The sequence below is a fragment of the Streptomyces sp. AC555_RSS877 genome, from assembly GCF_019049245.1.
Lineage (GTDB): Bacteria > Actinomycetota > Actinomycetes > Streptomycetales > Streptomycetaceae > Streptomyces.
In genome coordinates this window covers 229,961-287,631 of record NZ_JAGMUK010000054.1, presented here as the reverse complement: position 1 = coordinate 287,631, position 57,671 = coordinate 229,961, and the positions used below count along the sequence as shown (strand labels likewise).

The 57,671-nt window shown below is 71.2% G+C and carries 47 protein-coding genes (1 of these 47 cut by a window edge); 24 read left to right on the top strand and 23 right to left on the bottom strand.

Annotated elements, in window-relative coordinates; genetic code table 11:
• The first annotated feature begins 145 nt into the window (after window positions 1–145).
• From KUM49_RS24865 to fdhD, 5 genes are read left to right on the top strand one after another with little or no spacing between them, the layout of a single operon-like run.
• A complete protein-coding gene (locus KUM49_RS24865) occupies window positions 146–1,117 on the top strand; it encodes a 2-dehydropantoate 2-reductase (RefSeq protein ID WP_217239145.1) in 972 nt (323 codons plus the stop codon).
• Entirely contained in the window at window positions 1,114–3,039 is a 1,926-nt protein-coding gene (locus KUM49_RS24860; protein WP_217239144.1) for a molybdopterin oxidoreductase family protein, read from the top strand. The genes KUM49_RS24865 and KUM49_RS24860 overlap by 4 nt, the downstream gene beginning before the upstream one ends.
• Before the next feature lie 4 nt (window positions 3,040–3,043).
• A complete protein-coding gene (locus tag KUM49_RS24855; protein WP_217239143.1) occupies window positions 3,044–4,876 on the top strand; it encodes an NAD(P)H-dependent oxidoreductase subunit E in 1,833 nt (610 codons plus the stop codon).
• Window positions 4,873–5,733: a 2Fe-2S iron-sulfur cluster-binding protein gene (locus tag KUM49_RS24850; protein ID WP_217239142.1), complete on the top strand. Its 861-nt coding sequence runs from the start codon at window positions 4,873–4,875 to the stop codon at window positions 5,731–5,733. Before KUM49_RS24855 ends, KUM49_RS24850 begins: the two co-directional genes overlap by 4 nt.
• 7 nt (window positions 5,734–5,740) lie before the next feature.
• Window positions 5,741–6,589 carry a formate dehydrogenase accessory sulfurtransferase FdhD gene (fdhD, locus tag KUM49_RS24845; protein WP_217239141.1) on the top strand — a complete coding sequence of 283 codons (849 nt, stop codon included), beginning with the start codon at window positions 5,741–5,743 and terminating at the stop codon, window positions 6,587–6,589.
• A 71-nt stretch (window positions 6,590–6,660) separates the two neighbouring features.
• Here the strand turns inward: fdhD and KUM49_RS24840 are convergent, their stop codons facing one another.
• Window positions 6,661–7,206: an isochorismatase family protein gene (locus tag KUM49_RS24840; RefSeq protein ID WP_217239140.1), complete on the bottom strand. Its 546-nt coding sequence runs from the start codon at window positions 7,204–7,206 to the stop codon at window positions 6,661–6,663.
• Between the two features lie 101 nt (window positions 7,207–7,307).
• Between KUM49_RS24840 and KUM49_RS24835 the strand changes: the two genes are divergently transcribed.
• Together KUM49_RS24835 and KUM49_RS24830 are read left to right on the top strand one after the other, a co-directional pair.
• On the top strand, window positions 7,308–7,568 hold the full coding sequence (locus KUM49_RS24835; protein ID WP_374200196.1) for a LamG-like jellyroll fold domain-containing protein: 261 nt from the start codon (window positions 7,308–7,310) through the stop codon (window positions 7,566–7,568).
• A gap of 11 nt (window positions 7,569–7,579) precedes the next feature.
• Window positions 7,580–8,809 carry a DUF4185 domain-containing protein gene (locus KUM49_RS24830; RefSeq protein WP_217239139.1) on the top strand — a complete coding sequence of 410 codons (1,230 nt, stop codon included), beginning with the start codon at window positions 7,580–7,582 and terminating at the stop codon, window positions 8,807–8,809.
• On the opposite strand, the gene KUM49_RS24825 is transcribed toward KUM49_RS24830, so the two are convergent.
• On the bottom strand, window positions 8,745–9,785 hold the full coding sequence (locus KUM49_RS24825; RefSeq protein ID WP_217239239.1) for a bile acid:sodium symporter family protein: 1,041 nt from the start codon (window positions 9,783–9,785) through the stop codon (window positions 8,745–8,747). The genes KUM49_RS24830 and KUM49_RS24825 overlap by 65 nt on opposite strands.
• A gap of 160 nt (window positions 9,786–9,945) precedes the next feature.
• Here KUM49_RS24825 and KUM49_RS24820 point away from each other — a divergent pair, with 160 nt between their 5' ends.
• The gene (locus KUM49_RS24820; RefSeq protein ID WP_217239138.1) at window positions 9,946–10,809 is read left to right on the top strand and encodes a LysR substrate-binding domain-containing protein; all 864 of its coding nucleotides are present in this window, start codon (window positions 9,946–9,948) and stop codon (window positions 10,807–10,809) included.
• A 20-nt stretch (window positions 10,810–10,829) separates the two neighbouring features.
• Here KUM49_RS24820 and KUM49_RS24815 read toward each other — a convergent pair whose 3' ends face one another.
• Window positions 10,830–11,810 carry an Lrp/AsnC family transcriptional regulator gene (locus KUM49_RS24815; RefSeq protein ID WP_217239137.1) on the bottom strand — a complete coding sequence of 327 codons (981 nt, stop codon included), beginning with the start codon at window positions 11,808–11,810 and terminating at the stop codon, window positions 10,830–10,832.
• A 111-nt stretch (window positions 11,811–11,921) separates the two neighbouring features.
• Between KUM49_RS24815 and KUM49_RS24810 the strand changes: the two genes are divergently transcribed.
• From KUM49_RS24810 to KUM49_RS24795, 4 genes are all read left to right on the top strand, one after another.
• Window positions 11,922–13,421 (top strand): MFS transporter, encoded by a 1,500-nt coding sequence (locus KUM49_RS24810; protein ID WP_217239136.1) that lies wholly within the window; start codon window positions 11,922–11,924, stop codon window positions 13,419–13,421.
• Between the two features lie 262 nt (window positions 13,422–13,683).
• Window positions 13,684–15,510: a long-chain fatty acid--CoA ligase gene (locus tag KUM49_RS24805; protein ID WP_217239135.1), complete on the top strand. Its 1,827-nt coding sequence runs from the start codon at window positions 13,684–13,686 to the stop codon at window positions 15,508–15,510.
• A gap of 159 nt (window positions 15,511–15,669) precedes the next feature.
• Window positions 15,670–16,506, top strand: coding sequence for an aldo/keto reductase (locus tag KUM49_RS24800; protein WP_308406723.1), 837 nt, complete (start codon window positions 15,670–15,672; stop codon window positions 16,504–16,506).
• A gap of 187 nt (window positions 16,507–16,693) precedes the next feature.
• Window positions 16,694–17,395 carry a glycoside hydrolase family 75 protein gene (locus KUM49_RS24795; RefSeq protein WP_217239133.1) on the top strand — a complete coding sequence of 234 codons (702 nt, stop codon included), beginning with the start codon at window positions 16,694–16,696 and terminating at the stop codon, window positions 17,393–17,395.
• A 13-nt stretch (window positions 17,396–17,408) separates the two neighbouring features.
• Here the strand turns inward: KUM49_RS24795 and KUM49_RS24790 are convergent, their stop codons facing one another.
• Together KUM49_RS24790 and KUM49_RS24785 are read right to left on the bottom strand one after the other, a co-directional pair.
• Window positions 17,409–18,110: an SDR family oxidoreductase gene (locus tag KUM49_RS24790; RefSeq protein ID WP_217239132.1), complete on the bottom strand. Its 702-nt coding sequence runs from the start codon at window positions 18,108–18,110 to the stop codon at window positions 17,409–17,411.
• 130 nt (window positions 18,111–18,240) lie between these two features.
• A complete protein-coding gene (locus KUM49_RS24785; RefSeq protein ID WP_217239131.1) occupies window positions 18,241–21,636 on the bottom strand; it encodes a hypothetical protein in 3,396 nt (1,131 codons plus the stop codon).
• A 333-nt stretch (window positions 21,637–21,969) separates the two neighbouring features.
• On the opposite strand from KUM49_RS24785, the gene KUM49_RS24780 reads away from it, so the two are divergent.
• Window positions 21,970–23,295, top strand: coding sequence for a glycosyltransferase family 39 protein (locus KUM49_RS24780; RefSeq protein WP_217239130.1), 1,326 nt, complete (start codon window positions 21,970–21,972; stop codon window positions 23,293–23,295).
• A 118-nt stretch (window positions 23,296–23,413) separates the two neighbouring features.
• Here KUM49_RS24780 and KUM49_RS24775 read toward each other — a convergent pair whose 3' ends face one another.
• Window positions 23,414–24,343 (bottom strand): trans-aconitate 2-methyltransferase, encoded by a 930-nt coding sequence (locus tag KUM49_RS24775; RefSeq protein WP_217239129.1) that lies wholly within the window; start codon window positions 24,341–24,343, stop codon window positions 23,414–23,416.
• A 162-nt stretch (window positions 24,344–24,505) separates the two neighbouring features.
• Between KUM49_RS24775 and KUM49_RS24770 the strand changes: the two genes are divergently transcribed.
• On the top strand, window positions 24,506–25,276 hold the full coding sequence (locus KUM49_RS24770; protein ID WP_217239128.1) for a phytanoyl-CoA dioxygenase family protein: 771 nt from the start codon (window positions 24,506–24,508) through the stop codon (window positions 25,274–25,276).
• A 75-nt stretch (window positions 25,277–25,351) separates the two neighbouring features.
• Here KUM49_RS24770 and KUM49_RS24765 read toward each other — a convergent pair whose 3' ends face one another.
• Window positions 25,352–27,061 carry a glycoside hydrolase family 6 protein gene (locus tag KUM49_RS24765; protein WP_217239127.1) on the bottom strand — a complete coding sequence of 570 codons (1,710 nt, stop codon included), beginning with the start codon at window positions 27,059–27,061 and terminating at the stop codon, window positions 25,352–25,354.
• A 62-nt stretch (window positions 27,062–27,123) separates the two neighbouring features.
• Window positions 27,124–28,605 carry a cellulase family glycosylhydrolase gene (locus KUM49_RS24760; RefSeq protein ID WP_217239126.1) on the bottom strand — a complete coding sequence of 494 codons (1,482 nt, stop codon included), beginning with the start codon at window positions 28,603–28,605 and terminating at the stop codon, window positions 27,124–27,126.
• A gap of 251 nt (window positions 28,606–28,856) precedes the next feature.
• On the opposite strand from KUM49_RS24760, the gene KUM49_RS24755 reads away from it, so the two are divergent.
• Complete coding sequence (locus KUM49_RS24755) at window positions 28,857–31,775, top strand: glycoside hydrolase family 48 protein (protein ID WP_217239125.1); 2,919 nt, start codon at window positions 28,857–28,859, stop codon at window positions 31,773–31,775.
• Window positions 31,776–32,051: 276 nt separating this feature from the next.
• Complete coding sequence (locus KUM49_RS24750) at window positions 32,052–34,712, top strand: cellulose binding domain-containing protein (protein WP_217239124.1); 2,661 nt, start codon at window positions 32,052–32,054, stop codon at window positions 34,710–34,712.
• A 174-nt stretch (window positions 34,713–34,886) separates the two neighbouring features.
• Here the strand turns inward: KUM49_RS24750 and KUM49_RS24745 are convergent, their stop codons facing one another.
• Together KUM49_RS24745 and KUM49_RS24740 are read right to left on the bottom strand one after the other, a co-directional pair.
• On the bottom strand, window positions 34,887–36,728 hold the full coding sequence (locus tag KUM49_RS24745) for a rhamnogalacturonan lyase (RefSeq protein WP_217239123.1): 1,842 nt from the start codon (window positions 36,726–36,728) through the stop codon (window positions 34,887–34,889).
• A gap of 128 nt (window positions 36,729–36,856) precedes the next feature.
• Window positions 36,857–37,813: a YafY family protein gene (locus tag KUM49_RS24740; protein ID WP_217239122.1), complete on the bottom strand. Its 957-nt coding sequence runs from the start codon at window positions 37,811–37,813 to the stop codon at window positions 36,857–36,859.
• A gap of 39 nt (window positions 37,814–37,852) precedes the next feature.
• Here KUM49_RS24740 and KUM49_RS24735 point away from each other — a divergent pair, with 39 nt between their 5' ends.
• Together KUM49_RS24735 and KUM49_RS24730 are read left to right on the top strand one after the other, a co-directional pair.
• Complete coding sequence (locus tag KUM49_RS24735) at window positions 37,853–38,329, top strand: hypothetical protein (RefSeq protein ID WP_217239121.1); 477 nt, start codon at window positions 37,853–37,855, stop codon at window positions 38,327–38,329.
• Complete coding sequence (locus KUM49_RS24730) at window positions 38,329–38,805, top strand: hypothetical protein (RefSeq protein WP_217239120.1); 477 nt, start codon at window positions 38,329–38,331, stop codon at window positions 38,803–38,805. Before KUM49_RS24735 ends, KUM49_RS24730 begins: the two co-directional genes overlap by 1 nt.
• Here KUM49_RS24730 and KUM49_RS24725 read toward each other — a convergent pair.
• The 3 genes from KUM49_RS24725 to KUM49_RS24715 form a co-directional block, all read right to left on the bottom strand.
• Window positions 38,774–39,517, bottom strand: coding sequence for a class I SAM-dependent methyltransferase (locus KUM49_RS24725; protein ID WP_217239119.1), 744 nt, complete (start codon window positions 39,515–39,517; stop codon window positions 38,774–38,776). The genes KUM49_RS24730 and KUM49_RS24725 overlap by 32 nt on opposite strands.
• A gap of 5 nt (window positions 39,518–39,522) precedes the next feature.
• Window positions 39,523–39,828 carry a 4a-hydroxytetrahydrobiopterin dehydratase gene (locus tag KUM49_RS24720; RefSeq protein ID WP_217239118.1) on the bottom strand — a complete coding sequence of 102 codons (306 nt, stop codon included), beginning with the start codon at window positions 39,826–39,828 and terminating at the stop codon, window positions 39,523–39,525.
• Window positions 39,829–39,916: 88 nt separating this feature from the next.
• Entirely contained in the window at window positions 39,917–41,005 is a 1,089-nt protein-coding gene (locus tag KUM49_RS24715) for an ADP-ribosylglycohydrolase family protein (protein ID WP_217239117.1), read from the bottom strand.
• Between the two features lie 144 nt (window positions 41,006–41,149).
• On the opposite strand from KUM49_RS24715, the gene KUM49_RS24710 reads away from it, so the two are divergent.
• Window positions 41,150–41,983 (top strand): helix-turn-helix domain-containing protein, encoded by an 834-nt coding sequence (locus KUM49_RS24710; RefSeq protein ID WP_217239116.1) that lies wholly within the window; start codon window positions 41,150–41,152, stop codon window positions 41,981–41,983.
• Here the strand turns inward: KUM49_RS24710 and KUM49_RS24705 are convergent.
• Window positions 41,965–42,390, bottom strand: coding sequence for a hypothetical protein (locus KUM49_RS24705; RefSeq protein WP_217239115.1), 426 nt, complete (start codon window positions 42,388–42,390; stop codon window positions 41,965–41,967). The two genes, KUM49_RS24710 and KUM49_RS24705, sit on opposite strands and share 19 nt — an antisense overlap.
• Before the next feature lie 374 nt (window positions 42,391–42,764).
• Here KUM49_RS24705 and KUM49_RS24700 point away from each other — a divergent pair, with 374 nt between their 5' ends.
• Together KUM49_RS24700 and KUM49_RS24695 are read left to right on the top strand one after the other, a co-directional pair.
• Entirely contained in the window at window positions 42,765–43,628 is an 864-nt protein-coding gene (locus tag KUM49_RS24700; protein WP_217239114.1) for a helix-turn-helix transcriptional regulator, read from the top strand.
• Window positions 43,629–43,715: 87 nt separating this feature from the next.
• Window positions 43,716–44,531 carry an SAM-dependent methyltransferase gene (locus tag KUM49_RS24695; RefSeq protein ID WP_217239113.1) on the top strand — a complete coding sequence of 272 codons (816 nt, stop codon included), beginning with the start codon at window positions 43,716–43,718 and terminating at the stop codon, window positions 44,529–44,531.
• 26 nt (window positions 44,532–44,557) lie between these two features.
• On the opposite strand, the gene dnaK is transcribed toward KUM49_RS24695, so the two are convergent.
• The 8 genes from dnaK to KUM49_RS24655 form a co-directional block, all read right to left on the bottom strand.
• Window positions 44,558–46,438 carry a molecular chaperone DnaK gene (dnaK, locus tag KUM49_RS24690; RefSeq protein ID WP_217239112.1) on the bottom strand — a complete coding sequence of 627 codons (1,881 nt, stop codon included), beginning with the start codon at window positions 46,436–46,438 and terminating at the stop codon, window positions 44,558–44,560.
• Between the two features lie 92 nt (window positions 46,439–46,530).
• Complete coding sequence (locus KUM49_RS24685) at window positions 46,531–47,289, bottom strand: glycerophosphodiester phosphodiesterase family protein (protein WP_217239111.1); 759 nt, start codon at window positions 47,287–47,289, stop codon at window positions 46,531–46,533.
• Between the two features lie 33 nt (window positions 47,290–47,322).
• Entirely contained in the window at window positions 47,323–48,735 is a 1,413-nt protein-coding gene (locus KUM49_RS24680; RefSeq protein WP_217239110.1) for a hypothetical protein, read from the bottom strand.
• A gap of 115 nt (window positions 48,736–48,850) precedes the next feature.
• The gene (locus KUM49_RS24675) at window positions 48,851–49,279 is read right to left on the bottom strand and encodes an OsmC family protein (RefSeq protein ID WP_217239109.1); all 429 of its coding nucleotides are present in this window, start codon (window positions 49,277–49,279) and stop codon (window positions 48,851–48,853) included.
• 61 nt (window positions 49,280–49,340) lie between these two features.
• Window positions 49,341–51,140 carry a hypothetical protein gene (locus KUM49_RS24670; protein ID WP_217239108.1) on the bottom strand — a complete coding sequence of 600 codons (1,800 nt, stop codon included), beginning with the start codon at window positions 51,138–51,140 and terminating at the stop codon, window positions 49,341–49,343.
• Complete coding sequence (locus KUM49_RS24665; RefSeq protein WP_217239107.1) at window positions 51,137–52,198, bottom strand: ATP-binding protein; 1,062 nt, start codon at window positions 52,196–52,198, stop codon at window positions 51,137–51,139. Before KUM49_RS24665 ends, KUM49_RS24670 begins: the two co-directional genes overlap by 4 nt.
• 134 nt (window positions 52,199–52,332) lie before the next feature.
• Entirely contained in the window at window positions 52,333–54,435 is a 2,103-nt protein-coding gene (locus KUM49_RS24660) for a phage holin family protein (protein ID WP_308406719.1), read from the bottom strand.
• 97 nt (window positions 54,436–54,532) lie between these two features.
• Window positions 54,533–54,964 (bottom strand): hypothetical protein, encoded by a 432-nt coding sequence (locus KUM49_RS24655; protein WP_217239106.1) that lies wholly within the window; start codon window positions 54,962–54,964, stop codon window positions 54,533–54,535.
• An 83-nt stretch (window positions 54,965–55,047) separates the two neighbouring features.
• Here KUM49_RS24655 and KUM49_RS24650 point away from each other — a divergent pair, with 83 nt between their 5' ends.
• Complete coding sequence (locus KUM49_RS24650; protein ID WP_217239105.1) at window positions 55,048–55,821, top strand: MBL fold metallo-hydrolase; 774 nt, start codon at window positions 55,048–55,050, stop codon at window positions 55,819–55,821.
• Window positions 55,818–56,447 (top strand): DedA family protein, encoded by a 630-nt coding sequence (locus KUM49_RS24645; protein ID WP_217239104.1) that lies wholly within the window; start codon window positions 55,818–55,820, stop codon window positions 56,445–56,447. Before KUM49_RS24650 ends, KUM49_RS24645 begins: the two co-directional genes overlap by 4 nt.
• A 41-nt stretch (window positions 56,448–56,488) precedes the next feature.
• Here KUM49_RS24645 and KUM49_RS24640 read toward each other — a convergent pair whose 3' ends face one another.
• Window positions 56,489–57,322 carry a GNAT family N-acetyltransferase gene (locus KUM49_RS24640; RefSeq protein ID WP_217239103.1) on the bottom strand — a complete coding sequence of 278 codons (834 nt, stop codon included), beginning with the start codon at window positions 57,320–57,322 and terminating at the stop codon, window positions 56,489–56,491.
• Window positions 57,323–57,599: 277 nt separating this feature from the next.
• Between KUM49_RS24640 and KUM49_RS24635 the strand changes: the two genes are divergently transcribed.
• A protein-coding gene (locus tag KUM49_RS24635) for a DedA family protein (RefSeq protein WP_217239102.1) crosses the window boundary here: on the top strand, window positions 57,600–57,671 show its beginning. Its footprint extends 561 nt past the window's final position; 72 of the gene's 633 nt are visible here — the first part of the coding sequence; the start codon lies at window positions 57,600–57,602; the stop codon falls past the right edge of the window.

The following is a 57,671-nucleotide window of genomic DNA, read 5'->3' as shown; positions in this document are numbered from 1 at the left end:
GTCCCGCCGACCGGGTTGAGGAGCGGGTCCCCATCGCCCCATCCTGCCCGAACCCTTGCTGGCACAACCTCCATACTGTAGACAATATTCCGTCGACAGAGTTCGGCAGTTCCTCGGTACCCTCGACCGAACGGAGCTCCCTGGCATGAAAGTCGCAGTACTCGGCGCCGGAGCGATCGGCGCCTACGTCGGCGCCGCGCTCCACCGTGCGGGCGCCGACGTGCACCTCGTCGCCCGTGGACCGCATCTGGCGGCCATGAGGCAGCACGGCGTGCACGTCCTCAGCCCGCGCGGCGACTTCACCGCGCACGCACACGCCACCGACGACCCGGCCGAGGTCGGCCCGGTCGACTTCGTCTTCCTGGGCCTGAAGGCCCACTCGTACGCGGCGTGCGGGCCGCTGATCGAGCCTCTTCTGCACGACTCCACGGCGGTGGTGGCCGCCCAGAACGGCATCCCCTGGTGGTACTTCCACCGGCACGGCGGCCCCTACGACGGCCATCGCGTCGAGAGCGTGGACCCGCACGGCACGGTCAGTGCGGTACTCGCCCCCGAACGTGCCATCGGCTGCGTGGTCTACGCGGCCACCGAGCTCGAAGGGCCGGGCGTCGTACGGCACCTGGAAGGAACCCGGTTCTCCGTCGGCGAGCCCGACCGCAGTCTCTCGCCCCGCTGCAGGGCGTTCAGCGAGGCGATGCAGGCCGGCGGGCTGAAGTGCCCGGTCGAGCCCGACCTGCGCAACGACATCTGGCTCAAGCTGCTCGGCAACATCTCCTTCAACCCGATCAGCGCGCTGGCCCGCGCCACCATGCGGCAGATGTGCCGGCACGGCGGCACCCGCAGGGTCATCGAGATCATGATGACCGAGACCCTGGCCGTCGCCGAGGCCCTCGGCTGCGAGGTCGGCGTCTCCATCGAGCGCCGGCTAGCGGGCGCCGAACGGGTCGGCGACCACCGCACCTCCACGCTCCAGGACCTGGAGCGCGGCAAGCCGCTCGAACTCGACGTGCTGCTCGCGGCCGTCGTCGAGCTGGCGCAGATCACCGGCGTCGAGGTGCCCACCCTGCGCACCGTGCACGCCATCTCGGACCTGCTCGCGTCGAGGAGCGCCGCATGAGGAAACGCGATCGAACCCCGAAGACCTACACCCGGCTCACCCATCCACTGATCCGGGACTCCCGCGACGAACCGTTCCGCCAGGCCACCTGGGAGGAGGCACTGGACCGGGCCGCCCGGGGCCTCGCGGCGGCGCGCGGCGCGTTCGGCATGTTCTCCTGCGCGCGTGCCACGAACGAGATGAACTACGTCGCGCAGAAGTTCGCCCGGGTCGTCATGGGCACCAACAACGTCGACTCCTGCAACCGCACGTGTCACGCCCCGAGCGTCGCCGGTCTGTCGGCGGCGTTCGGCTCGGGCGGCGGGACGTCGTCGTACGAGGAGATCGAGCACTCCGACGTCATCGTGATGTGGGGCTCCAACGCCCGTTTCGCGCATCCGATCTTCTTCCAGCACGTGCTGAAGGGGATACACAACGGCGGTCGACTGTATGCGGTCGACCCTCGACGGACGTCGACCGCCGAGTGGGCGGAGAGCTGGCTCGGTCTCAACGTCGGCACGGACATCCCGATGGCGCACGCGATCGGCCGCGAGATCATCCACGCCGGCCTCGCCAACCATGCCTTCATCGAGCGGGCGACCAGCGGCTACGAGGAGTACCGGCAGCTCGTCGAACCGTGGACGCTGTCGCTCGCCCAGAAGGTGACGGGCGTACCGGCCTGCGCCATCAGGGAGTTGGCGCACGCCTACGCCCGCGCCGAACGCGCCCAGCTGTGCTGGACCCTCGGCATCACCGAGCACCACAACGGCACCGACAACGTGCGCGCGTTGATCAACCTGTCGCTGCTCACCGGCCACGTGGGCCGCTACGGCTCCGGCCTGCAGCCCCTGCGCGGCCAGAACAACGTGCAGGGCGGCGGTGACATGGGTGCCATCCCCAACCGGCTGCCCGGCTTCCAGGACATCCTCGACCCCGTGGCGCGGCTGAAGTTCGAGTCGGCCTGGGACATCGTCATCCAGCCGCACTACGGGATGAACCTGACGGAGATGTTCGAGGCGATGGAGGAGGGCACCCTCAAGGCGGTCTACTGCATCGGCGAGAACCCGGCGCAGTCGGAGGCGGACAGCGAGCAGGCCGTACGGCGCATGCGGCAGCTGGACTTCCTCGTGGTCCAGGACATCTTCCTCACGAAGACGGCCGAGCTCGCGGACGTGGTGCTGCCCGCGACGGCCGGCTGGGCGGAGACCGACGGCACGACCACCAACAGCGAGCGGCGGGTGCAGCGGGTGCGCCGGGCGGTGACCCCGCCCGGTGAGGCCCGCGAGGACATCGACATCATCTGTGAGCTGGCGGCCCGGCTCGGCCACGACTGGAAGTACGCCGACTCCGAGTCCGTCTGGAACGAGCTCAGGTCGGTCTCGCCGGACCATTACGGGATGACGTACGACCGCCTGGAGGAACAGCAGGGCATCCAGTGGCCCTGCCCCGACCCCGACCGGCTCGAACCGACGTACCTGCACGGCCGGTTGTGGGAGAAGGACCCCGCGAGGCGGGGGCTGCCCGCTCCCTTCGGGCTGGTCCAGCACGACCCGCCGGTCGATCTCACCGACGAGGCGTACCCGATCCGGCTGACGACCGGCCGACGGCTCGACTCGTACAACACCGGGGTGCAGAGCGGGAGTTTCGCGTCCCCGCTGCGGCGCGGCGAGTTCGTCGAGCTGTGCCCGGAGGACGCCGAACGGTACGGGGTCGTGGTCGGCGAGGAGGTGCGGGTCTCCTCGCGGCGCGGGTCGGTCGTCGCGCCCGTGTGGATCGACACCGCCCTGCGGCCCGGGCTGGCCTTCATGACCATGCACTTTCCCGACGAGGTGGACACCAACCAGCTGACGATCGAGGCGAACTGCCCGATCGCGGGGACGGCGGAGTTCAAGGCGTCGGCGATCCGCATCGAGAAGCAACCGGTCGTGACCTACGTGAGGTGATGCAGTGGACCTGCACTTCGGTGACAGCAAACCGACGGACGAGGAGCGGGCGGCGGTCGACGCGCTGCTAGGTCCCCCTCAGTCCTCGTGGGAGGGAGCGGACCGCGACGAGATGAGGGCCGCGGACCTGAGGTGGGCCCGTGGCGGGCGCGCGGCCCGGGAGCGCCGGGACCTGCTGTTGCCGGGGCTGCACGCGATCAACGACCGGGTCGGCTGGATCAGCGAGGGCGCCCTCGACTACCTGTGCCGGCGGCTGACGGTGCCCCCGGCCGAGGCGTACGGGGTCGCCACCTTCTACGCCATGTTCTCGGTCAAGCCGCGCCCGGCGACCGTGCTGCACGTGTGCACGGACCTGGCGTGCGCGGCCGCCGGGGCGTCCGAGCTGTGCGCCGGCATCGAGTCCCGGCTGGGCCTCGGCAGCGGTGTGTCGGTCGAGCGCAGCCCGTGCCTCGGCCTGTGCGAGCGGGCTCCGGCCGCGCTCGCGGTCAGGGCCGGGGATCCGGTGCGTACGGCGGTGGCGGCGCCGGCGACCGTGCAGGGCGCCGTCCTCGCCGCGAGCGCACCCGACGCGGCGCCGGAGGAGCCGTCGGCGGCGATGGCGGTGCCCCAGGCGGGGGACCCGTCGTTGACGTTGCTCCGTCGCGTCGGCGTGGTGGACCCCGCGAGCCTGGACGACTACCGCGCCCACGGCGGATACGCCGCCCTGCGCCGGGCCTTCGACCTCGGTCCCGCCGGAGTCATCCGCGAGGTCACCGACTCCGGCCTGGTCGGGCGTGGCGGGGCCGCCTTCCCGACCGGCCGCAAGTGGCAGGCCACGGCGTCGCAGCCCGACCACCCGCACTACCTGGTGTGCAACGCGGACGAGTCCGAGCCGGGCACCTTCAAGGACCGCGTGATCATGGAGGGCGACCCGTACGCGCTGGTGGAGGCGATGACGATCGCGGCGTACGCGACCGGCGCGCACCGCGGACACCTGTATCTGCGCGGCGAGTATCCGCGGGCGATACACCGTATGCAATCTGCCGTCGACCAGGCGCGGGCCCGTGGGCTGCTCGGCGACGACGTCCTCGGCCAGGGCTACGCCTTCGACATCGAGATCCGGCGGGGCGCGGGGGCCTACATCTGTGGGGAGGAGACGGCCCTGTTCAACTCCATCGAGGGGTACCGGGGTGAGCCGCGCTCGAAGCCCCCCTTCCCCGTGGAGAAGGGCCTGTTCGGCAAGCCCACGGTCGAGAACAACGTGGAGACGCTGGTCAACGTGCTGCCGGTCCTGACCATGGGCGCCCCGGCATACGCGGCGATCGGCACGGAACGTTCCACGGGGCCCAAGCTGTTCTGCGTGTCGGGAAGCGTGACCCGGCCCGGCATCTACGAGCTGCCGTTCGGCGCGACCCTGGGCGAGCTGCTGGAGCTGGCGGGCGTACGCGAGGGACTCCGAGCGGTCCTGCTCGGCGGGGCGGCCGGCGGCTTCGTACGGCCGGACGAACGGGACATCCCGCTCACCTTCGAGGGCACCCGCCAGGCGGGCACCACCCTCGGCTCGGGGGTCGTGATGGCCTTCGACGACACGGTCCCGCTGCCCCGGCTCCTGCTGAGGATCGCCGAGTTCTTCCGTGACGAGTCGTGTGGTCAGTGCGTGCCGTGCCGGGTCGGGACCGTACGGCAGGAGGAGGCGCTGCACCGGATCGCGGAGCGCACCGGCGCGGCGGCGGCCGACGACATCGCCCTGCTCAGGGAGGTCGGCCGCGCCATGCGGGACGCCTCCATCTGCGGTCTGGGGCAGACCGCGTGGAACGCCGTGGAATCCGCCATCGACCGCCTGGGGGCGTACGAATGACCGTGACACCGCTGGGGATCCCCCGCCGCCTGCTGGAGTTCACCGTCGACGGGGTGGAGGCCAGGGTCCCCGAGGGCTCGACCATCCTCGACGCCTGCCGGGCGGCCGGGAAGGATATCCCGACCCTCTGCGAGGGCGACACCCTCACCCCCAAGAACGCCTGCCGCCTCTGCGTCGTCGAGGTCGAGGGCGCGCGCACCCTGGTCCCCGCCTGCTCCCGCAAGGCCGAGCCCGGCATGGAGGTGAGGACCGGCACCGAACGGGCCCGGCACAGCCGCAAGATCGTCCTCGAACTGCTCGCCTCCTCGGTCGACATGTCGACGACGCCGAGGTTCGCGGAGTGGATCAAGGAGTACGAGGCGAAGCCGGACCGTTTCGGCCCGAAAGCGGCCCGCCTCGACGAGCAACCCCGGGTCGACAACGACCTGTACGTGCGCGACTACGACAAGTGCATCCTCTGCTACAAGTGCGTGGACGCCTGCGGCGACCAGTGGCAGAACACGTTCGCCATCTCCGTCACCGGCCGCGGCTTCGACTCCCGGATCGCCGTCGAGCACGACGCGCCGCTGACCGACTCCGCGTGTGTGTACTGCGGCAACTGCATCGAGGTGTGCCCCACGGGAGCGCTGTCCTTCAAGTCGGAGTTCGACATGCGGGCGGCGGGTACGTGGGACGAGTCGGCGCAGACCGAGACGACCACGGTGTGCGCCTACTGCGGAGTGGGCTGCAACCTCACGCTCCACGTGCAGGACAATGAGATCGTGAAGGTCACCTCACCGCACGACAACCCGGTGACCCACGGCAATCTCTGCATCAAGGGCCGTTTCGGCTACCAGCACGTACAGAACCGGGGCTGATCAGGACATGGGACGAGTCACGGAACGACGCAAGGTGATGCGGATCCGGGACGGGGTGGTCTCCAGCCGCCCGGACACGCTCGTCGCCGAGGAACCGCTGGAGATCCGGCTGAACGGCAAGTCACTCGCGATCACCATGCGCACACCGGGTGACGACTTCGCGCTCGCCGCCGGTTTCCTGGTGAGCGAGGGCGTTCTGGCCGCCGCATCCGACCTGCTGAACATTGTCTACTGTGCGGGGGCGACCGTAGACGGCTCGAACACGTACAACGTGGTGGACGTGAAGACCGCCCCGGACGTGACGATGCCCGACATCACGCTCGAACGGAACGTGTACACCACCTCGTCCTGCGGCCTGTGCGGGAAGGCGAGCCTCGACGCCGTCCGTACGACCGCCCGCTGGCCCATCGCCGACACTCCCCCGGTCCGCGTCGGGCCCGAGCTGCTCGCGAGCCTCCCCGACCGGCTCCGTGCGGCCCAGCGGGTCTTCGACCGGACCGGAGGCCTGCACGCGGCGGCCCTGTTCACCGAGGACGGCGAGCTGCTCGACATACGCGAGGACGTGGGCCGGCACAACGCGGTCGACAAACTGGTCGGCCGTGCCCTGCAGAACGGGGACCTGCCGCTGTCCCGCGCCATCCTGCTGGTGTCGGGCCGGGCCTCCTTCGAGCTCGCGCAGAAGGCCGTGATGGCGGGCATCCCGGTGCTCGCCGCGGTATCGGCCCCCTCGTCGCTGGCCGTGGACCTGGCGGCGGAGGCGGGGCTGACCTTGGTGGGCTTCCTGCGGGGCAGTTCCATGAACGTGTACGCGGGCGAGGGCCGAATCGCTCTGCAGGCTGCGGCCGCCCAGGGCTGACCGGCTCCCCGCGACACGGCGGCGGGGCCCCGACCGGCGGGGAGCGCCCCCTGCGCCGCAGGGGCCCCGCCTCAACCCGTGCTGAAGCGCACCTCCGCGGCGGTCACGACCGTCCCCAGCCGCGGGAAGTCGAGGCGCACCGACGCCTCGTGCTCGGCGGCGGTGAACGCGGCCATGGCGTCCTCGACGAAGACCAGGTCGTAGCCGAGGTCGCCGGCGGCGCGGGCGGTGGACTCGACGCCGAGGTTGGTGGCGATGCCCCCGAGCACCAGTGTGCTGACGCCATGGTCCCGCAGGCGCTCGTCCAGGCCGGTGCCCTGGAAGCCGCCGATCGTCCGCTTCACGATCTCGACGTCGCCGTCCCGGAGCAGGCCCGGCACCAGCCCACTGCCGGCCGGCTGCTCGGCGACACCGGGACGCTCGACCCGGACCAGGACGACGAGCGCGCCCGCCGAACGGAAGCCGGCCGCCAACTCCTCGGAGGCCGCGAGGAGTTCGGTGCCCTTTCGGGGCTCCAGGGGCAGCGCGACGATGCGGTCCATCAGGTCGACGAGCACGAGGGCGGTGCGCGCGGGGTCGAGCGCGAGCCGGGAACCGACGGTGTGAGGTGCGTTCATGACGGAACGTTATCCGCCGTCAGCCGTACGTTGCGGAAATCCGGATCGACGGGCCGATGAACCGGCCGCGTGCGGCAGCCCTTGACGGTCAGCGGCCAGCGGTGCGAGGTGTCCGTCATCCCCTGTTCGTCGACGGTACGGCGATCGGCGCCGCGGATGTGCCGGGTTCGGTCAGCCGCAACGCGCCGTTCGGCGTGCACGTCGGGCAACGCATGGACGGCCGGGCCTTCTTCACCGGCGCGATCGACGACGTGCGCGTGTGGGACCGGGCGCTCACCGACGAGGAGATCAAGGCCGGGAGCGCACTTGCGGGGAACGCCGTCGTGTGGCTGCCCATGGACCACGTGGGCAACAGCCGCTAACGTCCGGGAGCGTGCCCGAGGACGTACGAGCACGACAACGGACGGGAACCGTGGTCGGCCTGCTGCTGACCCTGGTTCTCGCGGCGGTGCTGCTCAGCGCGCTGCCGGAAGACTACGATCGACAGAATCCGGGAGACTGTATACCGCATACCGTCGGCTCGTGGGCGGCAGAAGACCGTCTGAACACCGAGTTCGCCCGCTACGGCGACGACGCGAACCGTACCGACGACTGGACCGGCGGCGACGGCACGCACTCGGTGCGGCTGCCGGACGGACGGCTGCTGTGGCTGTTCTCGGACACCTACCTCGGCCAGGTGCACCGGCCGCCCAACCCGGTCGGCGAGTCGTACGCGTGGCGGGACGGGACGGCTCCCCTGGTGCGCAACTCGGCCGTGCTGATGGACGACGGGCGCCTCGCGGGCACGCTGCCCGCGCCGCTCTTCCCCGACCCGGGCCCGAACCAGTGGCGCTGGCCGGTCGCGGCCCGCGTCGAGCCCCGCTCCCCCGGCTCCGACGAACAGGTGCTGCGGGTGCTGCTGTGGGTGCGGACGGCGGGACCGGCGCCCTGGATCTACGGGATGCCCACCGCCACCGAGGTCGCCACGCTGTCCCTGCCCGACCTGCGGGTCGAGTCGGTGGTCGAAGTGCTCGACCAGCGGCCCGTGCGGGATCCGTCCCGGCGGGTGCTGTTCGGTACGACGCTGGTCGACGAGGGCGGCTGGACGTATGTGTTCGGCGGCGACGACGGGCAGGCCGCGTCCCGGCCCGCCTCGCACGCGTACGTGGCGCGGGTGCCCGAGGGCGGGCTCGGGGACCCTGCCGCCTGGGAGTACTGGGACGGCTCCGCCTGGGCGGCGCGGGCCCGGCCGGGGGCGGTGCTGGGGGACGGGCGGCGCACCGGGGTGGGCAGTGCGTTCTCGGTGGTGCGGCAGGGCGGGACGTACGTGCTGTTCACGATGGCGGCGGGGACGCGGGGGCTGACCACCGTGACCTCGTACTGGGCCTGTTCGCCCACCGGGCCCTGGCACGGCCCGGCGAAGGACTTCACCCCGTCGTTGCCGCCGGGGCAGGTCGCCGCCTACAACCCGCAGGTGCATCCGGAACTCGGCGGTGAGGGACGGCTGGTGCTGAGCTACGACGTCAACTGGCTGGAGCCGACGGGGGCGGCGGCCCAGCTCAATCGGAACGTTTCCCTGTACCGACCGCGGTTCGTGACCCTGCGGCTGAAGCCGGCGGGGTGACCTCGGCGGCAGTGGTGTCGGCCTCGTGACTGTCGTAGGGGTCGTGCGAGCGGCGCTTGGCGATCACCGCGCACACCATCAGCTGCATCTGGTGGAAGAGCATCAACGGCAGCACGGCCAGCGCGGCGTGCGCGCCGAACAGGACGCTCGCCATGGGCAGCCCGGAGGCCAGGGACTTCTTCGAGCCGGCGAACTGGATCGCGATCCGGTCCTCGCGGCCGAAGCGGAGCGCCTTGCTGCCGTACCAGGTCAGCGCCAGCATCACGGCGAGGAGCACGACCTCCACGCCCAGCAGGCCGGCCAGCCTGAGGGGGCTGACCTGGTGCCAGACGCCCTGGACCATGCCCTCGCTGAACGCCGTGTACACGACGAGGAGGATCGAGCCGCGGTCGACCAGCCCGAGGACCTTCTTGTGCCGGGTGACGAAGCCGCCGATCCAGCGGCGCAGCAGCTGCCCGGCGAGGAACGGCACCAGCAGCTGGAGCACGATCTCCAGCAGGGAGTCGGCGGAGAACCCGCCGGCGCTGCTGCCGAGCAGGGCGGCCGCCAGCAGCGGGGTGACGACGATCCCCACCAGGGAGGAGAAGGAGCCGGCGCAGATCGCGGCGGGAACGTTTCCGCGGGCCATGGAGGTGAAGGCGATCGACGACTGGATCGTCGAGGGGACGAGCGTGAGGAAGAGCAGGCCCTGGTAGAGCGGGTGGGTCAGGAAGACGGGCACGAGTCCGCGGGCGGCCAGGCCCAGCAGCGGGAACAGGACGAACGTGCAGGCCAGGACGGTGATGTGGAGCCGCCAGTGCTTGAGCCCGTCCAGCGACTCACGGGTGGACAGCCGGGCGCCGTAGAGGAAGAAGAGGAAGGCGATCGCGCCCGTGGAGGCGCCGGAGGCCACGTCGGCCGCCGTCCCGCGGGCGGGGAGGAGAGCGGCGAGGCCCACCGTCCCGATCAGCAGCAGGATGTACGGGTCGATCGGCATCCAGCTCGGCCATCGCAGGCGTTTCACGGTGCTCCACTTACTCGGTGCTGTCGGCGGTGCGGGGGTCACGGGTCCCCGCTCCATCCTGCTCTCGAACCCGGCGATCGGGAATCCCGTATACCGCACTCACTGTCATCATGTTCCGCGATAGCCTGGTCTCGTGTACGACCCCTCCCAGCTGCGCACGTTCCTCGCGGTGGCCCAGACGCTCAGCTTCACGCAGGCCGCCCGGCGGCTGGGGCTGCGCCAGTCGACCGTCAGCCAGCATGTGCGGCGGCTGGAGGACGCCGCCGGGCGGCAGCTGTTCACCCGGGACACCCACTCCGTGGAACTGACGGAGGACGGCGAGGCGATGCTCGGCTTCGCGCGCCGGATCCTGGAGGTGCACGAGCAGGCGACGGCGTTCTTCACGGGGACGCGGGTACGCGGCCGGCTGCGGTTCGGGGCGTCGGAGGACTTCGTACTGACCCGGCTGCCGGAGATCCTGGAAGGCTTCCGGCACGACCATCCCGAGGTCGACCTGGAGCTGACGGTCGAGCTGTCGGGCACGCTGCACGAGCAGTTGGCGGCCGGGAAGCTGGACCTGGTGCTGGCGAAGCGGCGTCCCGAGGATCCGCGCGGACAACTGGTCTGGCACGACGAGCTGGTGTGGATCGGCGCGGAGCGGCTGCGCCTGGACGCGGACCGGCCGGTGCCGTTGATCGTGTACCCGCCGCCGGGCATCACCCGGGCGCTCGCCCTGGAGGCGCTGGAGCGGCAGGGGCGGGCGTGGCGCGTCGCGTGCACCAGCGCCAGCCTGAGCGGGCTGGTCGCGGCGGCCCGCGCGGGCCTCGGCGTGATGGCCCACTCCCGGGGGCTGATCCCGCCGGGCCTGGTGCGCGTGCCCGACCGGTCGGGGCTGCCGGAACTCGGCCGGGTCGACTTCGTCCTGGTCCACGGCCGCCGCCGTACGGCCGCCCAGGGCGCCGCCGACGCACTGGCGACGGCGGTCCTGGCGGGCGGGGACCGGCTGCACCGGCGCTGACGCGGCGCGGCGGCCGGGCGTCAGCGCACCGGATGCTGATAGGTGAGCTGCTTCACGCGCCGCATGAACGGCGAGGCCTCCACGTGCTGGACCCCGTCCAGGTGGCCGAGCGGGCCGCTGAGGTAGGCGTACAGGTGCGCCGTACTCCTGACCACGACGGTGGCCATGATGTTGGAGGGGCCGGCGGTGGCGGCGGCGTGGGCGATCTCGTCGTGGGTGGCGAGGGCCTCACCGACGGAGTGCAGGGCGGCCGGAGTGGTGGTGATCCACAGGACGGCGGCGACCGGATGGCCGATCGCCTCGGTGTGGTACTCCACGTCGATGTAGACCGCGCCGGAGGCGAGCAGCGCGGCGAGGCGGCGTTTGACGGCGGACTCCGAACGGCCGGTGGCGCGCTGGAGTTCGGGGTAGCCGGCGCGGCCGTCCTGTTCCAGCGCGACGACCAGGGCCTCGTCCTGCGGGTCGATGCGTGCCGGGCCCTCGGCGCGGACCGGTCCGGGACCGAGAGCGGCGAGCTGGTCCGCGGTGAGCGCGGCGAACTTGCGCAGCCAGCCGCTCGGCCCGCCGTAGAAGCGGTGCAGCATCTGGTGGGCGCGGACCTCCATGACGCGCGGGGTGCGCGGGAGTTTGCCCAGCAGCAGGTCGTCACGGTCTCCGACGCTGCGCGGCCGGGTCCCGAAGATCACCTCGGTGCCGCCCGCGGCGATGCCGATCCAGCTCGTGTCGGGCCGCTTGGCGAGCGCGTCCGCGATGGCCAGGGCGCTGTCGGGCACGCAGCGCAGCCGCAGGGTCCACTGGTCCTGCCCGAGGCGTTCGGCGTCCCGGACGGCGACGACTCTCAGGCCGCCCTGCGCCCACAGCCTGCGGTAGCGGCGCGCGACGGTCTGGTCGGAGACGCCGAGGACCGCCCCGATCCGGCTGAACGAGGCACGGCCGTTGACCTCCAGCGCGTCCAGCAGCTGCAGATCGAGCCGGTCGAAGGTGTCGGATTCCCTCTCCATACGGCTCACCCCTGTCGGGTTTCGGCGTCAGGCGGACCGCTACCGCTGCGATCGGCCGTGTGCGCCCCATCGTACGGAGGCAGCGCACACACCACAGAGGGAGTAGGGGACATGCGTACATGGGGGCCGCTGACGGCGGTCTGTCTGGGCACGTTCATGTTGTTGCTGGACGTGACGATCGCGATCGTGGCACTGCCGGACATGGCTCGGGCGCTGGACGCGTCGCTGAGCGATCTGCAGTGGGTGATGGACGGGTACGCGCTGGCGCTGGCGGCGCTGCTGCTCGGGATGGGGGCCGCCGCTGACGTGCTCGGGCGGCGGCGGGTGCACGTCGTGGGCGTGGTGCTGTTCGCGGGCGCGTCACTGTGGTGCGGCCTGGCGACCGGGCCCGGCATGCTGGTAGCCGCGCGCGGGCTGCAGGGGGTGGGCGCGGCGGCGATGTTCGCCACGACACTGCCGCTGCTGGGCTCCGTCTACCAGGCACGGCAGCGCTCGACGGCGCTCGGGGTGTGGGGCGCGGTCAGCGGGGCGGCCGCCGCGGTCGGACCGCTGGCCGGCGGACTGCTCACCGACGGGCCGGGCTGGCGGTGGATCTTCTTCGTGAACCTGCCGGTCAGTGTGGCGGCGGTCTGGCTGACGCTGCGGGTCGTACCCGAGTCGCGGGGCCGGCGGGGCCGGCGTGTCGACTGGGCGGGCACGGTGACCTTCGCGGCCTTCGCCGGGGCGGTGACGTACGGGGCGGTGCGGGCCGGGTCGCACGGCTGGACCGCGAGCGGCACGCTCGTCTGGTTCGCGACGGCGGTCGTGGCGCTGGCGGCCTTCCTCGCCGTGGAACGGCGCAGCGCCGATCCGCTGCTCGATCTGCGGCTCTTCACGAAGCCCGCGTTCTCCGGGGTGATGGCGGGCGCGCTCGCCTTCAACGGGGCGGCGTTCGGCGTGCTGGCGTACACCTCGATCTGGCTGCAGTCGATGCTCGGCATGAGCGCGGTGCGCGGTGGCGTGCAGTTGCTGTGGATGTCCCTCGCCTCGTTCGCGGTGGCGGCGGCCGGGGGGCGGCTGCTGCACGGGGCGCCGGCCCGGTTCACCATCGGGGGCGGGCTGCTGCTGGTCGGCGTCGGCCAGTTCTGCATGGCCGGCCTGGACGCGGACTCCGGCGCGAACGCGCTGATTCCGGGGCTGGTGCTGGTGGGTGCCGGTACGGGGCTGGTGTCGCCCGGCATGGCGGGCGCGGCGCTGGCCGCCGTGCCGGCGGAGCGGGCGGGCATGGCGGGCGGCGCGGTCAACACGTTCCGGCAGCTCGGCTACGCGATCGGCATCGCCTTCATCGGCACCGTCCTCACCTCCCGGATGCAGGACACGCTGCCGCACGACGCGGCCCACGCCCTCGCGGGCGGCGGCGCCGAGGCGCTCGGGGGCACGTTCTCCGAGCACACCCTGCGGGCGGCCTTCGCCGCGGGGCTCGACCGGGCGGCACTGGTCGCCGGTCTGGTGGCCGTGGTCGCCGGAGTGCTGGTGCTCGCGCTGGTGCGTGGTCCGCGGACGGCGCGGGGGAAGGTGACGGTTTCGGCGGCCCCGGCGCCGACACAGGAGGGGACCGTACAGCGCGGATGAGGCCGCCCGCCGGGCTCGACGGTCGCATTCCGGCCACCGCCGTGGCCGCAATCAGGTCGTACAGATTCGGTGGAGATTACGGCACCGAAACTTACTCAACCGTCAGTTTTCTGTCCGACCCTTCCCTATGTGAGCGCATTTTCCGCCACTGACCAGGGCATACATGAGCACTGCTCGGTTTTCGTCCCCCTCCCGCCCGTCCCCGGCGTGGGGTAGCTTTCACGGCGCTGTGCGGAGCGTCACAAGAGGCGGGGAGCGGGGATTGCGCGAGTTCACCAACCCTCCGTTGGCGTTGGCACCGCCGGTGGGCGGACTGGCCGACGTCGTCTTCCAGCATGCCCAGGAGGACCCGCTGCACATCGCGCTCGGCCGCAAGGACGAGATGGGGCAGTGGCGGGACGTGACCGCCGCCGAGTTCCGCGACGAGGTCCTCGCCCTCGCCAAGGGCCTGCTCGCCCAGGGCATCCGCTTCGGCGACCGGGTCGCGATCATGTCCCCCACCCGCTACGAGTGGACCCTGTTCGACTTCGCCCTGTGGACGATCGGCGCCCAGGTGGTGCCCGTCTACCCCACGTCGTCGGCCGAGCAGTGCTTCTGGATGCTGTACGACTCCGAGTGCACGGCGGCCGTCGTGGAGCACGAGGACCACGCGATGACGATCGCCACCGTCATCGACCGGCTGCCGCAACTGCGCCAGCTGTGGCAGCTCGACGCGGGCGCCCTGCAGGAGTTGTACGAGGCCGGCGCCCACCTCGACGACGAGGTGGTGCACCGGCACCGGCAGGCGGTCACCCCCGACTCGGTCGCCACGATCATCTACACCTCGGGCACCACCGGCCGCCCCAAGGGCTGCGTCATCTCGCACGGCAACTTCATGTACGAGGCGGACACGGTCATCGAGCGCTGGGAGCCGGTCTTCCACTCGAAGAAGGGCGACGAGGCGGCGACCCTGCTGTTCCTGCCGCTCGCGCACGTCTTCGGGCGGATGGTCCAGATCGCCGGGATCCGCGGCAAGGTCAAGTTCGGCCACCAGCCGCAGCTGAACGCGGCCGCCCTGCTGCCCGACCTGGCCGCCTTCAAGCCGACCTTCTTCCTCGCCGTGCCGTACATCTTCGAGAAGGTGTTCAACGCCGCCCGCCGCAAAGCCGAGAGGGAGGGCAGGTCCGGTGCCTTCGAGAAGGCCGTCGAGGTCGCCGTGAAGTACGCGGACGCTATGGAGGCGAAGGCCTGGGGCGTGGGGCCCGGCCCCTCGGCGGGGCTGCGCATGCAGCACCAGCTCTTCGACAAGCTCGTCTACTCCAAGGTGCGGGCCGCGATGGGCGGCCGCATCCGGCAGGCGATGTCGGGCGGTTCGGCGATGGACCGCAGGCTCGGGCTGTTCTGGGCGGGTGCGGGCGTGCACATCTACGAGGGCTACGGCCTGACCGAAACCACCGCCGCCGCGACCGCCAACCCCCCCGAGCGCACCCGCTACGGCACCGTCGGCCAGGCCATCCCCGGCATGACCGTGCACATCGCGGACGACGCCGAGATCTGGCTGCGCGGCGAGAACGTCTTCCAGGGCTACCTCAACAACCCCAAGGCCACCGACGAAGCCCTGCACGACGGCTGGCTCGCCACCGGCGACCTCGGCTCCCTCGACGAGGACGGCTACCTCACCATCACCGGCCGCAAGAAGGAGATCCTGGTCACCTCCGGCGGCAAAAGCGTCTCCCCCGGCGTGCTGGAGGAGCGGGTGCGCGACCATCCACTGGTCGCCCAGTGCATCGTCGTGGGCAACGACCGCCCGTACATCGCCGCCCTCGTCACCCTCGACCAGGAGGCCGTGGAGCACTGGCTGGCGATGCGCGCAAAACCGCGGATGACCCCCGCCGAACTGGTGCGCGACACGGACCTGGAGACGGAGGTCAGGCGGGCCGTGGTCGCCGCCAACACGCTGGTCTCCCAGGCCGAGTCGATCCGCACCTTCCGCATCCTCGCCCAGCCCTTCACCGAGGAACACGGCCTGCTCACCCCGTCGTTGAAGCTGAAGCGCAAGGCGATCGAGAACGCCTACGCGGGCGAGGTCGAGGCGCTGTACCGGGCATGATGCCTGAAACCAGCACATTCCGACCGACCTTGCCCAATTAGCGCCTATTACCGGTGATCTCGCCGATTCTCGCCGATTCCCCGGTCAGGAATGCATCACGGCTCGTGATCGTTGACGATGGGAGTACCACCTGACGACAACCGTAAGGATCAAGAGCTCGTGAGCAGCAAGGTCCCCCAGATCATCCTCAACAACGGCGTCGAGATGCCCCAGCTGGGCTTCGGAGTCTGGCAGGTGCCGGACTCCGAGGCGCAGCAGGCGGTCACCACCGCGCTGGAGGCCGGGTACCGCAGCATCGACACAGCGGCGATCTACGGCAACGAAGAGGGCACCGGCAAGGCCATCGCGGCCTCCGGGCTGCCCCGTGAGGACGTCTTCGTCACCACCAAGCTCTGGAACAGCGACCAGGGATACGACTCCGCCCTGCGCGGCTTCGACACGTCGCTGGCCAAGCTCGGCCTGGAGTACGTCGACCTGTACCTGATCCACTGGCCGCTTCCGTCCGCGGACAAGTACGTCGACACCTACCGGGCGTTCGAGAAGCTCCTCGCCGACGGCCGCGTGCGCGCCATCGGTGTGTCCAACTTCCTTACCGAGCACCTCGAGCGACTGGTCGCCGAGACGTCCGTCATCCCGGCGGTCAACCAGATCGAGCTGCACCCGCACCTGCAGCAGCACGCCTCCCGCGAGTACCACGCGCGGCAGGGCATCGCCACCGAGGCCTGGTCGCCGCTCGGACAGGGCAAGGGCCTCCTGGAGGTTCCGGCGATCGTCGCCATCGCCCAGAAGCACGGCCGCACCCCGGCCCAGGTCGTGCTGCGCTGGCACCTCCAGCTCGGCAACGTCGTGATCCCGAAGTCCGTGACCCCGTCCCGGATCAAGGAGAACATCGAGGTCTTCGACTTCAGCCTGGACGCCGAGGACCTGGCGGCGATCAGCGCGCTGAACGAGGACCGTCGCCTGGGCCCGGACCCGGCGACACTCGACGCCGCCTGACCCTTCCCGGCCTCGCGCCCCGGGACCGATACCACTTCGGTGGTGCCGGCCCCGGGGCGCTGCCATGTCCGCCACCCACGCGGGGGACGGACGCGGCCATGTCGGCGGGCCGCCCCGGATCCACATGGTAGGGACTCGTTATTAACCGATTTCCCTCACACGTTTCCCTCCGGAAGGGCCCCTCGCCGTGCACCTGCGCACCCTGACCCTCGCCGCGCTCCCCGCCGCCGCCCTGCTCGCCGCCGGGCAACTGCCGCCCTCCGCGAGCGCCCACGCCGCCCCGCGCCCGACGCAGGCGCGGGGAGGCTCGGTCAGCGCGGCCGACCTGCTCGCGAAGGTGACGTCCTGCAAGCAGATCTCCCGCGGCAGGTACCGCACCGACGCGAACACCCGGGCCACCGTCCCGGTGTGCGGCAAGAAGGGCGCGGTGTTCTGGAAGGCCGACATGGACATCGACTGCGACGGCCGCCGCACCGCGAAGTGCAACGAGCGGACCGACCCCTGGTTCCACGCCGACACCGCCTTCCACCAGTCCGACGGCAGGCCCCTGCGCTCCGACACCCTGCCGTACGTCGTCGTGCCCGCGGCGAGCGGCGTCTGGAACCCCGCCCGCGCAGGCATCAGGGGCGGCTGCGTGGTCGCGGTGATCCACGACGGGAAAGTCCAGTACGCCGTCGTCGGCGACACCGGCCCCACGAGGATCATCGGCGAGGCCTCCTACGCCACCGCACGGGCCCTCGGCATCGACCCGGACCCCGCGACGGGCGGCACGGGCTCAGGAGTGACGTACCTCCTGTTCAAGAACTCCCGGGTGTCCCCCATCGAGAGCCGCACGGCGGCGGTACCCCTGGGCGAGCGGCTGGCGAAGCGGTTCCTCCGCGACAACTGACCGCTATATCACGTCAGTTGGGCTGCCCGATCGGACGTACGACGACGGTGTTGACGTCGACACCGACGGGCTGCCCCATGGCCCACACGATGGAGTCGGCGATCTGGTCGGCGGTGAGCAGATGCCCGGGCGGCAGGCTGCCGTAACTGTCCCAGAACGGGGTCTCCACCCGGCCGGGCGCGATCAGGGTCACGCCCACGCCGAACTCCGTCACCTGCCGGCGGGTGTTCTCGGCCAGACCGGTCACCGCCCACTTCGTCGCTCCGTAGATGTTGCCCGGGGTCGGCACGAACCCGGCGACACTGCCGACGAGCACGATCCGCCCCCGGGTCTCCTTCAGGGCGTCGATCGATGCGCGGATGAGCAGCGCGGGACCGAGGACGTTGGTCAGCACCATCTCGGTCCATCCGGCGGGGTCGCCGTCCGCGACGGAGTCATGGGTGGCGAAGCCGGCGTTGGCGACGACTGTATCCAGTCGACCGTATTCCTTGAGTGTACGGTCGACAGCCGACTGGATACTGTCGTACTCGGCCGCGTTGCCGACGAGCGTCAACAGACCGTCGGGACAGCCGAGTTCCTCGGCGAAGCCGCGCAGTCGTGCCTCGCCGCGGCCGGTGACGGCCACGCGCCCGCCGGTGTCGAGCAGCCGCCGGGCGACCGCGGCGCCGATGCCGCTGCCGCCGCCGGTGATGAGCGCGACCGGAGAGTCGGTCATGGTTCCCCCTGGAGCTTCGGTGGAGCTTGCGTTCGGGTTGATGACGGGGAGTCCATCAGTTGAAGCGCTCTCGAAGTCAAGGGGCAGGCGGCGGAGTTCCGTTCGGGGAGGGGCAGTGGGCAGGGGCGGTTCACGAGCCGCAGGTGCCGCGGTACTCGGCCGAGGGGAAGTAGCGGCGCCACTCGGCCTCGGTCAGTCCGCGTCGCGCTCGTGCGCACACCTCGTCCGCCGCCCGTTTCGCCGCCGACGGGCGGCTGCGCTCGGCGAGATGGGGCGTGGCGATGCGCAACCGGCCGCCGTCCGCCGTGAACCGGAGCGTTCGGACCGGCCCGTCCCCGGCCGGCAGCGCGGCCGGCGACAGGGCGGGCGAGCCCGTCTCCCACACCTGCACGGATCCGTCGGGCGCGCTGGCCGCCAGGAGCGAACCGTCGGCGGAGAACGCCAACGCCACCCCCTGCACGGTGGACCCGACGGCCCGCAGGACGGCGATCCTGCGCCAGGCGTGCGCGTCCCACAGGGTGAGGCGGCCCTGGTAGTCGGCTGCGGCGAGGTACGTGCCGTCCCGGCTGAAGACGGCGGCGGTGAGGTAGTCCTCGCCGTCGACTCCCTTGGCCTCCTCGCGGCGCCTGCCCGTCGACGCGTCGACGAGCGTTCCCTCCGGCGTCAGTGCGGTGCGGCCGGTGGTGTCGACCGCCACGATCTGCGCCCCGGCGACGGTGACGGGCGGCGTCGCCTCGGACGCCGGCTCGTCCCGCCAGTCCCTGTCCATCAGCCCGTGCAGCGAGAGGGTGTTCACGATGTTGGTCCGTCCACCTTCCCGGTAGCGCAGCACACCCTTGTCGGGATCCAGCCGGAGGTCACCGACCCCGGAGCCGGACACGGGATACGTGAGCAGCGGCTCGCGTGGGCTGTCGTCCGCCGGGTCCGGGAGGTCCGTACGCCACAGGGTGAAGGCTCCCTTGCCCCAGGCCAGGGCGTAGGCGCCGGCGAACTCCACGACGTGCGCGCCGCCCGCCATCGGCAGCCGGGGACGTTCCCGGCCGGTACGGAAATCCCACGTCACGATCCCCTCGGAGGTGCCGGAGGCCAGCGCCCGCTGGTCGGAGGTGAAGGTGAGGTCCCCCTGGCACAGCGCCCGCTCGGTCGCCCGGGGCACCGGCGTGGCGACGAGGCGCCCTTCGGCGACGTCGAGGACCTTCAACTGGTCGCCGTCCTGCGCACACCAGGCGATATGACGGTCGTCGCGGCTCAGCACGGGCAGCGCGCCGTCGTCGCTGCCCCGCTCGTACCGGAACAGCAGCCGCTGCCGCCGTATGTCCCACAGGTCGAGGGTCGCCCGGCCGCTGTCCGAGCCGCGGACGGGACGCCGTACCAGGAACGTGCGCCCACTCTCCCCGAAGGCAGCATCGGTGTCTCCCCGCGAGCCGATCGGCAGATGACGTGTGCTGCCGTCCGCCAGCCCGGCGATCACCATGCCGCCGCCGTCGGCGCTGCGGTACGCGACCGACCGGCCGTCCCCACTGGCCCCGACCACCCGCTCCGACAGGCCCTTGCGCTCCACGGAACGGATACGCCGGTGCTCCGCCACGTCCCACTGCACGGCCTGGTCATGGACGACGGTCGTCAGGATCCTGCCGTCCCGGCTGAGCCAGGCGGGCGCGTTGAGCGCGCGTGAGCCCACCTCGGGCTGGACGAACACGTCCTGTTCGCTCTGCGCCGCCGCCGTCCGCAGGGACTCCCGCGTCTCGGGCAGGTCGGCGGTGCGCCACGCGGCGAGCGCCAGGCGCATCGCGGTGCGCGGCTCGGTGGATCGCAGCGTGTCGACCAGCGCGGCGGCGCTGCGGGCCTCGGCCTCGTCGCGCTGCCGTGCGCTGACCTCGTTCTGCCGCCAGGCCACCAGGCCCGCGACCACGGCCAGACACAGCAACACGGCCAGCGCACCGGACAGCGCACGCAGCCGGCGCGCGGCGCGTGTCGCGACCCGCCGACCGTGCTCGTACGCCGTGACACTCGCGGCCAGGAATTCACGCTCGAGCCGGTTCAACTCCGCGTGCGGCAGGCCCTCTTCGCCCCCGTCACCGAAGGTCTCGCGTGCCTCGGTCAGCCGTGTGCCCCGGTAGAGTGCGCCCGCGTCGCGGTCCAACTCGGCCCAGCCCTGGGCCGCTTCGGTGAGCCGGCGGTGCAGACGCAGCCGTTCGCGGTCCGCGTCCAGCCAGCCGCGCAGGCGTGGCCAGGCACCGAGCAGTGCCTCATGCGCAAGGTCCACCGTGTCACCGTCGACGGTCAACAGCCGGCTTGCGACGAGGCGTTCCAGGACGCGGGCGGTCGTCTCGTCGGCGTCGAATTCCTTGCGGCCGGCGGGGCGGCGGGTGTCCTCGGTGCCGTCGCCGGGGTTCACCAGGCGCAGCAACAGTGCGCGCAGGGCGGCGGCTTCGGCGGGTGTGCACCGGGCGTGGACGGCCTCCGCGGTGTGCGCGACGGCTCCCTGGACGCCGCCGACGGCCTCGTAGGCGGCCAGGGTCAGCGTCTTGCCGACGCGACGGCGCCAGACCTCGCGCAGCGCGTGGGCCATCAGCGGCAGACCGCCCGGTTCTCCGGCCACGTCCGCCACGATCCGGGCGGTCAGGGCGCGTTCGACCACGAGTCGACGCGCGACGGCCGGCCGCACCACCGCCTCTCGCAACGCCCGCGGCGACATCGGCCCGACGAGCAGTGCGGAGTCCCGCAGCGCCTCGGCGAGCGGCCCGTGTTCCGCGCAACGGCCGTAGAAGTCGGCACGTACGGCGATCACGACGCGCAGCCCGGAGGCCGGGTCCGTCGCCGCGAGCAGCCGGGAGAGGAAGAGGGCGCGTTCGGCGGTGTCGGCGCAGAGCGTGAAGACTTCCTCGAACTGGTCGACGACCAGGAGCGTGTCGCCCGGTGTGTCGTGCGGGGTGAACAGGGCTTCGTGGGTGCGGGCGGGGTGCGGGCCCGGGGTGAACAGGCGAATGACGGCGATGTGCGGTGTGGGGTCGGCTGTATGCGGTCGACTGGCTTCTGTCAGCCGTAACGCCGGCACCAGTCCCGCCCGCAGCAGCGACGACTTACCGCTCCCGGACGCGCCGACGATCGCCGCGAACCGCGTGCGAGAGGTGAGCCGGACCAGTTCGGTGATCAGATCGTCCCGGCCGTGGAAGTGCTCCCCGTCGCCGGTCTCGAAGCGGGCGAGTCCCGGATAGGGGCTGTCGTCGCCGTCGGTGCCGTCGGACGCGCGGGCGTCGGCCGAGTCGGCGACGGTCTCCCGCCAGCGGCCCTCCCAGTCAGCGGGGTCGCCCCCACACGCGGTGACGTATGCCAGGAGGACCGGCAGGGTCGGCAGCCGTTCGCCGGACGCGGCGGCGGAGAGCGTGGGCGCGGAGTAGCCGGCGCGGTCTGCCATCGCACGGTAGGTCGGGGTGCCCGCCTCGTCGCGCAGCTTGCGCAGTTCGTAGGCGAAGCGCTGTACCGCTCCCGCCCCAGGATCCAGCGGTTTCTCCCGGCGCCCCATGCGTGTCTCCCCCTCGTTCCCGGCCGTCCCACACGCTAACAACCAGCCTGAGCGGATTGATTGGTGCTCCGAACCGGGGCTGCCCAACAATCCGCCGTCGCCTGGACTCGTCGGTGCACGCCGTCGCCCGGCCCGCACCCAGGGCCTCGCGCCTCCCGCCTCGCACCGGAGTCAGCCATCGCCACCACACACACTCCAGGACTTCTTCTCGGCCCCGACCGGTTGCCGCCCGAGCCTGCGGTCGTCCCTCGTCCATGGGCCCCGTGGCACACGCTCGTTCCGGTCGCGCTCTCCCTGGCTCTCGGTCTGTGGGGCCTCCGGCGGGAGGCGAGCATGTGGCGGGACGAGGTGGTGACGTACGACATGGCACGGCGTTCGCTGCCCGACCTGTGGGCGACGCTGGCCGAGGTCGACGCCGTGCACGGGCTGTACTACCTGCTCCAGCACGGTCTGTTCCGGCTGTTCGACGGGGCGGATCCGCTGCTGGTGCTGCGTCTGCCGTCGGTGCTGGCGACCGCCGCGGCGACGGGGACGCTGGTGCTGCTGGGGCGGGGTCTCGCGGGACCCCGTACGGGGCTCGTCGCCGGGCTCGTCTTCGCGCTGCTGCCGCCGGTCCAGCGGTATGCACAAGAGGGTCGATCGTATGCACTCGTCTGTGCCCTGGTCGTCTGGGCGTCGTACCTGCTGGTGCGAGCCGCTCGGCGGCGCACGGGCGGAGCCTGGGCCGCCTACGGCGTGGTCGTGCTGGCCGCGTGCCTGCTGCACGAGTTCGCGGTGCTGGTTTTGGCCGCGCACCTGGTGGCGCTGCCCCGCACGGCCCGCCGCACGGGGCTCCTGGTGGCGCTCGCGGTCTGTACGGGCCTCGCTCCACTGGTCGCGCTGAGCATGCGCCAGTCGGACCAGGTGGCGTGGATCGGTGGCGTCGGGGCCGGCGCCCTCATCGGTTTCGCCGGGGTGACCGTGCTCGGAGTGGCCTGTGCGGCACTGCTCCGGGGCGGCGGCAGAAGCCGGGAGAACGTGGGGCTCACCGCACTGGCGCTGCCACTGCTCGCCTTGCCCCCGCTTCTGCTCCTGCTGGTCTCATTGGTCAAGCCGCTGTACGTCGACCGCTACGTCCTCTACGGCCATGCGGGCACCGCCCTGCTGGTCGGGGCCGCACTCGACCGGCTCGTCCGCGCGGTCGGCCGGATCCGGACCCTCGCCGTACTCGCCGCCGGGGCAGCCGTACTGGCGCTGCTGCCGACCACCCTTCAACTGCGCGCACCACAGAGCCGTACCGACGACGTCACCGCCATAGCCGCGGCCGTCCGCTCGGTGGGCGGGGACGCCGACGGGGTCGTCTTCCTGCCTTCCCGGCGCCGCGTGTGGACGCTTCCCGACCCGCGGTCCGTTCGCGGCCTGCGCGATCTCGCCCTGGACCGTGGTCCGGTCGCCTCGCACACTCTGTACGGCACGGAGGTGCCGGCCGCCGTCATTCGCGCCCGGATGCTCGCGGCGGCGCGGATCCTCGCGGTGGGCGACCCCGCCGGGCAGCCGGTGGATCACGTGCCGCAGGAGGCGGTCAAGCGGCGGGTGCTCGCCACGTACTTCGTCGCATGTCGTACTCTGCATGCCCTGGGGGCCCGGATCACGGTGTACGCCCGGCCGGGCCGCTGCTGACCGACCGCCCGCGGTCGACCGCATCCCGTATACACGACGGCGCATACGGGATGCGGCGCGCACGCGGGCGACGGCAGACGGGCGACCGGCGACCGGCGACTGAACCCGGTATACCTATTCAGCCAGGACGCACAGCCGTGTACACCGTATGCGCGGCCAGCAAGAAGACGTCCGGCCGCAGGTGCACGCTCGCCCGGTCCTCAGGATCCAGGAGCCGGTCGAGGGTGGCACGGTCGGTGGCGTCGAGGCGGTCGCCGAAGCCGTCGCGAAGGCGATGGAGTGAGGCGGCGACGTAAGCGCGGGCCCGGTCCGTGGTCGGGGCGGGCAGGTCGAGCAGGAAGCTGCGGGTGCCGGTCGGCCGGAGGCCGGCCGCGGTCATCAGCACCGGCCAGTCCTCGGTCTCGGCGACAGTGCCGGGCAGGTCCGCGCGCATCCTCGCGAACCACTCCTCCTCGAGCGCGTCGAGGCGTGCCTGCAGTCCGGGCCGTCCGATGCCGATGTCGCGGGGCAGGAACCGGGCGGGCAGGCCGCCCTCCAGAAGGGCGAGCGTGCCGCCGGGTGCGAGCCGGGCCGCGAAGGCGGTGAGGGCGGCACGCTGGTCGCCGAGGTGGTGCAGACTGCGGCTGGCCCAGAGCAGGTCGGCGGGATACTCCACGTCGTCGAGAACACCGGGGAGTTCACCGGCGAGGGTGTCGAAACGGTCGGCGACGCCGAGGCGTCCGGCGCGAGCGCGGGCCCGTTCCAGCAGCGGTTCGGTGCCGTCGACGGCGACGACCCGGGCGCCGGGGAAGGCGTCGGCGAGCAGGCAGGAGACGACGCCGGGTCCGCTGCCGGCGTCGACGATCAGTCCGGGCTCGGTCTGCTTGTGACCGAGCCACGCCAGGGCCCGCTCGTACAGGGGAGTGAACAGCTCCGCCTGGCTCTCCAGCCGCGGGGCCATCTCGTTCCAGTCGATGTCCGTGTCGCCGTGACCATGACGGTGGTCATGACTGACGTCGTGCTTGTGCTCGTGGCCGTCGTCGGCATCGTGCTCGTGGTGGTGCGCCATGGGAGTCAGCCTCTCGTCCGGATGCGGCCAGAGTGCGCCGACGCACCGCCGGGAGGCCACCGCTGTTGCCGCGACGGCAAAAGGAGGGCGTCCCGTGGGCCGACGCCGGGCGGCGGCGAAAATGGGGTGCGCCGTGGGAGACCGGGCGCCCAGGATGATCGTATGGACGACGAGCTGGTGGAGCGTTTCCTCGCGGACGGCTTGGTGAAAATCGAGAGCGCCTTCCCGCCGCGGGTCGCCGAGGACTGCGTCCGGCTGCTGTGGCAGGAGACGGGGTACGACGCCGAGGACCCGGCGACCTGGAAGGCCCCGGTGCACTGGGTGGCCGGCCTGACGCAGGGGCCGTTCGCGGCGGCTGCCAACTCCCCTGCCCTGCATGAGGCGTTCGACCTGCTGGTCGGTGAGGGGCGCTGGGAGCCGCGTTATTCGCTGGGCAGCTTTCCGCTCCGTTTCCCGCACGAGGAGGAGCCCAACGACGCGGGCTGGCACATCGAGGGCAGCTATCTCCCCGAGGGCGCCGCGGCGTATCACACGAACCTGCGCTCGCGGGATCGCGCTCTGCTGATGCTGTTCCTGTTCACCGAGGTCACCGAGGCGGACGCGCCGACCCGTGTCCGGGTGGGCTCGCACCTCGACGTTCCGAGGGTGCTGGAGCCTTACGGCGATCAGGGCGCCTCGTTCATGGAGCTCGGCCCGAAGGTGGCGGCGGCCTCCGCGCATCGGCCGGTCGCGTATGCCACCGGCCGCCCCGGCGACGTGTACGTCTGTCATCCGTTCCTGGTGCATGCCGCGCAGCCGCATCACGGCACGCGGCCCCGTTTCATGGCGCAGCCGCCGCTGTATCCCGCCGTGCCCTACGAGTTGGAGCGTGAGGACGGCGACTACTCGGCGGTGGAGTTCGCGATCCGCCGGGGTCTGGCCCGGGAGGGCTGACCCCGGCGGATCACGTCAGAGAACCTTCAGTGAACTGCCCGGTGTTTCACGGGGCTTGAGGCATCCTTCGGTGGGTCAGAGCGCCGGGTAGGCGTTCTTCATGAGCTCCTGGAACTGTGCCGAGAACCAGTGCCCCGACAGCGGGGAGTTCGGCAGAGCACCGGACAGGTTGTTGCCGTTGCGCGGGTTGCCCTTGTAGGCCGGGTCGCACATCTGGTCGAAGCCCTTGCCCTCGTCGTTCTCGATGAACTGGCTCGAACCGTCGGACTCGCCCGGAGGCTTCATCCACACGTACGCGTCGATCCCGGCGGCCGGGCTGGCCTGCGGGCGCTCACCGAGGCCGGCTCCGGCCTGGTTGCACCAGTTGCCGATGTGGATACGGCGGTCGTAGCGGCCGCCGTCGACGTAGGTGTCCACGGTGGTCGTGGCGCCCGGTGCGGCGGGCCGTGCGGTGCCGCCCCAGCCGTTGCGGGAGGTGTCGATCAGCATGCCGATGCCGGAGTTGAAGCCGGTGGTGACGAGCTGGTTGCGGAACGCCTGGGCGAAGGACAGTTCGTCGACGTACCGGTTCCAGTCGACCCACTTCGACTCGCGGACCGACTTGCCGGCCACGTTGTCGTTGATGGTGAAGTTGTTCTCCTTCAGGGCGCTGTAGTTGGCCGTGTTGGTGATGAAGCCGTGGACGTCGTTGACGGTGGCGCCCTCCGTGGTCGCCGCCTCCTTGAACAGGGCGGCGCTGGGGGCGAAGTTGTCGTCCCAGCCGATCCAGCCGTGGTGGCCGGCGTCGATGTAGTTGTAGACGTTGGGTGCGTCACCGAGCTTGTTCAGGGCGTAGCCGACGCCCTTCTGGTAGTTGCCGTTGGCCTTCATCACGTCGCACTGCGGCGTGGCCGTGGGGCGGCTGCCGGTGTTGGTGACGAGGTTGGGCAGGGAGTCGATCTCGATGGTGTTGACGATCCGCAGCGCGGCGTACTTGGGGTCGGCGAGGATCGCGGCGATCGGGTCGATGTACTGCGTCTTGTACTTGTCGATCTCCGTCGGGCCGAGTTCGCCGTTGGAGGCGAGGGCGGCGCAGTCGCGGCCGGGCAGGTTGTAGATGACGAGCTGGACGACGAGTTCGCCGGTGCCCTTCTGCGTCAGCGCCGTGTCGAGGTGGTCGCGCAGACCCATGCCGCCGTTGACGCCGTTGATCGCGGCGATGCGGTCCAGCCAGACGCCGGTGGGCTGGTTGGAGATGCGGCTGCCGCCCGGCTCGGCGGCGGCCTTCGCGGACCACTCCGGGTTCACGTAGACCTTGGCGCCGGAGTACGGGTTGTCGACCTTGGGGCCGGTGGGGTCCGGCGGATCGGTGGGCCCGCCGCCGCCGTTGTCGACGTTGCAGGTCACGCCGTCGAGGGTGAAGGTGGCGGGGAGGGCGTTGGTGCCGCTGTAGGTGCCCTGGAAGCCGAAGCTGGCCGAACCGCCGGTGGCGAGCGTGCCGTTGTAGGACTCGTTGGCGGCGGTGACGGCGGTGCCGCTCTGGCTGATCTTGGCATTCCAGCCGCTGGTGACCTTCTGGTTTCCGGCGTACGACCACTTCACCGCCCAACTGGACTTGGCGGCCCCGTTGTTGGTGACGGTGACGGCGGCGGTGAAGCCGGTGTCCCACTGGTTCTGCACCTTGTAGTCGACGGTGCAGGGGATGGCGGCGGCGCCGACGTCCCCGGGAACGACGGCGAAGGCCGTCCCGGAGGCCCCGGCGACCAGCGCCAGGGCAGCGAGCATCGCGGTTCTGGTACGACTCATGAGTGCGGGTTCCTTCTCGGTTGCGGGTGACTCGGTTGCGGGTGACTCGGTTGCGGGAGTTGTCAGCCGTTCAGGGCGCGCAGATGGTCGCGCAGCCCGATTCCGAACGCCGTGGGTGTGCCGTCGTAACTGGAGATCAGGGCGGGACCGGTGTTGCAGTTCCAGGTGTTCCAGGTCCAGCCCAGGTACGACAGGCCGCGGTCGTCGAACCACTTCATGACCTGGTCGATGAAGCCGTGCGAGCAGGTGTTCTCGCCGATCTCCCCGGCCACGAGCGGCACTTGGGCTGCGACCGGGGCGAGCGTGGAGTTCCAGCAGCTCTCGTTGGAGCAGGTGTTGAAGTTGTACACGTGCCAGGCGGCGGCGAGATTGCCGGCCGGGTCGGTGGGCTTGTACGTGAGCCATTGGCTCAGGTCGTTCGAGTACGCGAGCCCGCCGGCCAGGATCAGGTTCTTGGCGCCGGTCTCGCGGATGCTGTCCACGAGATCCTGCATACCGGCGACCTCGTATCCGATGCCGGGGCAGGTGCCGCCGTCCCGCCAGCACTGCCACGCCTGGGTGGTCGTGGAGGTGGCGCGGTCCGGGTAGGGCTCGTTGAACAGGTCGAAGACGACGGTCGGGTCGTCCTTGAAGGTGTTCGCCACCGAGGACCAGAAGTCCGGTGTGTACTGCATGCCGGGCATCGGCTTCTGGCAGCTGGCGTGCACGTCCGCGCAGCCTGCGGAGTTGCCGGTGTACTGGCCGTGGGTCCAGTGCAGTTCGAGCATCGGCGTCATGCCGTGCGCCCTCACCTTCGCCACCAGGTCCTTGACGGCGTTGATGTAGTGGACGCCGGCGTACTCGGGTCGGATGTTTGAAAGGCCCAGCCAGCACTCCTCGTTGAGGGGGATGCGGACGGTGTTGGCGTTCCAGTCGGCGATCGCCTTGACGGAGGCGTCGTCGACCGGGCCGTCGAAGATGCCGCGGCCCTGGACGCACATGAACTCGCCACCGGACCGGTTGACGCCGAGCATGCGGCGGGTGTCGCCCTCGGCGTCCACGAGCTTGTTTCCGAGAACGCGCAGTACGGGTGCCGTGCCGTCACCGGGATCCGGGGGGTTTGTCGGATCCGGCGTGGGCGACGGTTCGGTGTCGACGTTGCAGGTGGTGCCGTTCAGCTGGAACGACGTCGGTACGGCGTTGCTCCCCGACGAGGAGGCGAGGAACCCGGCGCTGATGCTGGCGCCGGTGCCGAGCGAGCCGTTGTAGCTCTCGTTGGCGGCGGTGACGGTCGTACCGGACTGGGACCACTTGGCGTTCCAGCCCTGGTTGACCTTCTGGCCGCTGGTGAGGTCGAACGTCAGCTTCCAACTGCTCACGGATGCTGCGTTGTTGGTGATCTTGACGGCGCCCTGGAAGCCGGAGTCCCACCGGCTGGTGACGGAGTACTCCACCGTGCAGGCGGGTGCGGCGCCGGTCGCCGTGACCGCCGTGACAGTCATGGACCCGACAAGTGCGATCGCTCCGGCGATGGCTAAAACTACTGAACGCGGGGGGTGCCGCATGAGCGACTCCTTGCAGTTCGGGCGCGTCGTGACAGACGCGTCGACTGATGGAACCGCTCCCACTGGTGTCAACGAAGCTAGCGCCAAGTGACGGCAAAGAACAGAGGAGTAACTGACTTTCCCTCAACGTCTCTTGTCGAATCTTTTCGACTCTTCAAGCACCTTGACCCCTCCCACCCCCGTCCCCACTATGGGAGCGCTCCCACTGGTTCAAGCCTTGACAGTTCCGACCCGCGAGGAGGAACCAGCACATGGCCCCCAGAACAGGACGCCGGACCGCCCGGCGTCTGTGGACCGCCGTCGTGGCGGCCTTGGCACTTCCGTTCACCATGCTGAGTACGGGTTCAACACCCGCGCAGGCGGCGCCACTTCAGTGCAGCGTCGACTACAAGACGAACGACTGGGGTTCCGGTTTCACCGCGGACCTTACGATCACCAACCGCGGCACGGACCCCATCGCCGGCTGGACCCTGACCTACAGCTACGCGGGCAACCAGAAGCTCAGCGGCACCGGCTGGAACGGCTCCTGGTCCCAGTCGGGCCAGGCGATCACGGTGAAGAACGCGTCGTACAACGGCACGATCGCCGTGGGCGCCGCCGTCTCCACCGGAGCGCAGTTCACCTACAGCGGCACGAACGCGAATCCGGCCGACTTCGCGGTGAACGGCACGAGTTGTACGGGTGCACACCAGCCGCCGATCACCGTGCTGACCAGCCCGGCAGCGGGTGCGGTCTACACGCGGGGGGACGCGGTCCCGCTCGCCGCGACCGCAGCGGCCGCGGACGGCGCGACGATCAGCAAGGTGGAGTTCTACGACGACACCACGCTGCTGGGCACGGACACGACGGCGCCGTACTCGCTCTCGGTCTCAAGTTTGACCGTGGGCAGTCATTCGCTCCTCGCGAAGGGGTACGACAGTCTGGGCGCGTCCGCGGAGTCCACGCCGGTCGGCATCACCGTCGCGTCGGGTCCCGCGGTGGTGGCCTCGACCAACCAGCTGGCCGTCCAGCAGGGCAAGACGGGCACGTTCGACGTGAAGCTGTCGACCCAGCCGTCCGCCAACGTGACGGTCACGACCGCCCGCACCGGCGGCAACACGGGTCTGTCGGTGACCGGCGGGGCGTCGCTCGCCTTCACCCCGTCGAACTGGAACACCGCGCAGAAGGTGACCATCACGGCCGACGCCTCCGGCACCGGTGCGGCGACCTTCGAGTCGACCGCCGCCGGACACGGGAAGTCCACGGTGACGGTCACGCAGATCGCGGCGTCGAAGGAGTACGACGCCCGCTTCCTGGAGCTGTACGGCAAGATCACCAACCCGGCCAGCGGCTACTTCTCCCCCGAGGGCATCCCCTACCACTCGGTCGAGACGCTGATCGTCGAGGCTCCGGACCACGGGCACGAGACGACGTCGGAGGCCTACAGCTACCTGCTGTGGCTGCAGGCCATGTACGGCAAGGTCACCGGCGACTGGACGAAGTTCAACGGCGCCTGGGACATCATGGAGAAGTTCATGATCCCCACCCACGCCGACCAGCCGACGAACTCCTTCTACAACGCCTCGAAGCCGGCGACCTACGCACCCGAGCTGGACACACCCAACGAGTACCCGGCGAAGCTCGACGCGTCGGCCTCGGTCGGTTCGGATCCCATCGCCGGTGAACTGAAGACTGCATACGGTACGGACGATGTCTACGGTATGCACTGGCTGCAGGACGTCGACAACGTCTACGGCTACGGCAACTCGCCGGGCAAGTGCGAGGCGGGCCCGACGGACACCGGGCCGTCGTACATCAACACCTTCCAGCGCGGTGCGCAGGAGTCGGTGTGGGAGACGGTGCCGCAGCCGACGTGCGACGCCTTCAAGTACGGCGGGAAGAACGGCTACCTGGACCTGTTCACGGGGGACGCGTCGTACGCCAAGCAGTGGAAGTTCACCAACGCCCCGGACGCCGACGCGCGGGCCGTGCAGGCCGCGTACTGGGCGGACATCTGGGCGAAGGAGCAGGGCAAGGGCAGTGACGTCTCCGCGACCGTCGGCAAGGCCGCGAAGATGGGCGACTACCTGCGCTACTCCATGTACGACAAGTACTTCAAGAAGATCGGCAACTGCGTCGGGCCGTCGACCTGTGCGGCCGGCACCGGCAAGGACGCCTCGATGTACCTGATGTCCTGGTACTACGCGTGGGGCGGTGCCACCGACACCTCGGCCGGCTGGGCCTGGCGCATCGGCTCCAGCCACGCTCACGGCGGCTACCAGAACCCGTTGGCCGCGTACGCGCTGAGCAGCTACGCCGACCTGAAGCCCAAGTCGGCGACGGGGCAGGCGGACTGGGCCAAGTCGCTCGACCGGCAGCTGGAGTTCTACCGCTGGCTGCAGTCGGACGAGGGGGCCATCGCGGGCGGTGCGACCAACAGCTGGGCGGGCCGCTACGCGACGCCGCCGGCCGGGAAGTCGACGTTCTACGGCATGTACTACGACCAGCAGCCCGTCTACCACGACCCGCCGTCCAACCAGTGGTTCGGTTTCCAGGCGTGGTCGATGGAGCGGGTCGCCGAGTACTACCAGCAGACGGGTGACGCGGACGCCAAGGTCGTCCTCGACAAGTGGGTCGACTGGGCGCTGTCCAAGACCACGGTCAACCCGGACGGCACCTATCTGATCCCCTCGACGCTCCAGTGGTCGGGCCAGCCCGACACCTGGAACGCCACCAACCCCGGCGCCAACAACGGCCTCCACGTCACCGTCGCCGACTACACCAACGACGTCGGTGTGGCCGCCGCGTACGCCAAGACCCTGACTTACTACGCGGACCGCTCCGGTGACACCCAGGCCGCGGCCACGGCCAAGGCGCTCCTCGACGGCATGTGGGACAACTACCAGGACGACCTCGGCATCGCCGTCCCGGAGACCCGCGCCGACTACAACCGCTTCGACGACGGCGTGTACGTCCCGAGCGGCTGGACCGGCACCATGCCGAACGGCGACGCGATCAACTCGTCGTCGACCTTCGACTCCATCCGCTCCTTCTACGAGGACGACCCGGCCTGGTCGAAGATCGAGGCCTACCTGGCGGGCGGAGCCGCGCCCTCCTTCACGTACCACCGGTTCTGGGCCCAGGCGGACATCGCCCTGGCCATGGGCTCGTACGCGGAGCTTCTCGAATAGCCCCCGCCGAGCGCTCCGCGGGAAGGGCTGTGTTCTTCGGCTGCCGGCCGTGTGTGGCTGGTCGTGCAGTCACCCGCGCCCCTGAGGGGGCCCGGTAGCTCACAGCGCTTCCCCGGAACCGCTTGAAAGCTCCGCGTGCGCGGTCTCGTCACCTGACGACGGGGCCACCTGGCCGGGCGGCCCCCACCCGCACTGGGGGCCGCCCGGCCCCTCGCACGCTCTCCTTCTGAACGGCCCTCCCCCCGCAAGGCCCTCCCGAAAGGAAGGTCCCCCACCGTGCGAAGAACCCGCATCCTCACGGCCGTACTGGCACTCGCGGCCGGCCTGCTCGCGGGCACCCCGCCCGCACTCGCCGCCGACCCCGTGAAGCCGGCGATCGCCGCCGACACGTACACCTGGAAGAACGCGCGGATCGACGGCGGCGGTTTCGTCCCCGGCATCGTCTTCAACCGCACCGAGAAGAACCTGGCGTACGCCCGTACCGACATCGGCGGTGCCTACCGCTGGCAGGAGTCGACGAAGACCTGGACGCCCCTGCTGGACTCGGTCGGCTGGGACGACTGGGGGCACACCGGCGTGGCCGCTCTGGCCTCGGACTCCGTGGACCCGGACAAGGTGTACGCGGCTGTCGGCACGTACACGAACGGCTGGGATCCGGGGAACGGGGCCGTGCTCAGGTCCTCCGACCGGGGCGCCAGCTGGCAGAAGACCGACCTGCCCTTCAAGCTGGGCGGCAACATGCCCGGCCGGGGCATGGGCGAGCGGCTGGCGATCGACCCGAACAAGAACAGCGTGCTGTACCTCGGCGCGCCGAGCGGCAAGGGCCTGTGGCGGTCGACGGACTCCGGCGTCACCTGGTCGCAGGTGACCGGCTTCCCCAACGTCGGCAACTACGCCCAGGACCCGAGCGACACCAGCGGGTACGCCAGCGACAACCAGGGCATCGTGTGGGTCACCTTCGACGAGTCGACGGGCACCTCCCAGAACGCGACGAAGACGATCTACGTCGGGGTCGCCGACAAGGACAACGCGGTGTACCGCTCGACGGACGCGGGCGCGACCTGGACGCGGCTGGCCGGGCAGCCGACGGGATACCTCGCGCACAAGGGCGTACTGGATACGGCGAACGGTTTTCTGTATCTCGCATACAGCGACAAGGGCGGGCCGTACGACGGCGGCAAGGGCCAGTTGTGGCGGTACGCGACCGCGACCGGCACCTGGACGAACATCAGCCCGGTCGCCGAGGCCGACACCTACTACGGCTTCAGCGGGCTGACGGTGGACCGGCTAGAGCCCGGCACCGTCATGGCCACCGCATACAGCTCCTGGTGGCCGGACACCCAGATCTTCCGTTCCACGGACAGCGGCGGGACCTGGACGAAGGCGTGGGACTACACCTCGTATCCCACCCGCTCGAACCGCTACACGATGGACGTGTCGTCCTCACCGTGGCTGACCTGGGGTGCGAACCCCTCGCCGCCCGAGCAGGCCCCGAAACTCGGCTGGATGACCGAGGCACTGGAGATCGACCCGTTCGACTCGGACCGGATGATGTACGGGACCGGCGCGACGGTCTACGGCACGGAGAACCTCACCAACTGGGACAGCGGAAGCCAGTTCACCATCAAGCCGATGGTGCGGGGACTGGAGGAGACGGCGGTCAACGACCTCGCGTCGCCTCCCTCCGGCGCCCCGCTGCTGAGCGCCCTCGGTGACATCGGCGGCTTCCGGCACACGGACCTGACGAAGGTCCCGTCGATGATGTTCACCTCGCCGAACTTCACCTCGACGACCAGCCTGGACTTCGCCGAGACCACCCCGAACACGGTGGTCCGGGTCGGCAACCTCGACTCGGGGCCGCACATCGCGTTCTCGACGGACAACGGCGCCAACTGGTTCGCGGGCACCGACCCTTCGGGCGTCAGCGGCGGCGGCACGGTCGCGGCGGCGGCCGACGGCAGCCGGTTCGTGTGGAGCCCGGCCGGCACCGGCGTCCAGTACGCGACGGGTTTCGGCTCGTCCTGGGCGGCGTCGAGCGGCATCCCCGCCGACGCGGTCGTCGAGTCGGACCGGGTGGACCCGAAGGTCTTCTACGGCTTCAAGTCCGGCAAGTTCTACGTCAGTTCGGACGGCGGCGCGACCTTCACCACGTCCTCGGCGACCGGACTGCCGAGCGGTGACAGCGTGCGCTTCAAGGCGCTGCCCGGCACGAAGGGCGACGTGTGGCTGGCGGGCGGTGCGAGCGACGGCGCGTACGGGCTGTGGCACTCCACGGACGGCGGCGCGACCTTCACCAAGCTCTCCGGCGTCGAGCAGGCCGACACCATCGGCTTCGGCAAGGCGGCGACGGGGGCGTCGTACCAGACGCTCTACACCAGCGCGAAGATCGCCGGAGTGCGTGGCATCTTCCGCTCCACCGACAAGGGCGCGACCTGGACCCGCATCAACGACGACGCCCACGAGTGGGGCTGGACGGGCGCGGCGATCACCGGCGACCCGCGGGTGTACGGCCGCGTGTACGTGGCGACGAACGGCCGCGGGGTGATCTACGGCGACAGCTCCGACGCCGGAGGCGGCGGAACCGACCCGGGACCGGGCCCCGGCCCGACCCCGACCGGTGCCTGTGCGGTGACGTACAAGGTCACCAACCAGTGGTCGGGCGGCTTCCAGGCGGACGTACAACTGTCGAACACCGGCGCAACCGCTTGGAGCGGCTGGTCACTTGGCTGGACCTTCGCGGACGGGCAGAAGGTGACCCAGGCGTGGAACGCCGAGGCGTCACAGTCCGGCACGTCGGTGACAGCCAGGAACGTCGGCTGGAACACCAACGTGGCGGCGGGCTCGTCGGTGAGCTTCGGGTTCACGGGGAGCTGGTCGGGGACGAACACCAAACCGGCGGTGTTCAAGGTCGGTGACCAGAGCTGCACGGTGAGCTGACGACCTCGGAGGGCGCCTGCCGGCCGCGGCACGCGCCCTCCGTGGGATCGCCGGGCGTACGGCTGTACGGAGGCAGCGCTGCGGTGGCTCGGTGACGCCTTGGGCCTCGACTGGTCGGAGAGGACCCGGGCGCCTCGGAGCCACCACAGCGACGAGGGCTGGGACGGTCCGGGACTAGGGCGTGTAGACCGTCGGCCGCGGTGCCGTCGCCATCCCGTTGCCGATGAAGAAGCTCGGGTGCGGCGGCTGGTTGTATGCAGTATTTTGCCAGGCCAGTGCCGTGCGGTACATCGTGTCGTGCAGCAGGGTCGTGATCTTGGTGCTGGTCTCGGTCGGGGTCGAGTAGATCCGCAGTGCCGTGTTGTTCGACGTCGGCCAGACGACCTCCTCGCGCCAGTCTCCGAGGATGTCACCGGACAGGGACGGCGTGGCCTTGGTGCCGTTGTTGGAGTGGACACCCGCGCCGGTCAGCAGGCGGGTGTCGCCGGAGGTGCCGTACTTGTCGATGCGGGTGCCGTCGAGGAGTTCGCGGACCGGGTCGCCGTCCCACCAGCTCACGAAGTTGATGCTGGAGGGCTCGCGGCCGAGGGAGGCTCCGGTCGCGGAGCGCAGGGTGGTGTCGGAGGCGGACCAGGCTTCCGCGCCCGCGCTGCCGGCGTAGACGTCGGCGGCGACTCCGCGGCCGTTGTCGGCGCCGGAGGCCGTCTGCCACAGGAGGGCGCCGGTGCGTGCGTCGGCCAGCCACGAGCCGGGCTGGCTGGTGCTCTCGGAGACCTTGAAGTACTCCAGGCCCGCCCGCGAGGGGTTGAGGTCCCCGACGTGGCCGGCGTCGCCGTGGCCCGTTCGGGTCGTCCACAGCCCGGAGCCGTTGTCGTCCACGGTCATGGCGCCGTACACGATCTCGTCCTTGCCGTCGCCGTCGACGTCGGCGATGGACAGGCTGTGGTTGCCCTGGCCGTCGAAACCCTTGCCGGCGTTGGTGGAGGAGGAGGTGTCGAAGGTCCAGCGGCGGGTGAAGGTGCCGTTGCGCCAGTCCCAGGCGGCGATCACCGAGCGGGTGTAGTAGCCGCGCGCCATGATGAGCGAGGGGCGGGAGCCGTCCAGGTACGCCGTTCCCGCGAGGAAACGGTCCACTCGGTTGCCGTACGAGTCGCCCCACGAGGACACGGTGCCGCGGGCCGGGACGTAGTCGACGCTCTGCATGGCCTTGCCGGTCTGGCCGTTGAACATGGTCAGGAACTCGGGGCCGGACAGCACGTAGCCGCCGGAGTTGCGGTGGTCGGCCGACGAGCTGCCGATGACCGCGCCGGTGCCGTCCTTGGTGCCGTCGGCGGTCTTCATGGCGACCTCGGCCTTGCCGTCGCCGTCGTAGTCGTACGCCTGGAACTGCGTGTAGTGCGCGCCGGAGCGGATGTTGCGGCCCAGGTCGATGCGCCACAGCCGGGTGCCGTCGAGCTTGACGCCGTCGACGAAGGTGTTGCCGGTGTAGCCGGACTGGGAGTTGTCCTTGGCGTTGGTGGGCTGCCACTTGAGGACGAAGTCGAGGGCACCGTCGCCGTCGAGGTCGGCGACCGAGGCGTCGTTGGCCTCGTAGGTGTAGGCGACGCCGTCGGGTGTGGTGCCGCCGGCGGGCGGGGTGATGGGCACGTCCTTGTAGCCGGTGCGCAGTTGGACGGCGTGGACGGAGTCGGCCTGCTCCACGCCGCCGACGACGGCGCGGACCGTGTAGTCGGCCTGGGCGGGGGCGCCGGAGTGGAAGTAGTTCGTGGAGCCGGTGACCGGGGTGGAGTTGACCTTCGTGCCGGCCCGGTAGACGTTGAAGGAGACGTCGTTCGAGTCGGTGCCGAGCCAGCGCCAGCTGACCAGGTTGCCGCTGTCGGTGTGCACGCTGACGACTCCGCGGTCGAGCTTCTCGACCTGGCGGGCGGTGGCGGCCTCGGCGGTGTCGGCGCCGAGTGACGTGGTGAGTCCGGCGCCCACGAGGGCCGCGACGGCGGTGGCCGCCGAGAGGAGCACGCGGCGTCTGCGGTGCCGGCGCGGGAGCGGCTGCGGGGACGGGGGTGTCCGGGGGTGTGACCGGGGGTGCGGGTGCGGGTTCTGCACGGGGCGAACCTCCAGAGAGGACGGGCGGGTTCCGTTCCTCTTCAGTCGCCGCCGGGCACACCCGAGTTGCCGTATCTTTCAGCCAACTCGGCGACCGTGCGGGCGATCCTCGCGCGCAGCTCGGGTGGTTCGAGCACCTCCACGCCGGTGCCCAGGCACAGGAACTCGGCGTGGGCGTGGTCGAGGGACTCGATGGGGACGGTGGCCACGGTCCAGCCTTCGTCGTCGGTGTGTCCACCGGCCACTGTCTGCCTGGCGAGTTGTACGCCCGGCGCCAGGCGCACCACCGCCTCGCCCTGCTGGAGCCGGGCGTGGAAGTCGCGCTGGTACGCCGTCCAGTACGCGGCCAGGTCGAAGTGGTCGGGGAGGGTGAACTCCTCGCTGCTGGGGGTGAGTTGGAGGATCTGGTCGACGCGGTAGGTGCGTGGTCCGGGGCCGGCGACGACGTACCAGCGGCCCGCTTTGAGGACCAGTCCGTAGGGTTCGAGGCGGCGCTCCACGTCGGTGGGCACACGCCAGCGACGGTATACGATATCCAGGATACGGTTGTTCCATACCGCGTCGGCGACCGCGGACAGGTACGGCGTCTCGTCCCCGTCCGCGTACCATCCCGGCGCGTCGAGGTGGAAGCGGCCGCTGATCCGGTCCGCGTGGGCGCGCAGTTCCGCCGGCAGGGCGGCGCGCACCTTGAGCTGCGCGGCTGCCAGGACGGACCCGAGACCGAGGTCCGCGGCGGGACCGGGAACCCCGGAGAGAAACAGGGCCTGCGCCTCCCCCGCGGTCATGCCGGTGAGACGTGTGCGGTAGCCGTCGAGGAGTCGGTAGCCGCCGGCGTGGCCCGCGTCGCCGTACAGCGGGACACCGGCGGCACTCAGCGCTTCGACGTCCCGGTAGACCGTGCGGACGGAGACCTCCAGCTCCTCGGCGAGCTGGGCGGCGGTCATCCGGCCGCGGGTCTGGAGCAGCAGCAGGATGGACACCAGTCGGCTCGACTTCACTGCCACAGGATGTCAGTGAACGCGCCCTAGCGTCGCGTCATGGCTTTCACGGAGAAACTGCTGACCGTGCCGCCGCCGATCGAGGTGGCAGGGCGGCGCATCAAGCGCTACCACGTCACCGCGGACCCGGCGGGCATCGCACCCGACGTGGAGAAGGCGGCGTACGAGATCCTGCCGGAGTTGTTGCCGGAGCCGGACGGGACGCCGCCGGCGACGTTCGTGGTGCTGCACCGCGGTGGCGACAACGGCGCCTACCTGAACGCGTACAGCTGGGTGTGGGACAACGTCCTGCACTTCCGGGGCGCCGCTGCGGGCCAGCCCGTCCTCGGCTGCCCGGACGACGACCCCACCCGCTTCGTCACACCGGACCGGCCGTGGATCGGCTGCGTCTGGGAGCTCCCGCCGATCCTGCACGAACGCGACGCCTGGGTACGGCACCTGCTCGCCCCCGACGTCCCTGATCTGGACGCCTACTTGGCCGATTCCCTGCCCGCCGGAACCACAGGAGACCGCTGATGAGCAGCCCGCACGACTTCGACTTCCTGCACGGCGAGTGGGAGGTCCGCCATCGACGCCGCACCGACTTCCTCGATCAGGACAGCGGTTGGGAGGAGTTCGGGGCCGGCAGCCGCTGCTGGAGCCTGTTCGACGGGGCCGCGAACATCGACGAACTGGACGTGCCGGGGCAGGGGTGGAAGGGGCTGACGCTGCGGCTCTTCGACCGGGAGACCCGCCAGTGGTCGCTGAACTGGTCCTCCAGCCGCAGCGGAAAGCTGTTCCCGCCGGTCATCGGCCGCTTCGAGGGCGGGCGCGGCGAGTTCCACGGCGACGACACCCACGAAGGGAAGGACGTGCGGGTGCGGTTCGTGTGGTCGGGGATCTCCGCCACCACGGCCCGCTGGGAACAGGCCTTCTCGGTGGACGACGGGGACACCTGGGTGACCAACTGGTCCATGGACTTCAGCCGGCCTTCCGGAACGCCAGCACCGTGAACACCGGGTCGGGCCGCGGCCGGTCCTGGTCGGGCAGCGCCTCCAGGAGGGTGGCGAACCGGTCGACAAGGGGATGGCCGGGCGGCATCCGCGTGAACCAGCCGCGGCGCAGGTCCGCGACCGTACCGCGCGGGCTGCGGCCCTGACCGAGGCCGGGGAAGCGGCCCTTCCCTGCCGGATCCAGCCCACAGTCGACCGCATACGACACAACGGCTTCCGGCGCGTCCCGGGCCGGCCGGCGCGGGCGCGGCGCGAGCACCGCGTCGATGTCGCTGCCCACATCGTGTGCGGCGGCCTTGTCGACGGTGGTGACGTACACGCCGCCCGGCCGCAGCACGCGGGCGCACTCGGCGACGACGGCCCGGACGTCGCCGGGCCCGTCGAGCAGATGAAGCAGCCACACACTGGTGACGGCGTCGAACGCCCCGTCGGGGAACGGCAGCCGGCGGCCGTCCGCGAGGACGATCGCTCCGGGCAGCCGTTCGTCCGCCCTCCGGGCCATCCCGTACGTCAGGTCCGCACCCGTCACCCGCAGGCCGGGCCGGGCCGCCGCCAGGCGACGGGTCACGATCCCCGTGCCGCAGGCGACGTCGAGGAGGCGGCGGGCGGCGGCGGGGATCAGGCCGAGGACGGCGTCGGCGGCCGCGGCGGCCCTGGGCTCGCCGCCGCGGGTGGCGTCGTAGGCGTCGGATTCCTTGTCATAGTCCAGCACCCGCGTCACTGGGCTCCGTGGCCGGGAGCGAGCGCCTCCACTTTCGCCGCGAGCTCGAAGTCCAGCTCGGTCACGGCCCCGCCCACGCTGTGGGTGTTCACCGTCAGGGAGACGGTGTTGTAGCCGAGGGTGAGATCCGAGTGATGGTCGAGTTCCTCCTGGACCTGGGCGATGTGGACGACCATCGCCGTGGCGGCGAAGTGTGTGCCGAGCCGGTAGGACCGGGCGAGGCGGTCACCGTCGAGCGACCAGCCCGGCAGCTCCGTGAGCCGGTCCTCGATGTCCTTCTGCGACAGCGGTTCGAGGGGCATGACCTGGCTCCTTCGTGGATGTCGGGGGTGTTTCTTCAGCCTGCCACAGCCGGGCCGCCTCAGCCCTGGTCAGGAGGGTTCCCGTTGGTCAGCCGCGGCCGGATTCGGCCGCGAGGTCGTCGGCGAGCGCCGCGATCCGGGTACGGCCCTCGACCTGTTCCACCCAGGCGTGCGGCAGTCCGACGTCGCCGTGCCGGGCGCCGAGGAGGTTGCCGCACACGGAGCCGGTGGAGTCGCTGTCGCCGGAGTGGTTGACGGAAAGGAGCAGGGCCTCCTTCACGTCGGTCGTGGCGAGGGCGCAGTAGACGCCGAGGGCGAGGGCTTCCTCCGCGACCCAGCCCGCGCCGAGGGACTCGACCTTCTCCGCCGTCGGCGCGCCCTGCGCCGACAGGTCGACGGCCCGGCGCAGAGCGGCCGAGGTCTCCTCGTGACCCCGGTGGCGCTCCAGCTCGCGCAGGGCGCGCAGGACCGAGCCTTCGAGAGAGTCCCCGTCGACGACGTGGGCCACGATCGCGGCGAACGCGCCCGCCGCGTAGTAGCCGGTGGGGTGGCCGTGGGTGATCTGGGCGCCGCGGGCGGCCATGGCGAAGGCGGCGTCAGCGCGGTTGACGAGACCGAAGGGGGCCGAGCGCATCACCGCGCCGCAGCCCTTGGAGTCGGGGTTGACCTGACCCGGCTTGCCGTCGAGTTCGAGCCACGGGTCGGGGGCGTACATCTGGGCGACCCCGGACAGACAGGCGTTGCCGGGGGCCCGGCGCGAGTACAGCCAGGCCTCGGTGATCAGACCACCGGCGGGAGCACCGCTCGGGGGTGATGGGACCTGCTCCGGGCCCGGCTTCGTCTGGGTCTCCAGCCACCGCTCGTACGCCTGGCGCAGCAGCAGCGCCCAGCCGCCGCCGATGCCCTTCTCCCGTTCCCGCGCGTGGGCCTGGACGATGGCCTCGACGGTGAACAGGGTCATCTGCGTGTCGTCGCTGATGCGGCCGACCACACCGTGCGCGCCGGGCACGAACCCGGTCACCCCGCGCTCGCCGTGGGACGCGCGGATCCGGTCCAGGGAGGAGAACTCGACGGGGTAGCCGAGGGCGTCGCCGACGGCGCCTCCCAGGAGGCAGCCGCGCACTCTCGCGCGGTAGACCGCGGCGGTCTCCAGTGTCTGCTTCTGCGGCCGGCTCATGCGCCCACTTCCTCCACTCACCACGGGCGACTGTCCATTGTCTGCAGTCGCCCGTCCTTCGGCCACGGTCTCCGCCGACGGTCGCCGCCATCCCGGCTTCGACCGCCCGTCGACCGTGGCCGTTCCTCGGTTACGGTCGTCCGTATGACCATTCTCGCGTCCGGTTCCGCCGCGTCCGCCGGTACCCCCGCCGACAAGGGGGTGGGCCCGCTGTTGCGGGCCTGGCGGGAGCAACGGCGGGTCAGTCAGCTGGAGCTGGCGTTGCGCGCCGACTCCTCGGCCCGGCACATCAGTTTCATCGAGACGGGCCGCTCCCGGCCGAGCGAGGACATGGTGCTGCGGCTGGCCGAGCACCTCGACGTCCCCGTCCGCGAGCGCAACGCGCTGCTGCTGGCGGCCGGTTACGCCCCGCACTACCCGGAAACCCCGCTGGACGACCCGGCACTGGATGCCCTGCGCGAGGGCATGGAACGGCTGATCCAGGGCTACGAGCCGTATCCGGCCCTCGTGGTCGACGCGATGTACAACGTCGTCGCGGCAAACCGGGGCATCCTGATGCTGCTCGACGGCATCCCGGAGTCCCTGCTCGCGCCACCGCTCAACGCCATGCGGCTGACCCTGCATCCACAGGGCCTGGCGCCACGCATCCGCAACCTGCGTGAGTGGCGAGGGCATCTGCTGGCCCAGATGGGCCGGCAGATCGCCCTGCACCGCTCCGAGCCGCTGCGGGCACTGTACGAAGAGGTCGCCGCGTACCCCGTGCCGGAGGCCGAGGGGCGGGACGACCAACCGGCCGAACCCTTCGCCTACTTCGCGCTGCCGATGCAGATCGAGCACGAGGGACGGACCCTGTCGTTCATCTCGTCCATCTCCACCTTCAACACCCCCATGGACGTGACCGTCGCCGAGCTGGCCATCGAGACGCTGCTCCCGGCCGATCCGGCGACGGTCAAGTACCTTCACTCACTGATGTCCTGACGGTGTCTCAGGGCGGTGTACTGCAGCAGCGCGAACCCGGCGACGGTGAGGGCCTGGAGCACGGTCCACACGGTGCCGGCCGTGGTCGGTGACAGCCACAGCCCCAGGGCGACGAGACTCAGCGCCGACCAGGCGAGGTTGGCCTCGATCACGGCCCGGACGGGCAGGGCGGCCGGGTGGGCACGGGTCGCGACGAGGCCGACGGCCACCGCGTACGCGGTGAGGAAGACACCGAGCGCGAGGAGCAGCCCCGAGTCCGTTCCGAGCAGCCGCCCCAGCGGGCCGGACGCTGCCAGGTAGGCGATGCCGTTCGCCCCGGTCACCACGGCGTCCAGGACGAGGAAGCGACGCAGCACGGTGTGCGGGTCGGAGCTACGGGCGAGTGCGGCGAGCTGGGTCGCGGACATGACGATCACCCTCCGTCGAGGTCGAGTTGAGGAGCGGGATCCTGAATGCCGGATGCGCACCGGCTACCGGATCCCGTATACCGAGTACCGAGTACATCCGTCTGGCTACCGGATCCCGGACACCGCATACGCGTTGCATCCCGGATCCCGGATCCCGGATCCCGGGCCGGAGTGCGCCGGCCCGGAACCCGTTGCCACCACCATCCCGTCCACCGGCCCCCCGGTCGATTACCTCAGAGGTAATCCCGCTCGCCCGCCAGGAAACGCATCTCCCCCACCCCGTAGAGGCGTTGTCCCGGGCCCCTGGGACTGATGAGACCGCCATGGACCATGGCACACTGCACGCAAGCTTCGACGCGTAGGGGAGGCGTGGCGTGAGTGAGCGGCGTCCTGCGCCCACCGTGGGTCAGGTGGTGCTCGGCAGACGCCTGCAGGAACTGCGGGAGACGGCCGGCCTCAAACGCGAGGAGGCCGCGCAGATACTGCGGGTGGCCCCCGCGACCGTACGGCGGATGGAAATGGCCGAGGTCGCGCTGAAAATACCGTATGTCCAGGTGCTGTTGGAGACGTACGGTGTCGGCGACGACGAGACGGCCTCCTTCATAGATCTGGCCGAGGAGGCGAACCGGCCGGGCTGGTGGCAGCGGTTCCACGACGTGCTGCCGGACTGGTTCAGCCTGTACGTGAGTCTGGAGGGCTCCGCCCGGATCATCCGCTCCTACGAACCGCACTTCGTGCCGGGTCTGTTGCAGACCGAGGCGTACGCGCGTGCGGTGCTGGAGGCCGGGACGATAGGGCAGACGGGGCCGGAGACGACCGAGCGGCATGTGTCCCTGCGCATGGAGCGGCAGCGGCTGTTGGAGTGCCCGGACCCGCCCCACCTGTGGGTGATCATGGACGAGACGGTACTGCGGCGGCCGGTGAGCATCCACGGCGAGGTCATGCGCGACCAGTTGGACAGGCTCCTGGAGTTCGCCGAGCGCGACCGGGTCACGCTGCAGGTCGCGGAGTTCGAGGACGGCCCGCATCCGGGGACGTACGCGCCGTTCTCGTTGTTCCGCTTCGGCGAGCCGGAGCTGCCGGACCTGGTCTTCACCGAGTACCTGACCGGCGCCCTGTATCTCGACTCCCGCAAGGAGGTCGCGACGCATCTGGAGGTTCTGGACCACATGTCGGCGCGTGCCGCGTCGGCCGAGCGCACCAAGAAGCTGCTCCGGGAGCGCCGCCAGGACTTCTGAGGCCCCGCGCACGGTCCGCCCCATAGGCCCACGCCGGCCCCGCCCCCTTCTCCAGCCCCAGCCCCAGCCCCGAGGAGACGACGCCGTATGACCGGATCCGACGCCACGCCCGTCCGCATCGACACCAGCCGGCCGCATCCGGCCCGGGTGTACGACTGGTGGCTGGGCGGCAAGGACAACTACCCGGTGGACGAGGAGCTTGCCCTGCGTATCCTCGCCGTGGACGGCACGGTGCTGCGTGGGGCTCGGGCCAACCGCCGGTTCATGCAGCGGGCGACCAGAGTGGCCGCCGAGGCCGGATTACGTCAGTTCCTGGACATCGGCACCGGCATTCCCACCGAGCCGAACCTGCATCAGGTGGCGCAGGGTGTCGCGCCGGGGTCGAAGGTCGTGTACGCGGACAACGACCCGATCGTGCTCCGGCACGCGGAGGCCCTGCTGCACGGTTCGGCGGAGGGCTCGACCGAATACATCCACGCGGACGTCCGCGACCCCGACACGATCCTGCGGCTGGCGGCGGAGTCGCTGGACTTCGGGCAGCCCGTCGCCCTGTCGCTGGTGGCCCTGACGCACTACCTCGGTGACGCGGCCGACGGGGACGACGTGCACGGTCTGCTGAAGCGTTACGTCGATTTCCTCGCTCCTGGCAGCTGGCTGATCCTGTCGCAGGTCACTCCTGATCTGAACCCCGAGGCGATCGGGAAGGCCGCCGAGCACTTCCGCCGCAGCGGCACCCCCTTTTACCCCCGCTCGCTCGCCGAGTTCTCGCGCTTCTTCGACGGCCTGGAACTTCTCGGCCCCGGCGTGATCCCGGTCTCCGGGTGGCGGCCGGAGCCGGAGGACGTGGCGGTGCAGGCGGAGGGCATCGTGCCGGTGTACGCGGGGGTCGCCCGTAAGTCCTGACCTGTAAGAACCCGCCCCCCGCCCGTCTAGTCCTTGCCGTCCCTCCCGGCGCGATCCCGCTCGTCGTCGACGATCTCCGCGTCCACCACGCCCTCCTCGTCCTGCGGTGAGGTGTGCCGGCCGGTGTCGGTGTCCTCGGTGGGGGTCTGCTGGGCGGCGGCCTGCGCGTACATCGCCTGGCCCATCTTCTGGCTGACGGAGGCGAGTTTCTCGACGGCTGTGCGCAGGTCGTTCGTCTCGGCGTTCCGTTCCAGGAGCTGTTTGAGCTCGGCGACGGCGGACTCGACCTCGGACCTGGTGTCCGCGGGGACCTTGTCGCCGTTCTCGCGGACGAACTTCTCCGTCTGGTAGACGAGTTGTTCGGCCTGGTTGCGGGTCTCGGCGGCCTCGCGGCGTTTGCGGTCCTCCTCGGCGTACTGTTCGGCGTCCCGCATCATGCGGTCGATGTCGTCCTTGGGGAGGGCCGAGCCGCCGGTGACCGTCATCTTCTGTTCGCGGCCCGTGGCGAGGTCCTTCGCCGACACGTGCATGATGCCGTTCGCGTCGATGTCGAAGGCCACCTCGATCTGTGGCACGCCCCGGGGCGCGGGCGGCAGGCCCGTGAGGTCGAAGACGCCCAGCTTCTTGTTGTAGGCGGCGATCTCGCGTTCGCCCTGGTAGACCTGGATGCCGACCGAGGGCTGGTTGTCGGTGGCGGTGGTGAAGATCTCCGAACGCCGCGTCGGAATGGTCGTGTTGCGTTCGATGAGCTTGGTCATGATGCCGCCCTTGGTCTCGATGCCGAGGGACAGCGGGGTGACGTCGAGCAGGAGGACGTCCTTGACGTCGCCGCGCAGGACGCCCGCCTGGAGGGCCGCGCCGACGGCGACGACCTCGTCGGGGTTGACGCCCTTGTGCGGGTCCTTGCCGGTGAGTTCCTTGACCAGGTCGGTGACGGCGGGCATACGGGTGGAGCCGCCGACGAGGATGACGTGGTCGATCGCGGCGAGCTTGATGCCGGCGTCCTTGACGGCCTGGTGGAAGGGATTCTTGCAGCGGTCGAGGAGGTCGGCGGTCAGCTCCTGGAACTGGGCGCGGGTCAGTTTCTCGTCGAGGTGCAGAGGGCCCTCGGCGGAGGCGGTGACGTAGGGGAGGTTGATCGTGGTCTCGGAGGAGCTGGACAGTTCGATCTTGGCTTTCTCGGCACCCTCGCGCAGTCGCTGCAGGGCCATCTTGTCGTTGCCGAGGTCGACGCCGTACTGGCCCTTGAACTTCTTCACCAGGTACTCGACGACCCGCTGGTCCCAGTCGTCGCCGCCGAGGTGGGTGTCGCCGTTCGTCGCCTTGACCTCGATGACGCCCTCGCCGATCTCCAGCAGCGACACGTCGAAGGTGCCGCCGCCGAGGTCGAAGACCAGGACGGTCTGCTCCTCGCCCCGGTCCAGGCCGTAGGCGAGAGCGGCGGCCGTGGGCTCGTTGATGATCCGCAGCACCTTCAGGCCCGCGATCTCACCGGCCTCCTTGGTGGCCTGTCGCTGGGTGTCGTCGAAGTAGGCGGGGACGGTGATCACCGCGTCGGTGACGTCCTCGCCGAGGTAGGACTCGGCGTCCCGCTTCAGCTTCTGCAGCACCCGCGCGGACAGTTCCTGTGCCCGGTAGCGGGTGCCGTCGATGGCGCCCTGATCGGGGAAGCGCCAGTTCGGGTCACCCATGTGGCGCTTCATGGAGCGCGCGGTGCGCTCGACGTTCGTCACGGCCTGCCGTTTGGCCACCTCGCCGACGAGCACCTCGCCGTTCTTGGCGAAAGCCACGACCGACGGTGTGGTCCTGGCCCCCTCCGCGTTCGCGACGACGGTGGGGTCGCCGCCCTCCAGTACAGCCACCACCGAGTTCGTGGTCCCGAGATCGATTCCGACCGCACGTCCCATCGCTGTCCCCTTCCGCCAGGAGCCTCCCGCACTCCAGCAGAAAACTTGAGTGCGTTCTTGTCAAGGGCGGGTCCGGTCGAGTGGAGGGCTCCTCAGACGGACGGGTACCCCAGTCGGCGCTCGTCCTGTCTTCCGCCCCTCAGGGCGACCGCCCGCCGGGGCCGGTCGGTGACCAGGACGTCCACGCGCGAGTCCGCGAGGAACGCGCGCATCGAGGCGTCCTCGTTGACCGTCCAGACCATGGTGTGAAGGCCGTGCCGGGCCGCCTGGCGCAGGACGTTCGCGCGTGCCAGACCCTGGTGCACGGCGACCCCGGTCGCACCGCAGGCGCGGACCCGCCGCATGGGCAGCAGCTCGCTCAGCCGGGTCCCGGGCAGCCGGACCGGGTCGATGTCCCTGCGGTCGCGGCCCAGGGACAGGGCGGTGCGTACGGCGGGGAACGCCCGCCTGATGGCGGCGACGGAGGCGTCTTCCAGGGTCGTGGCGACGAAGCCGTCCATGCCGAGCAGGGCGATGGCCCGGTCGATCAGTTCGCGCTCGTGGCCCACTTCCTTCAGGTCCAGGTGCCCCACGAGTTTCCCGGCGATCAGGGCCATGACGTCGTCGACGGCCGGCACGGCGTAACCGGCGCGCTCGCTCAGCTCGACATGCGTGATCCGGGACAGCAGCGGGCCGGTGTGCGCGACCCGGGGGTCGTGGTAGACGACGAAGACGTTGTCGGCGGTACGCCGGATGTCGAACTCGACGTACTCCGCGCCGGACGCGATGGCGTCCTCGTAGGCCGCCCAGGTGGCGGCGGCGGCGCGTTCGGATCCTCCCCGGTGGGCCGATACGGCGGGTCGTCGCGGCATGGTCAGGTCACCTTCGGCAGGCGCATGGTCGAGTCAGCTCCCGGAGGCGGACCGGGGCGGGGGCACCGGTGCGGGCGGCCCGCCGTGGGGCGGTGACAGGAGGGTGCCGGAGCGTCGGCTGACCCGCCTGAGCAGGACGTAGCCGATCAGGACGAGGACCACGAAGGGAAGCCAGGCCAGCGCGTACGCCGTGCCGTACTCGCGCAGGTCGAGGATGGAGCGGCCGGCGTCGACGTTCGTGCCGTTGATCCCGAAGAACGTGAGCAGCAGGGTCGGCGGCAGCGCGATGAGGGTGGCCGCGGCGACGAGGCCGGAGACGGTGCGGTCACGGCGGTCGTCGCGTTCGGCGAGTTCGGCGTCCAGGGCGGCGGAGCGGGCGCTGATCACGGAGGTGAGGCGCTCGACCATGCGGGCCGAGTTGTCGAGGCTGTCGCGGATGCCGAGGGCGTCGCGCAGCGAGGACTGGAAGCTCTCCATGAGCATTTCGGGGATCAGCAGGCTGTCGACGTAGGCCTCGACGCCGAAGGCCAGGTCCAGTTGCAGTTCGTTGACGCCGGCGGAGAGGCGGGAGATGAGGGACCGGACCTCGTACGGCGAGTCCGTCAGGGCCCGTTCGTTGGCCCGCATCGTCTCGAAGGCGGCGATGCGGGTGCGTTGGAGGACGGCGAGCGCGGAGATCACGCCGAGCGCGACCAGGGTCAGGCCGTTCTCCACGTGCGGGGCCCAGCCGGCCTGGACGGAGACGCCGCGGCCGTGGGAGGAGAGGGTGACGCCGATGTGGCGCAGGTTGGGCGGCATGGTGGCGTCGGGGTCGGGGGTGTGGGTCGCCGGCATCCGGCCGCGGTAGACGATCTCGTTGAGCAGGGCCAGCCGGCGGGCTGAGCCCTCGTCGTTCCCGTCGTCGCTGCCGCCGTCGGCGAGCAGGTCGTGCAGTAACCGTCCGCCGGGGAAGACGAGTTGGTGCACGTTCTGGCCGTGGGCGAGCGGTGTCGGCGGAGCGAGCCGCTCGTTCAGCACGTCCAGCAGCGGTCTGCCGCCCAGGCGGATGCGTTCACGGTGGAAGCAGGTGTCCGCGAGCCAGGCGGCGAGCGCGGCGGGCTCGGTGTCGGCGGCGAAGCCGCAGTCCAGGAGGAGGGTCACGTCGCCGCGCGGGGTGGCGACGACCGTGATCTCGGCGGTGGCGAGGGGCAGGCCGTGGCTGCCGTGCGGCAGGTGGAGGTCGTCCGGTGCGGCGGGGACGGTCAGGACCGGTACGGGGAGCACCTTCTCGCTGGACCTCAGGTGCGGTTCGAAGCGGCCGAAGTCGTAGCGGTCGACGAGGGCGCCGCCCGGCGGGGAGTCGCCCGGGCGCATCCGGCCGGCCAGGCTGAACAGCAGTACGGCGCGGGTGAGTTCACGTGTGACGGAGTCGAGTGCCGTCGACCCGCTGGATGTTCCCGGCCCCATCACGTCCCTTTCGACGCCGTCATCTTGATACCCCCGCCCCGGGTCACGAACCGACCGTCGCGCGGGCCGCCCCGGGTGGGGCCGCCCGCGCGACGGTCGTGGTGTGCCGGTCCGGTCAGGCGAGCTTCGCGGACAGGGTGATCGGTACGGCCTTCAGGGCCTGGCTGACGGGGCAGTTCACCTTGGCGTCCTCGGCGGCGGCGACGAAGCCGTCCTCGTCCAGGCCCGGCACGGTGCCCTCGACGGTGAGGTGGATGCCGGTGATGCCCTCTCCCGGCTGGAAGGTGACGTCGGCGGAGGTGACGAGCTTGGTGGGCGGGGTGCCCGCCCCGGCCAGGGCGTGCGAGAACGCCATGGAGAAGCAGCTGGAGTGGGCGGCCGCGATCAGCTCCTCGGGGCTGGTCTTGCCGTTCGCCTCCTGCGTGCGGGCAGCCCACGTCACCGGCTGCTGGTCGATGGCGCCCGAGGAGTCGAAGGTGACGACTCCGTTGCCCTCGAGCAGGTTGCCTTCCCAGACGGTGTGTGCGGAGCGCGTGGTAGCCACGGTCATTCCTTTCCTATGGTCCCGGAACCGGGTTGCGGACTCCATACGATCACACTCCGGCTCAGCTCACGCGGAAGACCGGTCCACGGGCGCTGAACGGGAGCCGCGCCCCCCGCGGGATCAGGTAGGCGTGCTCGCGGCGCACCCGCAGGACGTCGCACCAGCCGTCGGTGATCACCAGGACCGGTGCGGCGGGCGGGAAGTCGTCAGCGCGGTGCAGCAGGTCGATGCCGGGTTGCAGCACGGTGCCGCCGCGGCCGTGCACCCGTACCCGGCCCGCGATGTCCGTGACGGGCAGATAGCCGGCGTCGTGCGGGGCGGCGTCGCAGAACACGACCCGGGCGGCGGGTACGTCGCGGGCCTCGGCGTACGAGGCGATCGCGCCCAGCGCCTTGCCGAGCAGGGTCCGGTCCATGGAGCCGGACGTGTCGAGGACGACGCCGAACGTGCAGCGGGCGATCTCCTCGGGCGGGAAGTAGCGTCCGGCGCGCGGGATGTCGGGGGTGGCCGCCTGGCGGCGGGAGGGGCGCGCGAACGACCGTACGGGCTCCGGTCGGGGTACGAACTCGTCGAACCAGCGGGCGAGTCGGGCGTCCCAGGGCAGCGGGGGGTGGCTGAGCGCGCGGATCTCCTCGACCAGGCCGCCGGGCAGGAAACCGCGGTCCTGCCCTTGGTGCAGGTCGAGGCCGTGGGCGAGGCCGCGCCGGTAGAACTCGTCGAGGTCGACCGGGGCGCCGGGCGGGCGGATCGGGCCGCCCAGGATGTCGCCGCGGCCCTTGCCGCGCAGCGTGGACAGGCGGCGCGTCCGCCGCAGGTCGACGGCGATGCGGTCGTAGGCCTCCTCCGCGGACAGGCCGGTCAGTTCCGGGTCGTGCAGCAGGCCCGCCGGCATGGTGCCGACCTGCATCTCGGTCAGCCAGCCGTTGATGACGTAGTCGCAGGCGACGTTGAAGAGGTAAGGGTCGCGGGTGCCGCAGCGGTCGCCGTGCCGCAGCGCCGCGTGCAGCATTTCGTGGGCGAGGACGAACCGCCATTCCTCGTCGTCGAGTTCGCGCAGGGGGTTGAGGTAGATCTCACCCGCCTCGGCGTTCACCGCGGCGACGGAGATGCCGTGGGCGCGGGCGAGTTCGGCGTCGGCGACGAGTCGGATGCCGGCCGCGATGCCGCCCAGCAGCGGATAGGAGGACACGAACCAGCTCAGGGCCCGTTCCCAGGGGCGCAGCCGGGTGGGGCTGCCCGTCATGGCGTCGCGGCGGCCGCCCGCCAGGTCGAGTGCGGTGGACATGGTGCGGGTCAGGGCGGTCGCGAACGCGGCCTGCCAGTTCGGCACGTGGGGGTCCCACTTGTTCCAGGGCAGGAGGAGCTGGTCGGACTCTCCGCCCGCCGTACCGCAGTGCTCGTACGCGCCCGGGATGCCCGTTCGCCGCCAGCCGGCGGCCAGTTGTTCCTCGTCACCGCCGGGGTAGGACGGCGGCAGATGGTCCGGCGCCCGGCCGACGGGAGAGGTCAGCAGGAAGCGGTTGACGACCGTGCAGCGGGCGGCGAGGTCGTGGCGGTCGGGCTGGACGCGCTCGCCGTGAGCGGCGGGGACGTGGCCGAAGCCGAGGTGGATCAGGGCGTGGGCGATGGCCCAGGCCCAGTCCTCGGGTTCCGCGAGGCGGGTGGGGTGCAGATGCACGCGGCCGTTGGAGGTGACCCGGGCGAGGCCGTCCCGGGGGGCCAGTTCGCAGTCCTTGTCGCGGCACGTCGTGGCGTCGATCGCGGCCAGCGCCGGGTTCGCCCGCACCAGGCGCAGGCCCTCCTCGCACGCCTCGGCGGCGGGGTCCTTCTTGGGCCGGTCCCGCTTGCCGCCTCGGCTCATCGGCGTGCCTCCACCAGCCGGGGCATGTCACGGGCCGCCTCGATGAGGAACCAGGCGGGCAGCAGGGGGTTGCCGTCGGGGTCGGAGGCGATGACGCTCTGGGCGACCTCCACGGAGATCTCCGCGAGCTGCACGAGCAGTGACTTGGCGCGGTAGGCGGTCTGCCGCCCGTTCGCCGACATGTGCTCCTTGCCGGCCGGGAGTTCCTTGATCAGGCGGCCGCGGAAGGACTCGGCGAGGTAGTAGAGCAGGTCGCGGTCCTCGATGCGGTTCGGCCAGCGGGCGTCGCCCTTGAGGATCGCCTCGATGCCGAACCGGCTGCGCACGATCTTGACGTAGCCGCAGAACGCGGTCGCGTGCGCGGGGGTCAGCGTGCCGTGGGCCAGCACCTTCAGGGTGTCCTCGTCGAGGCCCTGGCCGAAGGAGTGCAGGGCGTCGGAGAGCATGTGCCAGGAGCGGGGCGTGGAGAAGGGCTCCTCGGTCTTCGGCGGCTTGGACCACAGGTGGTCGGGCCGGTCGGTGAGGTGGTCGACGATCCAGGGGTGGATGCCGTTGCCCGCGGCCCAGGCCAGCCAGTCCCTCCCGGACGCCTCCAGGTGGACGTGGGTGAGGCGGTTGACGAGGGCGGAGGCGATCGGGCGGGCGAGGGCGTTGTCGGTGGCGCGGTTTCCGGCGCCGATGACGATGGAGCCCTGGGGGAGTTCGTAGGAGCCGATACGGCGGTCCAGGATCAGCGAGTAGAACGCCTTCTGCACGTCCGGGGTGGCCGCGTTCAGCTCGTCCAGGAACAGGCAGTACGGCTCGTCGCGGGCGATGGTCTCGGGCGGGCAGAACACCGAGCGGCCGTCGCGGATCTGGGGGACGCCGATGAGGTCCTCGGGCGCGAGCTGGGTGCCGAGCAGGCTCACGCACTCCAGGCCCAGTGAGTCGGCGAAGTCCCTTACCAGGGAAGACTTTCCGATGCCGGGGGCGCCCCAGACGAAGACCGGCCGCACGGTGGCCAGGCCGAGCAGCAGCTCGGGGAGGCGGGAGGGCGTGACGGTGACGGCTGCCTGCAAGGAGCGGCTCCTGGGGATGTTCGAGAAGGGCGCGCGGGTGTGCGGCGTCCGGTACGAACAGTGTGGGTGCGGTGGTCGGCGGGCGCAGCCCATTTTCCGGGGCCGCCGTGCAAAGGAGCGGCGGGAGTGGCAGGTCAGGCGGCGCGTCGGTCCTCACGCGCCGCCAGCGGTACCTGCGGGCCGTCCGTCTCGCGCAGCCAGCGGCGCAGCACACGGTGGATGTGTTCGGCTCCGGCGAGGTGCGTGCCGTCCTCGGCGGGTGCGGACAGGGCGAGCGGCGACAGCAGGAAGGCCTTGGCCTGGGCGCCGCCGAGGCCGCCGTGCGAGCCGATCTGTTCCTCGAAGGCGAGGACTTCGCCGTCGGCCGGGTCGTACCAGGAGTTGACCATGATGTCGGCGGTGTGCGGGAAGGAGTGGGTGCGGCGGACGGCGTCGGCGGCGCCGGGCCCGAAGTCGGCGAGCGGGCCGGGGTGGTCGTCGAGTTCGTCCAGGGGGATCTCGGTGCCGAACGGGCCGAGGACGACGCCGCCGTGTTCCTCGCTGCGCACCAGCAGGAAGCCGATGCCGGGGTGGTTGGCGAGGGTCGTCAGCAGGGCGGGGTGGCGGGCGTCGATCTCCTCCTTGCTCATCCGGTGCGGTACGTCCGGGAAGGAGACCAGGCCGAGGTTGCCGGAGGCCAGCACGATGGGCTCCGAGCGGGGGCCGGAGGGGCGGTACTGTTCGCCGCCCTCCTCGACGGGCCGGTGCAGTGCGGTCCGTACGGCCGCGCGGGCCTCGGCGCCGCTGTGGGTGCGCCGGGCCCTGCGGGGCACGGGCAGCCCGCAGCCGGCCCGGACCAGGTCGCCGAGGGTGAGGCCGTAGCGGGTGCGGAAGGTTTCGCCGGGGCTCTGGCCGTGGTCGGACAGGACGACGATGCGGTACGGGCGCGGGGCGTGCTCGGTGACGTTCTCGATCAGGGCGAGGGAGCGGTCGAGGCGTTCGAGGACCTTGAGGGCGTCGCGGCTCGTCGGCCCGGAGTGGTGGGCCACTTCGTCGTACGCGACGAGGTCGGCGTAGACGGCGGTGCGGCCGGCGAGCATGTCGCCGGTCACCGCGGCGACGACGACGTCGCGTTCGACGACGGTCGCGAAGGCGCGGATGAAGGGGTAGAGGCCGCCGCGTCCCACGCGTGGGCGGACCTTGCGGGTGCGGGCCCGGGTGGACTGGCCGATCTCGCGGCCGACCTCGGCGACGAAGGACATGGCGGTGCGCACGGCGTTGGCCGGGTCGGAGAAGTAGGCGAAGTAGCCCGCCCGGGAGCGGTTCTCGCGGCTGCGGCGGCGGGTCGCGATGGACAGCACGAGGGCCTGTTCGTCGGCGCCGCCGGAGAAGAGGTTGCCGCGGCTGGCGCCGTCGGCGCCGAGCAGTCCGCCGTCGCCGGTGGCCTCGACGGCGCGGCGCTGGAGTTCGGCGGCGCTGGTGGGGCGGTTGCAGACCATGACCTCGCCGCGGTCCTTCTCGTACCAGCGGAAGGCGGGCACGTCGTGGTTGCTGCCGTGCAGGATGCCGAGCTGGCTGGCGCCGGTCTGGCTGGACCAGTCGGTGCGCCACGGGGTGAGCCGGTGGGTGGGCCGGCGCCGGCCGCCGCCGGGGCCGGCGCTGTCGTCGGCGGAGAGCCAGCGGGCGACGGTGGGCATCAGGCCCTGGCGGACGGCGTCGAGCAGGATGTCGTGGCCGACGCCGTCGAGCTGTATGAAGACGGTGCCGGGGCTGGCGGGGCAGGCCGGGGCGCCGCCTCTGCGGCGGCGGTCGGCGAGGCGGTACAGGCGGCGCCGGTAGGCGTCGTCGTCGCGCACGGCGAGCGTGGCGCCGGTGGCGGAGGCGACGGCGGACATCACGGCGGCGACGACGACCGCGGTCTCCGGGGCGGCGTCCCCCTGCTCGGCCGGGTTCAGGCGCAGGGCGAGCAGCAGCAGCGCGCCGTTGAGGAAGAAGACCAGCAGCCCGAGCACGAGCGCGGGCACGAGCAGCATCAGGCGTACCAGCAGGGGCCAGAACAAGGCCGACAGCACGCCGAAGGCGCCCGCCCCGAAGGCGGCGGTGACGGCGATCCGGGTGGCGCTGTCGCCGTCGGGGGACTGGAGCCGGAAGTCCGGCAGGATGCCTGCCAGGACGAGCATCGTGAGGGTGGAGACGGCCCACACGGCGACGCTCCGCCCGACCTGACTGGCGACCCGCCGCCAACGCCCTCCACGCACGCCCAGCACACCTCACGTCCGGCCCGGCCCGTCATCGGTGCGGGCCCGGGGCAAGCCTGTCATACGGGTCCGTCCGGGCAGGCCGCTGTCGGCGGGCCTAGCGCCCGTCGTACCCGGCGGTCGGCATGGACAGTCTCCGGTGCACCCGGGCCTTCATCTGGGCGTCGTACGACGGTTCCGCGCGCCCGACCGTCTCGACCCGTACCCCGCGGCGTGCGCACTCGGCGGTGAACTCGTCGACCGATGACAGGGCGCTTCGCAGGACGCGCAGGCTCGGGGCGACGAAGACGTCGCGGCCGGGCCGGACGCCCTCCCACAGGACGCCGTGGTCGGGCCGGAGCCCGCACACCAGGAGTTCCCGGGTGACGACGTAGCCGCGCTCGACGGCCCAGCGGGCGCACATCGCGTGCTGGCTGCGGGAGTCCACCAGGAAGGGGTCGTCGTCGAGCGCCTCCAGGGGCGTCAGGCTGGCGATCGCCGTGACACGCAACGGCGGGCGCGTGCCCGAGGCACCGCGAACCTCTCCCATGGAGCCCCCCTCACCTCCGGGTTTCGCCGCCGACCCTACTCCTGCCCGTAGGCTTCGGGGAGTCGCGCGAAGGAGGCAAAGAGGTGCCGGTGGAGATCACCTGGTGGGGTCACGCCACCTGCACGGTCACCGATTCGGACGTACGTGTGCTCACCGACCCCCTGTTCGCCCGCCGACTGGCTCATCTGCGGCGCCGTCGCGGGGCGTTGCCGCCGCCCGGTGCCTGGCGCGCGGACGTCGCGCTGGTGTCCCATCTGCACGCCGACCATCTGCACGTGCCCTCGCTGGCGCGGTTGGCACCGGGCACGCGCCTGCTCGTGCCCCGGGGCGCACCACGGTCGGTGCCGGGGTTGCGCCGGCTCGCGCATCTGAGGGTGAGCGAGGTGGCGCCCGGGGACGAGACGAGGATCGGTGACCTGCTGGTCCGGGTCGTGCCGGCCCGGCACGACGGCAGACGGCTGCCGCTCGGGCCGCACCACTCCCCCGCCCTCGGCTTCGTCGTGGAGGGCGAGGGCCGTACGTACTTCGCCGGGGACACCGGCCTGTTCGACGAGATGGCGAAGGAGGTCGGCCCGGTCGACGTGGCGTTGCTGCCGGTGGGCGGCTGGGGCCCGTACCTCGGCGAGGGACACCTGGACGCGGGGCGGGCCGCGGAGGCGCTGACCCGGCTGGCACCGCGCAGTGCGGTGCCCGTGCACTACGGCACGTACTGGCCGATCGGGTTGGACGCGGTGCGCCCGCACGAGTTCCACACGCCGGGCGACGAGTTCGTGCGCCTCGCGGCCGAGCAGGCGCCGGGGGTGTCGGTGCACCGGCTCGGGCACGGGGAGAGCGTGCGGCTGGAGGTCGCCCGGTGACATGGCTGGCGGCCGTCTCGACCGGGGTGACACCGGAGTCCACCCAGCATGCGATCGGGTATCCGACGCTGTTCGTGCTGGTGCTGCTCGGGGCGCTGGTGCCGGTCGTGCCGACGGGGGCGCTGGTGAGTTCGGCGGCCGTGGTGGCCTTTCACCAGACGGCGCCGTTCGCGCTGGCGCTGGTGTTCGTGACGGCCTCGGCGGCCGCGTTCCTCGGTGACATGACCCTGTACTGGCTGGGGCGGCGCGGCATGGGGTCGAAGAACGGCTCGCGCTGGCTGGAGGCGATCCGCTCGCGTGCGCCCGAGGACCGGCTCACGCAGGCCCAGGGGAAACTGGCCGGTCATGGCGTGGCGGTCCTGGTGCTGTCCCGGCTGGTGCCGGCCGGCCGGATACCGGTCATGCTGGCCTGTCTGATGGCCGAGTGGCCGATGCGCCGCTTCGCCCGCGGCAACCTGCCGGCCTGCCTGGCCTGGTCGGTGACGTACCAGTTGATCGGGATCCTGGGGGGATCGCTGTTCAGCGAGCCCTGGCAGGGCGTGGTCGCGGCGGTCGCGCTGACCGTGGTGATCAGCGTGGCGCCGAGTGTGTGGAAGCGGGTCCGCCGGCCCGCCGAGCAAAGCTGACACGGCTCGCCCGGCCGGGTACCGGCCGCGACATCAACGGGCTACGCCCGCCACAGCCAGGTGGCCCGCTCGTACAACGGCTCGAAGCCGACGCGCACCATGTTGCGCAGTGACGGGTTGTGTTCACCGGGACCTTCCACGCCGGTCTCGGCGACGAACCATCGACAGCCCTCGGCGGTGGCCGCCCGGACGCGAGCGGTGAGCAGCGCCGACTGGGCGCCACGGCCGCGTGCTTCCGGGAGTGTCGCCCCGCCGAACATGTCGGCGCACTCCCCGTTCAGGAAGACGCTCCCGACGGCGACGGTCCGCTCGCCCGCCCAGACCGCGTACTGCCGCCAGTCGGCCCTGCCCACGCATGACGCGGCCATCTCGATCATGTCCGGGGTGGTGAACCCGAAGGTGGTCATCATGACTGTGGCCCACTCCCGGGCCTGGTGGGCTTCGACGACGCCGACGCGCCAACCCGGATCCAGTGCGGCACGGTCGGTGGCGGCGGGCAGGGCTTCGATGTCACAGCCCAGCTCGGTGCAGCGGCTGCTCTCGGCAAGGCCCGGTTTCGCGGCGGTGGCAGCCCAGTCCGGCGGCAGCAACGGCGGTGCGATCATGAGCGAGCCCTGCGACACCCGCTGCTCCCGGTAGAAGTCGCAGACCCGGACCAGTTCGTCGACGGTGATCGGACTCTCGGCGCCGAACCCACCCGCCCGGTTGAAGAAGTGGCTCGGGTCCTCGCGGATGGCCAGTGCCCGCGTCGAGCCGACGTGCAGCGAGCCCAGGCCCAAGGCCTCCCGCACGGACGCCGACGCGCTGGTCGCGAAGTCGGTGTAAGCCATGATCCCGGTCAGCTCGGCAAGGCCGGGCGGCACGGTGGTCGTCATGCGTAGGCACCGAGCCAGATGACGCGCCGCGGGCCGGCGGCGACGACGGCCCGGGCGCCGGTCGAGAGAATCCCGCAGCAGCCTGGCAGCCGAGGCCGACCTGGAAAGGGCCCTCACCGTCTACGAGCACGCCCGCAGCGCCCGCTTCGACACGGTCCGCGAGCACTCCGCTGCCGTCGAACATGCCGGCGACGCAGTCGAATTCGCGCAACGCTACGCCGCGTTCAGTCACTGGATGCTCACCACGGCACCCAATCTGGCAGGAGGCGAGCAGTAGATGCCCGACTGGATAGCCCTCACGGAGTCCTTCATAGCGTCGCCCGCACTCTACGCCGTGCTCATCGCGGTG

Coding starts and splice junctions, on each gene's coding strand:
- KUM49_RS24770 (WP_217239128.1), top strand. CDS start 24,506: ATGGACGACGAGCTGGTGGAGCGTTTCCTCGCGGACGGCTTGGTGAAA.
- KUM49_RS24670 (WP_217239108.1), bottom strand. CDS start 51,140: ATGAGCCGAGGCGGCAAGCGGGACCGGCCCAAGAAGGACCCCGCCGCC.
- KUM49_RS24790 (WP_217239132.1), bottom strand. CDS start 18,110: ATGACCGACTCTCCGGTCGCGCTCATCACCGGCGGCGGCAGCGGCATC.
- KUM49_RS24710 (WP_217239116.1), top strand. CDS start 41,150: ATGACCATTCTCGCGTCCGGTTCCGCCGCGTCCGCCGGTACCCCCGCC.
- KUM49_RS24735 (WP_217239121.1), top strand. CDS start 37,853: ATGGCTTTCACGGAGAAACTGCTGACCGTGCCGCCGCCGATCGAGGTG.
- KUM49_RS24815 (WP_217239137.1), bottom strand. CDS start 11,810: ATGGAGAGGGAATCCGACACCTTCGACCGGCTCGATCTGCAGCTGCTG.
- KUM49_RS24760 (WP_217239126.1), bottom strand. CDS start 28,605: ATGCGGCACCCCCCGCGTTCAGTAGTTTTAGCCATCGCCGGAGCGATC.
- dnaK (WP_217239112.1), bottom strand. CDS start 46,438: ATGGGACGTGCGGTCGGAATCGATCTCGGGACCACGAACTCGGTGGTG.
- KUM49_RS24840 (WP_217239140.1), bottom strand. CDS start 7,206: ATGAACGCACCTCACACCGTCGGTTCCCGGCTCGCGCTCGACCCCGCG.
- KUM49_RS24705 (WP_217239115.1), bottom strand. CDS start 42,390: ATGTCCGCGACCCAGCTCGCCGCACTCGCCCGTAGCTCCGACCCGCAC.
- KUM49_RS24850 (WP_217239142.1), top strand. CDS start 4,873: ATGACCGTGACACCGCTGGGGATCCCCCGCCGCCTGCTGGAGTTCACC.
- KUM49_RS24765 (WP_217239127.1), bottom strand. CDS start 27,061: ATGAGTCGTACCAGAACCGCGATGCTCGCTGCCCTGGCGCTGGTCGCC.
- KUM49_RS24865 (WP_217239145.1), top strand. CDS start 146: ATGAAAGTCGCAGTACTCGGCGCCGGAGCGATCGGCGCCTACGTCGGC.
- KUM49_RS24785 (WP_217239131.1), bottom strand. CDS start 21,636: ATGGGGCGCCGGGAGAAACCGCTGGATCCTGGGGCGGGAGCGGTACAG.
- KUM49_RS24655 (WP_217239106.1), bottom strand. CDS start 54,964: ATGGGAGAGGTTCGCGGTGCCTCGGGCACGCGCCCGCCGTTGCGTGTC.
- KUM49_RS24860 (WP_217239144.1), top strand. CDS start 1,114: ATGAGGAAACGCGATCGAACCCCGAAGACCTACACCCGGCTCACCCAT.
- KUM49_RS24730 (WP_217239120.1), top strand. CDS start 38,329: ATGAGCAGCCCGCACGACTTCGACTTCCTGCACGGCGAGTGGGAGGTC.
- KUM49_RS24680 (WP_217239110.1), bottom strand. CDS start 48,735: ATGGGGCCGGGAACATCCAGCGGGTCGACGGCACTCGACTCCGTCACA.
- KUM49_RS24780 (WP_217239130.1), top strand. CDS start 21,970: ATGTGGCGGGACGAGGTGGTGACGTACGACATGGCACGGCGTTCGCTG.
- KUM49_RS24755 (WP_217239125.1), top strand. CDS start 28,857: ATGGCCCCCAGAACAGGACGCCGGACCGCCCGGCGTCTGTGGACCGCC.
- KUM49_RS24810 (WP_217239136.1), top strand. CDS start 11,922: ATGCGTACATGGGGGCCGCTGACGGCGGTCTGTCTGGGCACGTTCATG.
- KUM49_RS24720 (WP_217239118.1), bottom strand. CDS start 39,828: ATGCCCCTCGAACCGCTGTCGCAGAAGGACATCGAGGACCGGCTCACG.
- KUM49_RS24825 (WP_217239239.1), bottom strand. CDS start 9,785: ATGCCGATCGACCCGTACATCCTGCTGCTGATCGGGACGGTGGGCCTC.
- KUM49_RS24695 (WP_217239113.1), top strand. CDS start 43,716: ATGACCGGATCCGACGCCACGCCCGTCCGCATCGACACCAGCCGGCCG.
- fdhD (WP_217239141.1), top strand. CDS start 5,741: ATGGGACGAGTCACGGAACGACGCAAGGTGATGCGGATCCGGGACGGG.
- KUM49_RS24685 (WP_217239111.1), bottom strand. CDS start 47,289: ATGCCGCGACGACCCGCCGTATCGGCCCACCGGGGAGGATCCGAACGC.
- KUM49_RS24715 (WP_217239117.1), bottom strand. CDS start 41,005: ATGAGCCGGCCGCAGAAGCAGACACTGGAGACCGCCGCGGTCTACCGC.
- KUM49_RS24640 (WP_217239103.1), bottom strand. CDS start 57,322: ATGACGACCACCGTGCCGCCCGGCCTTGCCGAGCTGACCGGGATCATG.
- KUM49_RS24775 (WP_217239129.1), bottom strand. CDS start 24,343: ATGGCGCACCACCACGAGCACGATGCCGACGACGGCCACGAGCACAAG.